Annotated in this window: 48 protein-coding genes and 9 pseudogenes (2 of these 57 only partly in view); 19 read left to right on the forward strand and 38 right to left on the reverse strand. The window is 43.7% G+C overall.

All coding sequences use genetic code 11. The features are described 5' to 3' along the window. Nucleotides 1-353, forward strand: the end of a protein-coding gene (locus MMY81_RS06580; RefSeq protein ID WP_252312140.1) for an ABC transporter substrate-binding protein. The gene continues 631 nt to the left of window position 1, outside the view; only the last 353 of its 984 coding nucleotides appear in the window; its start codon lies beyond the left edge, outside the window; the stop codon is at nt 351-353. A 56-nt stretch (nt 354-409) separates the two neighbouring features. On the opposite strand, the gene MMY81_RS06585 is transcribed toward MMY81_RS06580, so the two are convergent. The 5 genes from MMY81_RS06585 to MMY81_RS06605 all read right to left on the reverse strand — a co-directional run bounded on the left by MMY81_RS06585 (nt 410) and on the right by MMY81_RS06605 (nt 5,045). Further along, the gene (locus tag MMY81_RS06585) at nt 410-1,285 is read right to left on the reverse strand and encodes a hypothetical protein (RefSeq protein WP_252312141.1); all 876 of its coding nucleotides are present in this window, start codon (nt 1,283-1,285) and stop codon (nt 410-412) included. Beyond that, entirely contained in the window at nt 1,236-1,955 is a 720-nt protein-coding gene (locus MMY81_RS06590) for a hypothetical protein (protein WP_252312142.1), read from the reverse strand. Before MMY81_RS06590 ends, MMY81_RS06585 begins: the two co-directional genes overlap by 50 nt. Nucleotides 1,956-2,081: 126 nt before the next feature. Beyond that, on the reverse strand, nt 2,082-3,176 hold the full coding sequence (locus MMY81_RS06595; RefSeq protein ID WP_252312143.1) for an alpha/beta hydrolase: 1,095 nt from the start codon (nt 3,174-3,176) through the stop codon (nt 2,082-2,084). Between the two features lie 186 nt (nt 3,177-3,362). Then, nucleotides 3,363-4,424: an alpha/beta hydrolase gene (locus tag MMY81_RS06600; RefSeq protein WP_252312144.1), complete on the reverse strand. Its 1,062-nt coding sequence runs from the start codon at nt 4,422-4,424 to the stop codon at nt 3,363-3,365. Between the two features lie 159 nt (nt 4,425-4,583). After that, nucleotides 4,584-5,045 carry a hypothetical protein gene (locus MMY81_RS06605; RefSeq protein ID WP_252312145.1) on the reverse strand — a complete coding sequence of 154 codons (462 nt, stop codon included), beginning with the start codon at nt 5,043-5,045 and terminating at the stop codon, nt 4,584-4,586. Nucleotides 5,046-5,444: 399 nt separating this feature from the next. Between MMY81_RS06605 and cyoE the strand changes: the two genes are divergently transcribed. Continuing rightward, nucleotides 5,445-6,383, forward strand: coding sequence for a heme o synthase (gene cyoE / locus MMY81_RS06610; protein WP_252312146.1), 939 nt, complete (start codon nt 5,445-5,447; stop codon nt 6,381-6,383). Nucleotides 6,384-6,427: 44 nt separating this feature from the next. Here the strand turns inward: cyoE and MMY81_RS06615 are convergent, their stop codons facing one another. The 3 genes from MMY81_RS06615 to MMY81_RS35035 form a co-directional block, all read right to left on the reverse strand. Beyond that, nucleotides 6,428-7,633: a Bcr/CflA family efflux MFS transporter gene (locus tag MMY81_RS06615; protein WP_252312147.1), complete on the reverse strand. Its 1,206-nt coding sequence runs from the start codon at nt 7,631-7,633 to the stop codon at nt 6,428-6,430. A gap of 406 nt (nt 7,634-8,039) precedes the next feature. Next, nucleotides 8,040-8,381 carry a YdhK family protein gene (locus MMY81_RS35030; RefSeq protein WP_374561483.1) on the reverse strand — a complete coding sequence of 114 codons (342 nt, stop codon included), beginning with the start codon at nt 8,379-8,381 and terminating at the stop codon, nt 8,040-8,042. Further along, the gene (locus tag MMY81_RS35035; RefSeq protein ID WP_374561485.1) at nt 8,282-8,656 is read right to left on the reverse strand and encodes a hypothetical protein; all 375 of its coding nucleotides are present in this window, start codon (nt 8,654-8,656) and stop codon (nt 8,282-8,284) included. The genes MMY81_RS35030 and MMY81_RS35035 overlap by 100 nt, the downstream gene beginning before the upstream one ends. A 179-nt stretch (nt 8,657-8,835) precedes the next feature. Here MMY81_RS35035 and MMY81_RS06625 point away from each other — a divergent pair, with 179 nt between their 5' ends. The 4 genes and pseudogenes from MMY81_RS06625 (at nt 8,836) to MMY81_RS06640 (ending at nt 13,201) form a co-directional block, all read left to right on the forward strand. Beyond that, nucleotides 8,836-9,108: a hypothetical protein gene (locus MMY81_RS06625; protein WP_252312148.1), complete on the forward strand. Its 273-nt coding sequence runs from the start codon at nt 8,836-8,838 to the stop codon at nt 9,106-9,108. Between the two features lie 107 nt (nt 9,109-9,215). Further along, nucleotides 9,216-10,205, forward strand: a complete 990-nt coding sequence (locus MMY81_RS06630) for a LacI family DNA-binding transcriptional regulator (RefSeq protein ID WP_252312149.1) — start codon at nt 9,216-9,218, stop codon at nt 10,203-10,205. 156 nt (nt 10,206-10,361) lie between these two features. After that, nucleotides 10,362-11,771 (forward strand): sucrose-specific PTS transporter subunit IIBC, encoded by a 1,410-nt coding sequence (locus MMY81_RS06635; protein ID WP_252312150.1) that lies wholly within the window; start codon nt 10,362-10,364, stop codon nt 11,769-11,771. Between the two features lie 27 nt (nt 11,772-11,798). After that, a pseudogene (locus tag MMY81_RS06640) lies at nt 11,799-13,201 on the forward strand (glycoside hydrolase family 32 protein). Nucleotides 13,202-13,233: 32 nt separating this feature from the next. Here the strand turns inward: MMY81_RS06640 and MMY81_RS06645 are convergent. From MMY81_RS06645 to MMY81_RS06665, 5 genes and pseudogenes are all read right to left on the reverse strand, one after another. Then, nucleotides 13,234-13,995, reverse strand: coding sequence for a LamB/YcsF family protein (locus MMY81_RS06645; RefSeq protein ID WP_252312151.1), 762 nt, complete (start codon nt 13,993-13,995; stop codon nt 13,234-13,236). 12 nt (nt 13,996-14,007) lie between these two features. Further along, on the reverse strand, nt 14,008-15,225 hold the full coding sequence (locus MMY81_RS06650) for an NRAMP family divalent metal transporter (RefSeq protein WP_252312152.1): 1,218 nt from the start codon (nt 15,223-15,225) through the stop codon (nt 14,008-14,010). Between the two features lie 89 nt (nt 15,226-15,314). Further along, nucleotides 15,315-16,541, reverse strand: a complete 1,227-nt coding sequence (locus MMY81_RS06655; protein ID WP_252312153.1) for a DUF819 family protein — start codon at nt 16,539-16,541, stop codon at nt 15,315-15,317. Nucleotides 16,542-16,565: 24 nt separating this feature from the next. After that, nucleotides 16,566-18,055 (reverse strand): annotated as a pseudogene (locus tag MMY81_RS06660) (M81 family metallopeptidase). A 14-nt stretch (nt 18,056-18,069) separates the two neighbouring features. Next, complete coding sequence (locus MMY81_RS06665) at nt 18,070-19,329, reverse strand: winged helix-turn-helix domain-containing protein (RefSeq protein WP_252312154.1); 1,260 nt, start codon at nt 19,327-19,329, stop codon at nt 18,070-18,072. Nucleotides 19,330-19,558: 229 nt separating this feature from the next. Here MMY81_RS06665 and htpG point away from each other — a divergent pair. The 7 genes and pseudogenes from htpG (at nt 19,559) to MMY81_RS06700 (ending at nt 25,057) form a co-directional block, all read left to right on the forward strand. After that, nucleotides 19,559-21,443: pseudogene (gene htpG / locus MMY81_RS06670) on the forward strand (molecular chaperone HtpG). Nucleotides 21,444-21,617: 174 nt separating this feature from the next. Continuing rightward, a complete protein-coding gene (locus MMY81_RS06675; RefSeq protein WP_252312155.1) occupies nt 21,618-21,938 on the forward strand; it encodes a hypothetical protein in 321 nt (106 codons plus the stop codon). Beyond that, a complete protein-coding gene (locus MMY81_RS06680; protein ID WP_252312156.1) occupies nt 21,893-22,561 on the forward strand; it encodes a P-loop NTPase family protein in 669 nt (222 codons plus the stop codon). Before MMY81_RS06675 ends, MMY81_RS06680 begins: the two co-directional genes overlap by 46 nt. Then, nucleotides 22,531-22,761 carry a hypothetical protein gene (locus MMY81_RS06685; RefSeq protein WP_252312157.1) on the forward strand — a complete coding sequence of 77 codons (231 nt, stop codon included), beginning with the start codon at nt 22,531-22,533 and terminating at the stop codon, nt 22,759-22,761. Before MMY81_RS06680 ends, MMY81_RS06685 begins: the two co-directional genes overlap by 31 nt. 18 nt (nt 22,762-22,779) lie before the next feature. Further along, nucleotides 22,780-23,643, forward strand: a complete 864-nt coding sequence (locus tag MMY81_RS06690; protein WP_252312158.1) for a GTPase — start codon at nt 22,780-22,782, stop codon at nt 23,641-23,643. After that, nucleotides 23,640-23,909, forward strand: a complete 270-nt coding sequence (locus tag MMY81_RS06695; RefSeq protein ID WP_252312159.1) for a hypothetical protein — start codon at nt 23,640-23,642, stop codon at nt 23,907-23,909. The genes MMY81_RS06690 and MMY81_RS06695 overlap by 4 nt, the downstream gene beginning before the upstream one ends. Nucleotides 23,910-24,073: 164 nt before the next feature. Then, nucleotides 24,074-25,057 (forward strand): LacI family DNA-binding transcriptional regulator, encoded by a 984-nt coding sequence (locus MMY81_RS06700; protein WP_252312160.1) that lies wholly within the window; start codon nt 24,074-24,076, stop codon nt 25,055-25,057. Between the two features lie 39 nt (nt 25,058-25,096). Here MMY81_RS06700 and MMY81_RS06705 read toward each other — a convergent pair whose 3' ends face one another. The 5 genes from MMY81_RS06705 to MMY81_RS06725 form a co-directional block, all read right to left on the reverse strand. Further along, complete coding sequence (locus tag MMY81_RS06705) at nt 25,097-26,566, reverse strand: glycoside hydrolase family 32 protein (RefSeq protein ID WP_252312161.1); 1,470 nt, start codon at nt 26,564-26,566, stop codon at nt 25,097-25,099. Between the two features lie 57 nt (nt 26,567-26,623). After that, complete coding sequence (locus MMY81_RS06710; RefSeq protein ID WP_252312162.1) at nt 26,624-27,463, reverse strand: carbohydrate ABC transporter permease; 840 nt, start codon at nt 27,461-27,463, stop codon at nt 26,624-26,626. Further along, nucleotides 27,464-28,384, reverse strand: coding sequence for a carbohydrate ABC transporter permease (locus MMY81_RS06715; RefSeq protein ID WP_252312163.1), 921 nt, complete (start codon nt 28,382-28,384; stop codon nt 27,464-27,466). It lies immediately after the preceding gene. A 1-nt stretch (nt 28,385) separates the two neighbouring features. Further along, nucleotides 28,386-29,678 (reverse strand): ABC transporter substrate-binding protein, encoded by a 1,293-nt coding sequence (locus MMY81_RS06720; protein ID WP_274622831.1) that lies wholly within the window; start codon nt 29,676-29,678, stop codon nt 28,386-28,388. A 116-nt stretch (nt 29,679-29,794) separates the two neighbouring features. Beyond that, nucleotides 29,795-30,565, reverse strand: coding sequence for a CpsB/CapC family capsule biosynthesis tyrosine phosphatase (locus MMY81_RS06725; protein ID WP_252312165.1), 771 nt, complete (start codon nt 30,563-30,565; stop codon nt 29,795-29,797). Between the two features lie 218 nt (nt 30,566-30,783). On the opposite strand from MMY81_RS06725, the gene MMY81_RS06730 reads away from it, so the two are divergent. After that, nucleotides 30,784-31,710, forward strand: a complete 927-nt coding sequence (locus MMY81_RS06730; RefSeq protein ID WP_252312166.1) for an NAD(P)-dependent oxidoreductase — start codon at nt 30,784-30,786, stop codon at nt 31,708-31,710. Between the two features lie 65 nt (nt 31,711-31,775). Here the strand turns inward: MMY81_RS06730 and MMY81_RS06735 are convergent, their stop codons facing one another. Beyond that, on the reverse strand, nt 31,776-32,291 hold the full coding sequence (locus MMY81_RS06735; protein ID WP_252312167.1) for a nucleotidyltransferase family protein: 516 nt from the start codon (nt 32,289-32,291) through the stop codon (nt 31,776-31,778). Between the two features lie 163 nt (nt 32,292-32,454). On the opposite strand from MMY81_RS06735, the gene MMY81_RS06740 reads away from it, so the two are divergent. The 4 genes from MMY81_RS06740 to MMY81_RS06755 all read left to right on the forward strand — a co-directional run bounded on the left by MMY81_RS06740 (nt 32,455) and on the right by MMY81_RS06755 (nt 36,837). Continuing rightward, nucleotides 32,455-32,781, forward strand: coding sequence for a Na-translocating system protein MpsC family protein (locus MMY81_RS06740; RefSeq protein WP_252312168.1), 327 nt, complete (start codon nt 32,455-32,457; stop codon nt 32,779-32,781). A 195-nt stretch (nt 32,782-32,976) separates the two neighbouring features. Further along, nucleotides 32,977-34,305: a nucleobase:cation symporter-2 family protein gene (locus MMY81_RS06745; protein WP_252312169.1), complete on the forward strand. Its 1,329-nt coding sequence runs from the start codon at nt 32,977-32,979 to the stop codon at nt 34,303-34,305. Nucleotides 34,306-34,330: 25 nt separating this feature from the next. Continuing rightward, nucleotides 34,331-35,320, forward strand: a complete 990-nt coding sequence (pucL, locus tag MMY81_RS06750) for a factor-independent urate hydroxylase (RefSeq protein WP_252312170.1) — start codon at nt 34,331-34,333, stop codon at nt 35,318-35,320. Nucleotides 35,321-35,451: 131 nt separating this feature from the next. Next, entirely contained in the window at nt 35,452-36,837 is a 1,386-nt protein-coding gene (locus tag MMY81_RS06755; protein WP_252312171.1) for an NAD-dependent succinate-semialdehyde dehydrogenase, read from the forward strand. Nucleotides 36,838-36,925: 88 nt separating this feature from the next. On the opposite strand, the gene MMY81_RS06760 is transcribed toward MMY81_RS06755, so the two are convergent. The 14 genes and pseudogenes from MMY81_RS06760 to uxaC form a co-directional block, all read right to left on the reverse strand. After that, nucleotides 36,926-37,555 carry a type 1 glutamine amidotransferase family protein gene (locus MMY81_RS06760; protein ID WP_252312172.1) on the reverse strand — a complete coding sequence of 210 codons (630 nt, stop codon included), beginning with the start codon at nt 37,553-37,555 and terminating at the stop codon, nt 36,926-36,928. A gap of 134 nt (nt 37,556-37,689) precedes the next feature. Beyond that, entirely contained in the window at nt 37,690-38,658 is a 969-nt protein-coding gene (locus MMY81_RS06765) for a M20/M25/M40 family metallo-hydrolase (protein ID WP_252312173.1), read from the reverse strand. Nucleotides 38,659-38,781: 123 nt separating this feature from the next. Further along, complete coding sequence (locus MMY81_RS06770; protein WP_252312174.1) at nt 38,782-39,531, reverse strand: LiaF domain-containing protein; 750 nt, start codon at nt 39,529-39,531, stop codon at nt 38,782-38,784. Between the two features lie 226 nt (nt 39,532-39,757). Then, the gene (allD, locus tag MMY81_RS06775; RefSeq protein ID WP_252312175.1) at nt 39,758-40,768 is read right to left on the reverse strand and encodes an ureidoglycolate dehydrogenase; all 1,011 of its coding nucleotides are present in this window, start codon (nt 40,766-40,768) and stop codon (nt 39,758-39,760) included. Between the two features lie 33 nt (nt 40,769-40,801). Further along, nucleotides 40,802-41,819 (reverse strand): annotated as a pseudogene (locus MMY81_RS06780) (zinc-binding alcohol dehydrogenase family protein). 11 nt (nt 41,820-41,830) lie between these two features. Then, nucleotides 41,831-43,103, reverse strand: a pseudogene (locus MMY81_RS35040) (TRAP transporter large permease). Next, nucleotides 43,100-43,579 carry a TRAP transporter small permease gene (locus MMY81_RS06800; protein WP_252312178.1) on the reverse strand — a complete coding sequence of 160 codons (480 nt, stop codon included), beginning with the start codon at nt 43,577-43,579 and terminating at the stop codon, nt 43,100-43,102. Before MMY81_RS06800 ends, MMY81_RS35040 begins: the two are co-directional and overlap by 4 nt. After that, nucleotides 43,576-44,574, reverse strand: coding sequence for a TRAP transporter substrate-binding protein (locus MMY81_RS06805; RefSeq protein ID WP_252312179.1), 999 nt, complete (start codon nt 44,572-44,574; stop codon nt 43,576-43,578). The genes MMY81_RS06800 and MMY81_RS06805 overlap by 4 nt, the downstream gene beginning before the upstream one ends. Nucleotides 44,575-44,606: 32 nt before the next feature. Continuing rightward, the gene (locus MMY81_RS06810; protein ID WP_252312180.1) at nt 44,607-45,227 is read right to left on the reverse strand and encodes a bifunctional 2-keto-4-hydroxyglutarate aldolase/2-keto-3-deoxy-6-phosphogluconate aldolase; all 621 of its coding nucleotides are present in this window, start codon (nt 45,225-45,227) and stop codon (nt 44,607-44,609) included. An 82-nt stretch (nt 45,228-45,309) separates the two neighbouring features. Then, nucleotides 45,310-45,987, reverse strand: a pseudogene (locus MMY81_RS06815) (SDR family oxidoreductase); the annotation flags it as partial. Between the two features lie 113 nt (nt 45,988-46,100). Continuing rightward, nucleotides 46,101-47,153: pseudogene (uxuA, locus tag MMY81_RS06820) on the reverse strand (mannonate dehydratase); the annotation flags it as partial. 110 nt (nt 47,154-47,263) lie between these two features. Further along, nucleotides 47,264-48,166: a sugar kinase gene (locus tag MMY81_RS06825; protein WP_252312181.1), complete on the reverse strand. Its 903-nt coding sequence runs from the start codon at nt 48,164-48,166 to the stop codon at nt 47,264-47,266. A 144-nt stretch (nt 48,167-48,310) separates the two neighbouring features. Continuing rightward, nucleotides 48,311-49,339, reverse strand: a pseudogene (locus MMY81_RS06830) (LacI family DNA-binding transcriptional regulator). Between the two features lie 61 nt (nt 49,340-49,400). Next, nucleotides 49,401-50,805, reverse strand: a pseudogene (gene uxaC, locus MMY81_RS06835) (glucuronate isomerase). A 93-nt stretch (nt 50,806-50,898) separates the two neighbouring features. On the opposite strand from uxaC, the gene MMY81_RS06840 reads away from it, so the two are divergent. Next, nucleotides 50,899-52,083, forward strand: coding sequence for an ROK family transcriptional regulator (locus tag MMY81_RS06840; RefSeq protein WP_252312182.1), 1,185 nt, complete (start codon nt 50,899-50,901; stop codon nt 52,081-52,083). 12 nt (nt 52,084-52,095) lie between these two features. Here the strand turns inward: MMY81_RS06840 and MMY81_RS06845 are convergent, their stop codons facing one another. From MMY81_RS06845 to MMY81_RS06865, 5 genes are all read right to left on the reverse strand, one after another. Continuing rightward, a complete protein-coding gene (locus MMY81_RS06845; protein WP_120191791.1) occupies nt 52,096-53,394 on the reverse strand; it encodes a TRAP transporter large permease in 1,299 nt (432 codons plus the stop codon). Then, the gene (locus MMY81_RS06850) at nt 53,391-53,882 is read right to left on the reverse strand and encodes a TRAP transporter small permease (RefSeq protein ID WP_252312183.1); all 492 of its coding nucleotides are present in this window, start codon (nt 53,880-53,882) and stop codon (nt 53,391-53,393) included. The genes MMY81_RS06845 and MMY81_RS06850 overlap by 4 nt, the downstream gene beginning before the upstream one ends. 1 nt (nt 53,883) lies before the next feature. Then, entirely contained in the window at nt 53,884-54,873 is a 990-nt protein-coding gene (locus MMY81_RS06855; RefSeq protein WP_252312184.1) for a TRAP transporter substrate-binding protein, read from the reverse strand. 18 nt (nt 54,874-54,891) lie between these two features. Continuing rightward, nucleotides 54,892-57,240: a glycoside hydrolase family 31 protein gene (locus MMY81_RS06860; RefSeq protein ID WP_252312185.1), complete on the reverse strand. Its 2,349-nt coding sequence runs from the start codon at nt 57,238-57,240 to the stop codon at nt 54,892-54,894. A gap of 158 nt (nt 57,241-57,398) precedes the next feature. Beyond that, nucleotides 57,399-57,671, reverse strand: the final stretch of a protein-coding gene (locus tag MMY81_RS06865; protein ID WP_252312186.1) for a processed acidic surface protein. Its footprint extends 723 nt past the window's final position; 273 of the gene's 996 nt are visible here — the last part of the coding sequence; its start codon lies off the right edge, out of view; it ends in the stop codon at nt 57,399-57,401.

Raw genomic sequence — 57,671 nt, forward strand, 5'->3', positions numbered from 1 at the left:
TCTTTGGCAATACGTTTGCCCGCGGCGGCGAAATCATCTATGATGAATTCGGCCTGGCTGCCCCTGATGCTGTACAGGAGGATGCTATTGACAGCGGCGAAGGCTTTGTCAATGTCTCACTGGAAGCGCTGGATGATTATGCCGGCGATATTATTTTCACAAGCCCATGGCAGGAATCGGAAACCGGATCGGCAGATGAAGTATATGACAGCAATGTGTGGCAGAACCTTCCCGCCGTGCAGGAGGATAACGTATATGAACTGGATACGGCTGCCTCTTTCTTTAATGATCCCGTTTCCCTTGAAAGCCAGCTTGATTTTGTCGTAGAAAGTCTCGAAGACAGCGCAGAATAATCCCCTTTCTTTCATCATAAAAAAACACGATCCCCACACAGGAGGATCGTGTTTTTTTACTTCGTAATCGATCCATTATCTCGTTCAAGCGCCCGGATCGAGGCGAGATTTTCTTTATACTGTTCTTTATATTCTTTCCAGCGGCGGCGTTCCTGCTCTTTTTGGTATTCCGCCTCCTGTTTCTCATTCTGGAGGTCATCTACCTTTTTCTTTCTTTCCAGCGCTGCTGCTTTTTTGTGGGGTTCGTACGCATGCTCTGCGTCAATAAACTCATCCACCATCTTCCGCATTGCCTCGTTGGCTTCACGCTTTTCTTTTTCGTCCATATACGTTGTTACGTGAGCTGCCGTCCGGTTCATCATGCTTCGAAATCCGGCGCGCGGGTTATGCTTCCGGCGCTGGCGTTCAATTTCATTCAGACGATTCATCGCTTCTCTGTATTCCCTGCGGTGTGAAGAAAACGTATCGTTAATATCCCATTCTTTTAAACCGCTCGTATACAAAGACAGCCAAATATCGTTTTTTGCTTCATCAAGAGCAGACATACTTTTATCCATTTCCTGTTTTAACGATTGAATTTTCTGCTCCTGGGAGCGGATCACGGATTCCTGCGCGGATATTTTATTTTTTAACTGTTCCGCGCGCTCCAATTCATCGTTATAAAAGGCCGTACGTTTTTCCCAGGCTTTCAGCAGCGGTTCACACGTCTCTTCTTCTACGGTCGAGGAAAGCAGGGAAATGTACACGATAGTACTTGGCACAAGCAGTTTTTTAAAATAAAAATGCTGGGCTCCCTGCGAGAAAAAGCTGTTTCCCAGGATGACAGGCAGGAAAAAGAAAGGTGATGCAAAAGCAGCGGTTAAATAAGAAGTGTCTGTCTGCTCAGCAAACGGCACCCTTACTCCCTTTCGTTTTAAAAGAACTGGAAGCATTGTTTTTACTCCCAGATAAGAAGAAACTCCTTCTATTCATGCCGCAGCAGAAAAACAGCGTGCTGAGCTCAGAGCGGCGGATAATCCGCTTCACTTCGGCCGTGGTTGTAACAGGCTTTCCAATTTGATAGGCCAGTTCCTGTTTGGATTCATCCGAAAGCGTATCCAGGTAACCGTCATGAAGAGCTACAGCCGTTGCTTCAAGCTCCTCTTCCGAATATTCTTTTGTTTCCGTATCGATAATATCTAAAAGCGAGAGCATAATAAAATGAATCATATGATCTAATTTTGTGCCGCCCGTCTGCACGTCAGCAAATTGTTTAAATACTTTATTCTGCTTTTCCAAATACGAATAAGCATGTTCCAGAATACTGTCTGCCTGACTTCTAATTGCCGCCTCGCTCGTCAGCGGCGGCTGTATGACGTTCATCAGGCGGCCGAGTTCTGAAAAAATATCCAGCTGCAGCGTAGCGTCTTCTTCGCCTTCGAGCTGGCTGATTTCTTTTTCCAGATGCGAGCCGAAAGCATCTTCGCTTTCAGCAGACAGCGCTTCTCTTCCCCTCGAAATTAACAAATCAATGGTATTTGTTCTCTGCAGAAGAGCATATACCAGACGAAGCTTGTGTCCTTTTAAAGAGACCAGCCCTTTGCATAAAGAACTTTCATCCATCGTATTCACCATCCCATGTCCTAAGAATTGCATCATTTAAAGCCATAAGGATATTTTATACAATTTCGGGCTTAGATTCTATCCATTTATGAGAATAATTGTTTATCATGCCTGAATTTGATGATATTAAGAACCTTTTTTCCATTCTGCCGCTTGTTTTCCGTTTCTGACTTCCTGAAAGTGGTCCGCTAATTCTGTTAATGCGTCAGCTGCCTGGGGATATAGGCCGAGCTTATCAACAAAAGCATGATCCATTCCTTTATATTCCCAAAGGCTCACAGGAACGCCTGCCGCTGCTACTTGTCTGGCATATTCCTGCCCTTGTATTTTTAAATAATCATACTCTGCCGTTATAATAGCCATAGGCGGCAGTTTGTGTTTATTTTCGCTGAGAATAGGTGATACAAGCGGCGAGTTCGCCTCATTCAAATCCTGAAGATACAAAGATTGAATAAACACGGTGGACTGCTGCATACTCGTTAATTCTTTCCGTATCAATGCTTCATCGTTATAAAATTTATACTGGTCTATTTTCCACTGCTCTCCGGTAAAGTCTGCAAGATCAACAAGTGGATAAAGAAGGGCTATATGCTTAATATCCCATTTTTCCTCCAGGCTCAGTTCACTTACTCCAAGAGCAAGATTAGCCCCTGCGCTTTCGCCTGCCAGGCTGATGTTATCTGTATCTACCTGCAGCTGATCTGCCTGCTCCCATACCCATCTGATTCCTTCGAGGCAGTCATTTAATCCGTCTGCAAATGGATGCTCCGGTGCCAGACGGTACCCAACGGAAACTACCACTGCATCTGCTTTGTGTGCGAGCCACTTGCATGGATTTTCCACCATGCCGATGTTTCCGCTGAAAAATCCGCCTCCGTGAAAATAAAGCATCACCGGCTTTTTTTCCCCGCCTTCATTATAGATACGGATAGGAATGCTTCGGTCTTCCAGATCAATGGAAAGTTCCCGGCTTGATACAAAAGGAGCGATATCTGTATTTGGGAAGCCTTCGTGCTCACGGATCTCTTCCAGATCATCTACTTCCAGAGGCCTTCTCGTTTTATCAGGCTCTGATGTAAGCATCCATTCCTTTACTCTTGGATCCAGCCCTCCGGTTTCTTCCTGGTCCGGGATGTGCTTAATCATCTTTTCCATATTTCCATAAACCTGCCGCGTTTCTTTCTCGCGCATCTGCTTTCTCAGCTGATCGTGTCCTGCCATTTTATGCATCTCCTCAAAGAGAACGCTGCAGCAGTTTATATCTGCCTGCAGACTCTTCTATTTATATGAAAAAAACCTGTATTTTTAGTCCTTCAGTCCCTTTCCCGTAACTACTTATTTTTAATCAGCTGTAGTGAATTTTCTTCATACAAAAAACCATCTCCGTAAAGGCAGATGGTCTAATCGTCAGTATACTGTTTCTTTAAAATGCCGGGAAATTTCAGAAATGGCATCAGCTGCCTGGGGATAATAGCCCAGCTTTTCAACAAAGGCATGATCCATGCCTTTATATTCAATATGGCGGACAGGAACGGCAGCATCTGCTATCTGCCGGGCAAATTCTGTCCCCTGAACCTTTAAATAATCGAATTCAGCCGTAATAATGGTAACGGGCGGAATATTCTGCTTCACTTCACTCAGTACCGGGGATACGAGAGGCGATATAGCCTGTTCCAGATCGTCCAAATAAAGAGACTGGATAAAAAAAAGAGACTGTCTCATATTAATAAGTTCCCTTCGTATCAATGCTTCATCTTCTGAAAAATCATACGCTGCCATGTTCCATTTTTCGCCTGAAAAATCAGATAGATCAACGAGCGGATACAACAGGCCCAAATAAGAAATGGTCCAGGGTTCACCTGTGCTCAAATGATTCACGCCAAGTGCCAAATTGCCTCCTACGCTGTCTCCAACCAGCCCGATGACCTCACGATCTATAGAGAGCTCATCGGCAAAATCATATACGTACCGTACTGCTTCCAAACAATCCGTCAGACCAGCGGCATAAGGAAATTCCGGAGCAAGCCTGTACTCCACGGAAATAACAACAGCTCCCGTTTCCTGAGCCAAAAGCTTGCATGGATTTTCCACCACGTCCATATCTCCTTCAAAAAATCCCCCGCCGTGATAATAGACGATAGCCGGTTTTTTCTCTTCTCCGCGGTTATAGACACGCACACGCAAGGTACTGTCTTCCTGAAAGATATTTCTGTTTTCCGTGCGGATCCCCTGGCTTAAATCAGCATTTTTGAAACCACCGCTGCTGCGGATTTCTTCCAGGTCCGCCAGCTCAATCGGTTTTTTTAATTTCGTGCTTTCTTCGTCCAGCATAAGCTGCTTTACTCTCGGGTCCATTCCTTTTTTATTTTCATAAAAAGGAATTCCTTTGTCTATTTTTTCAATGCCATTCTGACGGACAACGGCATTTGTTTTTAAACGTTGTACTAATTCTTCCTGTGTGTACTGCATAACCGGTCCTCCTTATAATGACATGGTGATTGTTCTCTATATATCAAACAACGACTTCCTGTTCACTATACCTATTGATTCCCGAATTACTGCTTCTAGTAACATATGCTTTTGAAGAAACAAAAAAAGAGCCGGTATCGGCTCTTCCATCCATTTGATTTATACAGCGAAGTAGGAAACAAAGGGAAACAGACCTTTGGCTTCTGCCTCTATTTCGTGATGATCCATTATTTCTCCGACAATATCATCCTGCGTTTTTCCTTTTACTTCTATGTTAAGAACGTCTGCTGCCTGCTTGAGCTGAATGGATTGAATATCTTTTATAACATCAAGCGGCTCTTTTTGCGCCGTGGTAACGTTATATTGGCTGGCTGCCTGCTTTAAAACAGCGGTTTCGATCTCCTCGACAACATCCAGACGCGCTTTGTTTTCTACATCGATATTATACTGGGAGGCAATCTGCTTTAATGCGGTCTGCCACTGAAAAGCGAGGGTGTCATCTACTTCCCTGCCTTCGAGGGCCGCAGACTGGTCTGCCGCTCCAGCTGCCTGGGCGGGAAGAACACCGGATGTGCCTATAGCAAAGCCCATTGCTGCTGCAATCATCCATTGATTGTTCATATAGCCACCTCCCGAAAGTTTGTTCTCTTTCTTTTTATAGTAAGTGTCTTTGCCGGTGCTGTCCAGTGCCTCGGGGCTTATTTATTCACTAAATACTTTTTTATTTAAGCATACTATAAAATAGAAACACGTCGGCTGCGTGTTCAAACCTGTATTTTATTACTTCATTCTATTTTGAGTGTTTAGTCCTATTTAAGTTCTCGTAAAATGTAAGCGTATAAGGTATAATAAGTGGTAGCGTTTTTTGAACGAAAGCTGTGTGAACTATCTGATATTAGTCAAAAAGCGTTCACATATTATTGACAACATCCCGAACTCTTTCTTGATTTCGGGATTTGATAGTATTAATATGATACATTGGTTACATAACATTTCAACTCAAGGGGGAAGGAGAAGCAGATGAGAAGTGAAAATATCGAGCATAATGCTCAACAGGACTCTCTCCTCGTTCCGCAGCAGGCACTCCGTAAAGTACTTGCTGAGACGATAAAAACCGGAATCATTAAATCCAATTTAATTGTCATGTTCGCGGGGATCAGCCTTGCACTATTTATAAATGGAATATCTTTTTTCGACCAGATAGGAACAATTATTCTCGCAGTCATCGGATCAGCACTCGTCATTGGTGCCGCCGGTACATTCAATAATGTATATGACCGGGATATTGATAAAGTTATGGACCGTACAAAAAACAGACCGACCGTCACCGGACGTATGAATTCCCGGAACGCTCTTATTCTCGGTACTATAATGTCTCTTTCCGGTATCGGATTTCTGGCCTTTGCTTCACCACTTGCTGCTCTTATGGGCTTTTTGGGGCTCTTTCTTTATGTTGTCCCCTATACGATGTGGACGAAGCGCCGCACTATTTACAATACAGAGGTTGGCAGCATCAGCGGAGCCGTGCCGCCATTAATCGGCTGGGCCGCTATTACAAATGACTTTATGCACCTGGAAGTACTGGGCCTGTTCATTGTTATGGTCATCTGGCAGATGCCGCACTTCTATGCAATTGCGATCCGCCGTCACGATGAATACAAAGCAGCCGGCATTCCGATGCTTCCTGTCGTAAAGGGTAACCGCCGGACGTATATTCAAACGAACGTTTACCTTATTGCGCTCGTGCTTTCCAGCTTTCTTTTCATCCAGCTCAGCTCTTTTATAGTAGCTGTCGCTTTTATTTTAAGCGCCGCCTGGTTGATTACAAGCATTGCCACCTATAAAAAAATGGTTCCGGAAAAATGGGCAAAAACAATGTTTATCTTTTCGCTGAACCATATGACGCTGTTATTTGCTGTTATTATCGGTTACGCGCTTATTATGCCGTTTTTCCAGTAGACTATATGAAAGACCGGAGGGCACCCCCCTCCGGTCTTTTTTTGTTACATAATATCTGTTTTTTTCTCAGTTAAAGTGAAAAAGGCAATCAGGCCGAGCATCGTTGTGCTGAACATAATGGCTCCCATTGGCACCGCGGTTGTTTCATCAATTCCTGCAAGCGGAGAGACGATAGACCCGATCAGCAGCGGCAGCATGCCGAGCAGCGCGCTTGCGCTTCCTGCCCGGTGACCCTGTTTTGCGATCGCGAGCGTAAAGGAACTTGTTAATATCATCCCCATCGCTGTCATATAAATAAAAATAGGTATGACAATGAGTGCCAGCGGTCCTTCTATTATTGTTATCGTAAGAAGAAAAGCCGTAGCACCTGAGGCAACCAGAACCGCGGTCCGCAAAAGCGTCCGCTCTGTGACGATACCAGAGAGCCGTCCAATCAGAAAGCTTCCTATAATAATAGCAATACCATTAATCCCAAATAAAATACTGAACACCTGCGGCGATACGTTGTATATGCCCTGGTACACAAATGGCGTGCCGGACACATATGAAAAGCTGCCGCCGTGCACAAACCCGAGAGTAAGGGCGTAGCCGATAAATGCTTTGTCCTTCGTTAAGTCAAACAGTGTGCCGACGGACTGCCTGAGCGTGCTCGGCAGTCTTTTTTCCATAGGAAGGGTTTCTTCGAGCCGCAGGCTGATAATGATGACGATGATCAGGCCAAGCAGGGCGAGAAAAAGAAAAATAGTCGACCAGTTGGCAAAAGGCAGCAGCAGGATAGCGCCGCCCGCAATCGGGGCTGCCATCGGGGCTGTTGCGTTAATGACCATCAGAAGGGAGAAAAATTTAGTCAGCTCCCGTCCGCTGAATATATCCCGTACGACTGCACGGGAAAGGACAACCCCGGCGGCTGCGGTGAATCCCTGCAGAAACCGGCCGATGATCAGTGTCGTAATATTCGGCGCGACTGCGCAGAGAAAGGAAGCAACCGCAAATAAAATCAGCGAAATAATCAATGGTCTTCTTCTTCCTTTGGCATCACTGATCGGCCCAACAACGATCTGGCCGACGGCAAGTCCAATCAGGCAGGTGGTTAAACTGAGCTGGACCATGGAAGCACTGGCATTCAACTCTTCGGCAATGTTTGGAAAGCTGGGCAGGTACATATCAATATTAAGCGGACCAAGAATAGCAAGCAGGCTGAGAAGCACTGCTAAGCCAAGCCGCTGTTTACCCTGCGGATTTTGTATCATATACGTTGAACACCTTTCTATTCATAGCATCTTATTTTCCTTCTACAAGCATACCTGTTCCCTTCTGCCAGGTGTAGCCCTTACGCCGGAAAAAAAGAAGTAAAAATAGTCGGAAAACAAAAAGATAGAAACAGGACCAGGCGGAAGCTTCCGGCAGGCCATGCCTCAGCTGAAGAGGAGGAGAAGAGCACCCTCTTTCTCTTCACCGATGGCTGTTCTGCCCGGAGTCACCGCCTGGCCTTTTTAAATTTGCGACAGCCCTTCTTTTCAACAGAAATGATCATTATGATAAAGAAAAAAACCTCGTATTCCTTTTAAAAGGAATACGAGGTTTTTTAATGGACCTTTTTTCATTAAAGGGGAACAATATAATCTACAAAATAGATTTTGGGACCACCCCTGCTGATTATTCTTCTGTTTCAGATAATTCTTCACCCGTCACCCACTTGTGATTGGATACTTCGTCTCCCCCGTTGGTCGGGGTAAAGGTGATCATATAAACTGTCGTATTTTCCGCTGAATCAACTTCTGCTTCTGCTCCCATCATACCTTCCATATGATCGGTATTCATAACAGCTGTATCACCAGGCTGAAGAGGAGCTTCTCCGGGATCCTCCAGCTCTTCATGTATCACCCATTTATGATTTTCTACAGGATCTCCGCCATTTTCCGGTGTATAAGAGACGGCATAGGCGGTCGTATCATATGCGCCTTCAATAACGGCTTCCGCTCCTTCCATGCCCTCCATGTGGCCTGCTTCAATTGTGGCCCTGCTGCCTTCTCTTCTTCAAATTCAGGATTTTCAGCTTCCTGTAAATCTTCCGGTACTTCTCCGGAGCTGGAATGATTCATATGCCCTTCTGAATCTCCGCCCATCATTTCCTGTTCGGACATATTATCTTCCATCGTCTCCTCATCCATCATGTCTTCATCCATCATATTTTCGTTTTCCTGTCCGTTTCCGCAGGCTCCTAAAGCCAGTACAACGGTTAATAAGATGCTTCCTGCTGTTATTTTCTGCATATGTAAGACGCCTCTCTCTTTTGTTTATTTTTATTTGAATACATTCAGCTTACCTTACAAGTATGAAGAATTCGTGAAGAACAAATATATTCTCCCGAAAACCTGTTGACAGATAATTAAATTCGTATATAATTCTTTATAAAGAACTTTACATACTATAAAAAGAAGGTGGTTATCGATTGAACCTTTCCAACGACACCGTGATTCAATTCATTTATGTTCCCGCTGACCCAAAGACAAAGCAGCAGGTATTGTTTTTCGATACGGTAGAAGCGCTGCGAACTTCTCCCATTCTGGACGAGAGCCTTAACGATTGGGATGGTTTCGAACTTGGGGAAGAATTTAACATTGGTGCCTATGAAACGAAAGTGACCGCCATCGATACCACACCGCATTCTAATAGATCCTCCATTATTTCCTACTATATGATGCCTTCAAAACTTTTGATCTGATGAAAATTCTTTTCAACAAACAATTCTCCTTCTTTAATAGAGGACGAGAATTGTTTATTTTTGTATAATAGAATGGTGGTTAGTATTTTTGAAAAGGAGTTACTACATTGATTACTATAAAAGAGATAGCATCTTTAGCTAATGTCTCAGGAGCAACAGTATCAAGAGTTCTGAATAGTTCCGGTTATGTCAGCGAAGATGTACGTTCCAGGGTTTTAAAAATAATCGAAGAACATCATTACATACCAAGTGAACACGCTAAGTCTCTTAGAACAAAACAAACGAAAGTAATCGGTGTTATAATACCAAAGCTCAGTACAGAATCAGCAAGCCGTGTAGTGGATGGCATTAATGAGGAACTGGCAGCTCATGGCTATCAAATTATTTTAGCTGCCTCTAATCTGGACCCCCAGAAGGAAATTGAATTTTTAAAACTTCTACGCAGCAGGCAGGTTGAGGGCATCATATTAAATGCTACTAATGTGGATCCTTCATTAGTTAAAGAAATTAAAAGAATAAATATTCCTTTCGTAGCTGTCGGCCAGAAGTTTGCCGATGAATCGTATATTGTTTATGACAATTATAACGCCGCTAAAGAATTAACTTTATATCTAATAAAACAAGGTCACGAGAATGTAGCTTTTATTGGTGTAAATGAAAAAGATGAAGCCGTGGGCTCCCTAAGAAAACAAGGGTACAAAGACGCTATGAAAGAAAATAAACTTCATGTAGAGACCGGTTTAATGAAAGAAGCATTGTTTGGCATTCAACCAGGTTTTAACGCCATGCAATCCATCATGGAAAATGCTGTCACCAAACCGACAGCGCTTCTGGCAGTAACAGATCGTTTAGCAGTTGGTGCAATGCGCTATTTAAAAAAAGCGGGATATTCCATTCCAACAGATGTAGCAGTTGCGGGTATCGGGGCTTCCGAAATTTCTGAAAACGTTGACCCTGCTTTAACTACAATAGATTTTAAAAACGAAGAAGCCGGACGGCAGGCAGCAAAATTAATCCTAAATAAAATTCGGACAAAAGATAACACGACTAAAAAAATTGTTTTAGGTTATAGACTTTTAATTAGAGATAGCGTATGATCACAATATGTAACCGATTACACATTGATGTCAATGTGTAATCGATAACATGTTTTGCTTCACTAATTAATTAATTATATTTTTTATTTTTTAAATGTGTAATCGATTACACATACTGGTGTGACAACATTATTTTACACACAAGGAGGATTTCAAATGAACAAGGCGATTGCTGCCCAAATTATCGAGGCCGTTGGCGGACAGGAAAATATTTCTTCAGTATCACACTGTGCAACCAGGTTACGGGTCATGGTAAAGGATAAAGAAAAAATTGATCAGGAAAAAGTCGAAAACACAGAAAAAGTTAAAGGAGCGTTTTATAATTCCGGCCAGTATCAAATTATATTAGGCACAGGAACCGTTAATAAAATCTACGAAGAAGTCGTAAAGCTTGGAACCCCTGAATCTACGAAATCACAGCAAAAACAGGAAAACACAGAGCAGGGAAATATGTTTCAAAGAGCGATCCGTTCCTTTGGCGATGTGTTTGTTCCGATTATCCCTGCCCTTGTAGCTACCGGTCTTTTTATGGGACTACGTGGGCTGGTTTTACAAGAACAGATTCTGGCCTGGTTTGGCATGACTCCTGATAATATTTCCGCAAATTTTCTATTATTTACAGAAGTCCTTACCGATACCGCTTTTGTATTCCTGCCGGCATTAGTTGCCTGGTCTGCCTTTCGTGTGTTTGGGGGCAGTCCGATTATTGGACTGGTGCTGGGTTTAATGCTTGTAAGCCCTGCCTTACCTAATGCCTGGGAAGTGGCTGCTAATGAAACAGAACCAATTATGTTTTTTAATTTCCTCCCTGTTACCGGGTATCAAGGTTCTGTGCTTCCCGCTTTTATTACCGGATTAGTAGGTGCTAAGCTCGAAAAACAAATTCGAAAGAAAGTCCCTGAATCACTGGATCTTATAGTCACCCCTTTTATTACACTACTGATAATGATATCTCTGGCTTTGTTTATTTTGGGGCCCAGTCTGCATGCTTTAGAAAATGTTATTTTAACCGGTACGCTGGCTGTTCTGGACTGGCCGTTTGGCATTGCTGGACTGCTGATTGGTTTTTTCAATCAAATCATCGTTATAACGGGCGTCCATCACGTATTTAATTTATTGGAAATTCAAATGCTGGAATCTACAGGGAGTAATCCTTATAACGCCATTGTTACTGCCTCTGTAGCAGCTCAGGGCGGAGCAGCTCTTGCAGTTGCAGTAAAAACCAGTTCGAAGAAATTAAAAGCACTAGCCTATCCTTCCTCTTTTTCCGCTCTTTTAGGAATAACTGAACCAGCTATTTTCGGAGTGAATCTTCGTTACGGTACACCTTTTATTATGGGACTTATTGGAGGAGGCGCCGGTGGTTTCCTAGCTTCTTTATTAAATCTCCAAGGGACGGGAATGGCTATCACTGTTCTCCCCGGAGCTCTTCTTTATTTAAATGAACAAATTTTTTCTTATATTTTAGTTAATATCGTGGCTATTGCTGTGGCATTTGTTTTGACTTGGCTCTTTGGATTTTCCGATAAAAAAAATCTCGTTAAAAATGAATCCAATGCTCTTTAATTTTTATAAAGAAAGGAGAATATTCCTTTGATTTCAAACAACCAGGATCCCCTTACTGATGTCTACCGTCTTCAATTTCACCTCACCCCTTCTCAAGGGCTTTTAAACGATCCAAACGGTTTTATTGAATACGATGGTATATATCATCTTTTTTATCAATGGAACCCATTCACCCCTACACATGAAATGAAACACTGGGGCATTATACATCTAAAGATTTGGCTCACTGGGAGCGGCAGCAGCCGGCACTCTGCCCGGACAGCTGGTATGATAAAAATGGTTGTTATTCAGGAAGTGCCATAACATTTAATAAATCTCTCCTTCTTTTTTATACTGGGAATGTTAAAGATCACGAAGGCAAACGTTCCACCTATCAGTGCCGTGCAATTTCTTCAGACGGAAAAGCTTTTCAGAAAGAAGGCCCTATTATTACTTTGCCTTCTGACTATACTTCCCATTTTAGGGACCCGAAAGTGTGGGAACGAAACGGCGTCTGGTATATGGTTATCGGTGCCCAGGGAAAAGACTTAACCGGTAAAGTAGCTTTTTTCAGCAGTACGGATCTCGACCATTGGGTACACCATGGCTCTATCGCAGGCTCTTACGTTAATAATTTGAATTATTTTGGTTATATGTGGGAATGTCCGGATTTGTTTCATTTAGAGGGAAAGGACGTTCTCCTTGTTTCTCCGCAGGGGTTGGAAGCGCAGGGAGATGAGTTCAATAATTTGTTTCAGTCCGGTTATTTTACAGGAATGATGGATTATCAAAATAAAACTTACACACACGGAGCTTTTACTGAATTAGATAACGGATTTGATTTTTACGCGCCCCAGACTATGATCGACAGTAAAGGAAGGAGACTTATGGTAGCGTGGATGGGCATGCCGGAAGAAACAGAAAAGTACCATCCTACACTTACAAACAATTGGATTCATGCTATGACGCTCCCCCGGGAACTCAAGCTGGTAAATGGTAAAATTCATCAACATCCTGTGAATGAGTTAATGTTGTTACGAAATAACAAATGTTTGTATCATTATCCTTCTCTTTCTACTACCGGAACGGCCTTCTCTATTTCTGAGAAGAATACATTAGAGATGCTTCTCGAATGTCCTAGCGCTTCATTTACGATCAACATCCGGAATACAGCTGAAATTCATTATGATACTGTTCAACAAACGTTTACTTTTGAACGTACCAACCCTAAAAACAATAATAAAGAAGTAAGAAGAACTGCTATTGAAAAACTGAAGAATCTTCACATCTTTTTAGACACTTCTTCTATAGAAATTTTCATTAATGATGGAGAGAATGTTTTCACTTCGCGCATCTTCCCTTCTGAAAATTCCCGGGAAGTATTCCTCCGCCCATTTGAAAAGTCCCCATTCACTATTACTACGTGGGAACTGGAAAATATTTGGGCATAAAAAAACCGTGCGGCCGCTAAGCCGGACGGTTTTTAGGTAAAAGAACGAATCTGAATGCCCTCTTCAAGCAGCATGTGACGAAGCGATCTTGTAAAAGCCAGTGTCTGGGGATTGTCTCCGTGAACACATAATGTGTTTACTTCTAATGGAATGATTGTCCCATCTACGGCAGTGCAGGTGCCATCCAAAATCATCTGCTTTACGTGGCGGACCGCCGTATCAGCGTCATGAATAACAGCATTATCCCGGCCTCGCGGAGTGAGGGAGCCGTCCGGCTGGTAGGTGCGGTCTGCAAATCCTTCCTTTGCCACGCGGAGTCCTTGTCTCTCCCCCGCTTTCACAAGCTCACTTCCGGAAAGCCCAAACAAAATAAGCCTTTTATCCACATCGTAAACGGCTGAGGCTATCGCTTCAGCGAGCCCCGGATCCCTGCCCGCCATGTTATATAAAGCGCCGTGCGGCTTTACGTGCTGCATGGCTGTGCCTTCTATGCGGCAGAAACCCTGAAGCGCGCTGACCTGATAGACGGTCAACTGGTAGACTTCTTCCGGGCTTATCTGTATTTCCCTGCGCCCGAAACCCTGCAGATCCTGAAACCCCGGGTGTGCACCTGCCGCCACGCCAGCGACGGCAACCTGTTTAACGGTCTGCGCCATTACCCGGTAGTCTCCTGCATGATAACCGCAGGCTATATTGGCTGATGTGATTTCTTTTAATACCTCTTCATCGTTACCCAGTACATAAGGACCGAAGCTTTCTCCCAGGTCGCAGTTTAAATCAATATAGTGCGCCATGCTTTTCCTCCTTTAAAACAGCTGTGGAAGCATATTTATCATCGTATAAATGCCCAGATACGTCGTCAGCCCGACTACAAGGGCACCAAACATAGTCATCCAGATTGGATGCTTGTAGTCTTTTACAATACTGACACGGTGGGCAGCCAGCAGAACCGATCCTAAAGTGAGCGGCAGAATCAGGCCGTTTACAGCTCCTGCCAGAACAAGCAGCGTTACCGGTTCCCCTACAATAGCCAGTATCGTTGTCGAAAGTACGATAAAAGCTACTGTCCAATAATTTTTGTACCGCTCCACGCTTTTATGAAAAGTAGTCAGAAACGATACCGACGTAAATGCTGCTCCGATGACAGAAGTAATACCCGCACACCAGAGCACAAGACCGAATATCCGGTAGCCGATGTCCCCGGCCGCTATTTGGAAAGCAGAAGCTGTGGGGTTGCCGGCGTCCAGTGAATGCCCGGCAGCGACTACTCCAAGGATAGCGAGGAAAAGAAGGGTACGCATCACCGAGGCTACAATGATGCCGGAGACAGCCGTTCTCGTTACATATGTTAAGTTTTCCCGGCCGGTAATTCCGGCCTCCAGGAGACGGTGACCGCCGGCAAAGGTAATATACCCGCCAACCGTTCCTCCTACAATCGTAATAATCACGAGAAAGTCGACTTCGAGCGGAGCAACCGTGCGAAGAGCAGCTTCCCCGTAAGGCGGATTACTGATGATCATAATATAGGCCGTAAACCCAATCATCACAATGCCCAGATACCGGACGATCTGATCCATGGCAGCGTTGGCTTCTTTTAATAAAAAGATCACAATGCAGATAATACCAGTTAACACAGCGCCTACCGTAGGATCTACGCCGAGCAGGGCATTGGCGCCAAGCCCGCCGCCTCCTACATTTCCAATATTAAAGGCAAGCCCTCCCAGAATAATGAAAAATGCCACCAGGTAGCCCAGCCCTGGGAAAACCGCGTTTGCTATATCCTGTCCTCTCATTTTAGCCACCGCAATAATCCGCCAGATATTGATCTGTGCACCGATGTCTAAAATAATCGACACGAGAATAACAAAGGCAAAGCTCGCCAGAAGCTGCTCGGTAAAAACGGCAGTCTGCGTAAGAAACCCCGGTCCTATCGCGGAGGTCGCCATCAAAAAGACCGCACCGATCATTGCGTTCATCCGGCGCTTCGGAGACATATACGCCTCAGCCAGCTTGTCATTTTTCATGGGTACCGACTCCTCTCTTTTAGCCTAGTATAAACAAAAAAAGCCGGTTTTGCCGACTTGATTTGTAAAAAATGACATTTGATCTTTCTTTAAAAAAAAGTAGAGAACCACAATCCCATGGCTGTCGCTATATAGTTACCAATAATATAACCTAGAGTACCTATAAGCAGTATCGGAACAATTAAATCTTTCCATCCTCTTGCTATAGCCATGGCTGCTGCCGTAGTAGGTCCCCCTACATTAGCATTCGTTGCGAGAATTATTTCTTCCAGACTGAAGTTGAAGAACTTTCCCAGAGTAAAGGAAATAAGCATATTAATAATCACTACAATAGCCACAAACACTAATAAAAGTGGAGCATTTTGAAAAATAATTGGTAAAGATGCCGGGATGCCGATAACAACGAAAAATATATAGATAAAATAGGTTCCAAATTCCTGACTGCCATTCATCGCTTCAAATTTCCGCGGAAACCACGAAACCGCTGCAATAGTAATCGTAGTTAACATTAAATAACTGTCTCCGAGCACTCCTCCAAGTACTGCATAAAACCAGAAGACGTTTTCCCCGGAAGGAATAATCGAAGCGAACCACTCTGCCAGTTTAAAAGATACAACGACCAGCAGAAATGCTGTGCCTATAGATAACGCAATGTCTTTAAGGGAAATGTCCTTTCTTGACCAAAAACTTTCCGAAATTGTTTTACCTTCTGTATTTTGCGCTTCTCTTTCTACTTCTTCTATATAAGGAGTCCGGTAATTCTTTCTAAAAAATCCGATTGCCGGTATAGCAATAAGAACGAAGAAGTAGCTTGCCATCATTAAGTTATCGGCGACTACTGTCGCGGAAACCAATTCGCCGGGTGTTTCGAATTTAGCTGCCATTGCAGCAAAGTTTACTCCACCTCCAATGTAGGAACCTGTAATAATAGCCCCAATTTTATCAAGTTCAGGTATCACATCTTTTAATGCTAAAAAAGCCAGTGTGGTGCCCGCTACTGTTCCAATAGAACTAATAAGAAAAATGAAAAGAATCCGGCTGCTTTCTTTCCATATTTTTTTCAAGTTAACTTGAAATAATAAAAGAGGAATCGCCAGCGGCACAATGTAGGACCATACGGCATCATAAACAGGAGATTCTACGGGAAGCACATTAATGTTCGTAAGTATCATCGCTCCCAGCAGGGCGATAATAGCTCCGGAAATCTTAGATGCCCATTGATATGTTTGTTCTAAATAAATACTCACTGCAGCCCATATAGCTAAAAATCCCCACAACACCCAGTAATCATCTGGACTAATCAATGCTTCACCCATTTTATTCTTCCTCCATTTCTTTGCTTACAAATTAGTTGGAAAGGCGCTGTACGCTGCTGTTTCTTCAAAAGGATACATAGAGGGACGAATATGCTGATAAGAAAACGAAAATAAATTGTTTGTACTAAGTCCCGGGGAATCTACGGTAATCATAGAGGCAGCCAAAGTACTGTAATAATCCCTAAAATGATGGCTCGATTTCAGGCCTGCTGTTCTGCAGGCAGTAACATCAATTCCATGCAGTAAGAAGACCTGATCATCAAACACCTGAGCCCGCCGGGAACATACAATAACGTCTACATTTCCTATCTGCAGTCTAGCGGTTTTTCCAATGTTTCTTTTCATTCCTTTCCACATTGCAGAAGATTGAATGAATTTGCCATCGGTTAACGATTTTACATAGCCTTTAATTTGAAGAGGACGACCGTGTTTTTATCTATTTTTGCTCCGATAGAGCACTCGATATATTCACCTGCCCCCGCTTCATGAGCCAGCTGCACTACTTCAGGATCATTTATAACGCCAAAGCAGCTGTTCTTTATGTTTTTCTCAAGCATTTCTTTTAATAAAAAAGTGCCGTCACCCGGTGTGCCTGCACCGGGGTTATCTGACGTTTCGTTGATAATAACAGGCGATACCCTGCTGGAGAAGGCGGCTTCCACCCCCTCTTTTGGAGAGTAAAAAGATAGAAAGAATTGTTCTCTAGCCTCCCAAATGGCTGAAGCAGCCGTTATGGCTGTTTCCTCTGCTAAAATATTATCCGCATCAGTAATACAAATAACAGAAACACCGGCACTTTTCACGTCGGCATAAGGAAAGCCATGAATGAAGGAACAGTCCAGTACCCCTGCCAGCTTTTCCAGTCTTCTGCATGTTAGAACAAGTGTTTTGGCAGGCTCGTGCATGGTAGTAAATGTGGGAATAAGCAAAGGTAGTTTTTCAATATGCATGACCGGCTTAATCTTTTTTTCTACCATTTGTGAGGTAAGCTGCAGTGCTTTTTTTCCAGTCGCAAATGTATCAATATGCGGATATTCTTTTATCGATAATAAAATATCTGCGTGTGCAGCCATTTCTTCTGTAACGTTGGCATGTAAATCCAACGTCACAACAATAGGTTTAGACCCGCCTATTTCTTTTCTGAGCGTTTGTAATAGATCTCCTTCCAGATCATCAATACCTTCTACTACTCCGGCCCCGTGAAGAGCCAGACAATACGCGTCTACATCGGAATACTGGAGGCACTCCTGCAAAAACACTTTTTTGATATTCGCGTATGTATCTTTTTCAATCAGACCGGATGGAGAAGCCAGAGCAGATAAGGCAGGCAGAATTTCTATGTTTTCTTCTGATGCGCTCTCTATCATCCCTCCAAGATAGTCCTGAACTCCTGTGTGATTGACCAGCAGAGTTTCTTTTATTTCCCACTCCCCTGCTTCGAAAAAAGACAGGTCTGTCGTTTCTTCCAGAAAAGTGTTTGTTTCATGTGATAACTGTCCAATAACTATCCTCATTTTCTCTGCCTCCTTTATGAATAGGTATCAAATTGTTTACTTAAACTATATACACGCCGGTGTTTTCCTTTCGTGTTATGTGATTCTTTTCCAGTAACATCTACCAGGTCTGCTTTTTCGAGCTGTCTTAAAATCCGTTGGGCACTTTTCACAGTAATACCTATCCCTTCTGCCAATTGATTAGCGGTAAACTTCCCTTCATATGTCTTAGACAACTCATACACTTTATTAAGTGTGAGTATGCTGATGCCCACTTTATCAGCCAGTTCCCGGAAATCTGCCTGTATTGGTTTCCTTTTTATCTGCTTCACATAAGAGAACTCTTTTATAAATGGTGTCCCTGCCGTTTCTCTGGCTTCGAGTACAGCTTCTTGAAGCGTAAGTGAAAATCCAACACCAATATGAATAGGAATAGGAATAAGAGCTTCTATTTTTGTTTTTAGTGCATCTATTTCACGAATAAATTCCTTTTTTTTCGTATGTGAAAGGGTAGTAATTAATATAATTTCCTCCGGAGATCGCTGGACGTGGCAGCCCTTTACTTTATCTGCAGAGGCAGACATTAACTTTTCCAGTTCAAGTTCATATTCCTTTACTGCTATGGCATGTTGATTAACGGCCCATTCGCTGTAGCCTTTTAAAGAAATACTGCAGGCTGCTGCTTGAAAAGTAGCCATCGGTTCCCTTTCACAGGACGATTCTATTTTTTCAAGAGTTTCCCGTATAACTGATTTGGGAGGCTTGATTCTTTTTACCGGCACATTCATCTGAGTTAACGCTTCGTAGCATTCTGCAAGACTCGTCAGTACGTACTCCGTTTCTCCCTGTTCAAACAACTCTTTATGAAACGATATGATACTGCTGACGCTCATGGAGCTTTCAAACTCGAGAAGATGAGCCGGGGCTTCTTCCATACCAATCTCCATAAGGGTTTCTAATATTGGTTTCTTATTCATCGTGTCCATACTGATGTTGTTGATATTTACATTTTTTAAGGAATAAAGTGCTTTAAATAAACCAGCTCCTGTAAAAGGCAGAAAGAAAGCCGGCTTGTCTGTTAAACTCATTCGTTCTTTTATTTTATGAAAAGGAACCAGTCCTCCAAAAAGGACGGCAGCTGCACTCTTATCCACTGATTGAACCACCTCAGGAATTTCCGCTTCCTTTTTATATGTATACGGAAGCAGTTCCAACAGTGGAAACGTCTCCGTCACTTCCATACAGTCAGCAATAATATCATTTGGAGCTATCACTGCTACTTTATATCGCTTCATGCCATCACTTCTTTCATAAAAAGATCTTTATAGTTCCTTTATGTTCCCTATTGTAACCTTTATAAAATTAATTTCAATAAAAATATCAGAAAAATCAATAAATTTTTGGCTGGCTAATTTTTAAAAAGGCATGTTGACACGTTATCCATGACATGTACAATGTAAGAGGAGACTTTTTAGCACTCGAACACAATGAGTGCCAAATACACATACGAGGTGACGATAAACTATGACTACAAAGCCATTTCAGGCCGAATCGAAACGTTTATTGGAAATGATGATTAATTCGATTTATTCGCAGAAAGAGATCTTCATCCGCGAATTGATTTCCAACGCTAGTGACGCCATTGATAAAATGTACTACCGTGCGCTTACGGATGATACGCTCACGTTTAATAAAGATGATTATTACATTAAGCTCCGTACCGATCAGGAAAAGCGCGAGCTCGTTATTACGGACACAGGTATCGGCATGACAGAAGAAGAGCTGGAAGCCAATCTCGGCATTATTGCAAAGAGTGGTTCTCTTGCCTTTAAAAAAGAGAATGAAATCAAAGACGGCCATGACATTATCGGCCAGTTCGGCGTTGGCTTTTACTCTGCTTTTATGGCCGCTGACTATGTCACGGTCTATACAAAGTCCGCTGACAGCAGCCAGGCTTACAAATGGGAGTCAAACGGCGCGGACGGCTATACGATTGAACCTGCTGAAAAAGAAACCGTCGGCACTGAAGTAATCATTAAACTGCGCGAAAACACAGAAGATGAGAATTACGACGAGTATCTCGATGAGCATAAGCTCAAATCCATCGTTAAGAAGTATTCCGACTATATCCGCTATCCTATTAAAATGGACGTATCTGTCCACCAGCCAAAAGCAGATAACGAAGAAAAACAGAAGAAGTACAGGAAGAACAGATTGTAAACAGCATGATTCCGATCTGGAGAAAAAACAAAAATGAATTAACCGACGCAGACTATGAAGCATTTTATCAGGAAAAGCACTACGGCTTCGACAAACCGTTAACGCATATTCACTTAAGTGTAGATGGCGCCGTTCGTTACCAGGCGATTCTTTTCCTACCGGAAAACACACCGTTTGATTACTATACGAAAGACTACGAAAAAGGGCTTGAGCTTTACTCCAACGGCGTACTGATTATGGAAAAATGCGGAGACCTGCTCCCGGATTACTTTGGGTTCGTAAAAGGAATTGTCGATTCAGAGGATCTTTCCTTAAACATTTCCAGAGAAATGCTCCAGCACGACAGACAGCTGAAGCTGATTGCCAAAAACATTAAAAAACAAAATCAAAAACCCAGCTGAAAACGCTGCTGAAAGAAGACCGCGAGAAATACGAAACGTTCTTCCAGTCATTCGGACGCCAGCTTAAATTTGGTATTCAAATGGACTTTGGCGCCAACAAAGATGATTTAAAAGATCTCCTTCTTTTCCACTCTTCCAAAGAGAAAAAGCTCGTTACGCTTGCGGAATATGTAGAAAGAATGCCGGAAGACCAGAAGTATATCTACTATGCGACAGGCGAGTCCTACAACCGTATTGAAAAACTGCCGCAGACGGAAATGGTTCTCGACAAAGGCTACGAAATTCTTTACTTTACGGAGGACATTGATGAATTTGCCATTAAGACGCTCATGAGCTATGAAGATAAAGAATTCAAATCTGTAGCTGCCGGTGATCTTGGCATTGAATCCGAGGAAGAAAAAGAAAAGGAAGAATCCGAAGAAAAAGAGAACGAAGAACTGTTCACAGAAATTAAAAACCTCCTTTCCGGTAAGGTAAAAGATGTGCGGGCTTCCAAGCGTTTGAAAACCCACCCGGTCTGCCTGTCAGCCGATGGGGAAGTATCTATTGAGATGGAGAAAATCCTTCAGCAGATGCCGGATCAAAATCAGCACGTCCAGGCCGATAAAGTGCTCGAAATTAACATTAACCATGATGTATACCAGTCTCTGAAAGATGCCTACACGCAGGATAAAGAGAAACTGGCGCTTTATACGAACCTTTTATACAACCAGGCGCTTCTTATTGAAGGACTTTCTGTAGAAGACCCGGTGGCCTTCACCAACGACATGTGCAAAGTAATGATATAATATCAGGCAGAGAGCTGTTCCCGGCGTTATAGCCGCTAAAGGAACAGCTCTTTTTTATAGAAAGGTTTAAGCCGCCCCGCTTTAGGGAAAATTTGATGCAATATGTCTCTTTATGATCCGGCCTGACTGCAGGCGCGAAAATAAAACGACAACACTAGACTTCGGGAGGTTCTTATGGCTAAAGATAAAGTCGAAAGACGCTGGAACAAGGAATTGGATCACTACTTAAAATCGGTGGAAACCAACAGCTCTGTAGCTGTTGATGTAATTGCACAGAAGCTGGAAGCTGATTTAAACAGCCCGCTGAAAATCGGCTTTTTCGGCTCACCCGGCTGCGGCAAGTCCGCGCTGATGGACACGCTCATCGGTGAACAAAAAACCGATACCGGCGTGACGCCCGGTACAAACGTCACTACCCACACCTGGGGCGAAAATGACTCTATTATGTTTTGGATCTTCCCGGCTACGGCGGTCTGGATGAAGAACATACAGTAAGCGAATACTGGGAGAACTTCGAAATTGACTCCTTTGATGCCCTTCTCTGCTGCTTTGAAACAAAGCTCAACCAGGATGACGAGAACTTTTTTAAAGAAGCCATCGCGGAAGGCATTCAGGTTATCTTTGTCCGCACCAAAACAGATACCCTGCATGATGAGGAAAAAAGCAAGCGCGAATTAAAGCGCGATATCCGCCAGCATCTTATTTATGACGTATTCGGTGATGATAATGTTCTGGTCTTCACAAGTGCCCGCACAAAGCTTGGCATCGATAAACTGAACTTTGCCATCATAGACCATCTGGATACCGATAAAAAAGCAAAATACTACCGCAATGCCAAAGCATATTCGGACTTGTTCCTTGAGGAAAAAGCAAAAGCGGCGCACCGGGTCGTTATGTATTATTCCTTTATATCTGCCGGAAGCGGCGCAGTACCCGTTCCCTTTCTTGGGGCAGCCATTGATATTCCTGCGGTTATGCGGATGACAAATCAGATCGGCCGCCAGTTCGGGATTACCGAACGCCGCCTGCGCCAGCTCACTTCCGAACAGGAAGACAAACTGAGAATATATGAACAGCTGATCCGTTTATGGCTAAAGGCTCCAACCAGAAAATCATGACAAACTGGCTTTCCAACAATGCTGCAAAAGAAGCAACCAAAAACTTCTCCAAGCTCGTGCCTATTGTCGGCGGTGCCGGACTTGGATTTGGCTTAACGTACTATACAGGCCGGGAAGCTATTGAAGGCTGCCGGGAGATCGCTTCTGAAATACTCGAAGCAGAAATTCACAAAAAAGATCGTAAACCATCGCTGCAATAGAGAACAAGGGGGTTTTGGATGGTGGGTGTGAAACGAAAGAATCAATGGGATAAGGAATTGGAGCAGCTGTTTCAGGAGCTGCAGGTAGAAGAGGATACACCGGTCGAGGTTATTGCTGAACGTGTCGAATCCGAGCTCAGCACATCGTTGAAAATCGGCTTTTTCGGTTCGCCCGGCTGCGGCAAGTCCGCACTCATGAACGCAATGATCGGCGAACGTAAAACGGATACGAAAATCACGCCGGGCACGAACGTTACGACTCATATCTGGGGCGAAGACGACACGATGCTGTTTGTTGACCTTCCCGGATACGGCGGCCTTATAGAAGAACATACGGTGGATGACTACTGGGTCAACTACGACATTGAATCATTTGATGTACTGCTCTGCTGCTTTGAAACAAAGCTGAACCGCGATGATGAAGCTTTTTTTAAAGAAGCGAAAGAGCACGGCATCCAGATTATTTTTGTGCGCACAAAAAGCGACAACTTATATGATCCGAACAAAAGCCGGCGCGAGCTGAAACGTGAAATCCGCCGTCACTTGATTTATGACGTATTCGGCCGCGACAGCAAATTGGTTTTTACGAGCTCCAAAACCAAGCTTGGTATTGGTAAGCTCCATGACGCTGTTACAGAACGACTCGACGCCAAAAAGCAGGATATTTTTTACCGGAATGCGAAAGCATACTCCGAATCGTTCTTAAAACGAAAATCCAAAGCCGCCCACCGGGTTGTTTTTAAATATTCATTTCTTGCCGCCGGCAAAGGGGCCGAGTACGAAGATGTGCTCGATACCGCAGTAGATGTGGATGTCACAGTCAACAGAAATGAAACGTGTCGGATCAGTTCGGGCTCACAGAAGAAAGGCTGCAGAAAATGATGCAGGAAGACCAGGAAGAAGTGGAAGACTTCGACCAGATTGCCGCTCTTTCTTCTGAAGATGACATCAGCGAGCAGATGGTGCTGGAGTACATGGCTAAATTTAAAGGCCAGCAGCGTGTCGCCAATATTACAAAGGTTGTTCCCGTAGTCGGCGGTATGACAGCCGGCTTTGGCCTCTCTTATTACACGGGCCGGGAATTTATCCGCAGCTGCGAAGAAATTGCTGAACTGATTCTTGAAGCGGAGATCCAGGAGAAAAAATAAATGCATGCATAATTTATACAGGCGGACGTTTCCGCAGGCCGGGCCTCACAAAAAGACAAAGAGCGTCTCTTTATCTTTACCGATGGTTGGTCTGCTGGATTCGCAGCCTGATATTTTTGATTGATGAAAAAACTACGTGACCAAAGCGTTCAGGGGGGCTTTCGATGAAACCTAAAATAGAGGATGTAGCCAAGGCTGCCGGTGTTTCTCCAACAACTGTTTCCCGTGTATTAAATAACAGGGGCTATATCAGCGAAAATACGAAAAATAAAGTCTATCAGGCGATGACAGATATTAATTACATACCCAATGATCTGGCGCGTTCTCTCTATAATAAAAAAACTAACATTATCGGCCTAATTGTCCCTACAACGAAAAATCCTTTTTTTGGGGAAATAGCTGCAGAAATTGAAAATGCCTGTTCCAATAGAGGATATAAAATGCTTGTATGCAACAGTTTAAATAATATAGAAAAAGAAAGAAAATACTGGGAAATGCTGCGCCGCAATCAGGTGGATGGTGTGATTGTAGGAACTTATAACCGGGGCATCCTTGATTATGACCAGCATCAGCTTCCAACTGTAGCGATCGACCACTATTTATCTAAAAATATTCCAGTAGTTGGTTCAGATAATTACCAGGGCGGGAGAATGGCCACGGAGAAACTTCTGGAGAGCGGCTGCCGATATATTATACATATTAACGGACCAGGTGAATTGGAAACTCCTGCAAACTATAGAAGAAAAGCATATGAAGATACGATGAACGAACGTGGCCAGGAGCCTATTACTTATGAAATCTCCGGCGTGTTTGACCAGGTAGAGCAGGATCGTATCATCCGTCAGATATTTGATGAGCATCCTCATGCAGACGGGATATTCGCAAGCGACGATATGCTGGCACTTAACGTACTCCGTGAGGCCCACAAAAGACATATACCTATCCCTGAAAAACTGAAAATCATCGGATATGACGGGACAGAAACAATACGTACTACTGCCCCTCACCTTTCCACCATCTGCCAGCCTATTTCTACCATTGCAGAATCTGCTGTTGCTATACTTCAAAAACAGATTACAGATATGCTGCCTTTGGAAAAAAGTGAAACACGTCATCTCGTCTCTTTCCATAAGGGATCCACAGTATAATAAAACCCATCAATATTTTTTACTATTGATGGGTTTTCATTATTTTATAACTTTTTTTAAATTCCATGTATCTACGGTTGTCGATATAATATCTGTCTTTGTTGTGAAAAGGGCTGCCTCTATATGCGAAGGATTGGGATAAATCCTATTCGTTATTACGGCATCCCCTTTTTCAGTAAATACTTCAATGGAAGAAGTGTCGATAAAAATTTGAAGCGCCAGGCTGTCTTCTCTTTTCAGGCTTACTTCACATGGCAGGGCCGGAGAGCTTTCTCCCGAGTTCGTTGTATCCACAACCAATTTTTGCTTTTCTATATCATAGTAAACTAAAGTCTGCTCTTTTCTATCGTTTGAAGCCCTTAATATAAATCCAACCCTTCCTTTCCCTTCTTCTTTCTTCCATTTTATTTCCGTTTGTATCTCGAAGCTGTTTGTAAGGTTTTTATTGCTATTAATATTTCGTACGCTGTCTGCTTTAAGCATTTCAATTTGATACCTTTCATGCTCTATCCGCAGTTCTTTCATCTCCGGCACAGGGAGAAAAACAGGATGATTCCCGCTGTCCAGCGTAATTTCCCTCGGAATGGTCATGGCCCCTGCCCATCCTTCTTTTTTGGTAGGGAAATCAGTATCCCATGTGTCCATCCAGGCGATCAGAATCCGTCTGCCTTTCTCGTCCGCAAACGTCTGGGCGGCATAGAAATCAATGCCTTCATCTATCTCTTTACTAGTTTCCGGTATGAATGTACCCGAGGCATAATCCATCTCCCCAACGATAATAATATTTTTCCCATTTTCCATATTCATAGGGGAAACGATCAACGCATGTTTTTCTCCGATCGGAAATAAATCCGGGCATTCCCACATATCTCCCTGCGTTCCATCCCCCTCCAGAACCGTCCCTGTATAGTTCCAATCCTCCAGGTTTTTTGATGAATACAAAGCCGCCGCCCCATTTTCACCTTTGCTCGTGCCAACGACCATATACCACGTATTTTCATACTTCCATACTTTAGGATCCCGAAAATCATCGGATAATTCTGATGAAGGACCAGCTATAATAGGATTATTCTTATTTTTTGTAAAATGAATGCCGTCTGACGACGTGGCGGCTGCCTGCACTTCTTTAGGTTCCCTGCCTTCTACATGACCGGTATAAATCAATACCAGTTCTTCCCCGTTTATTACGGCACTTCCCGAGAAACAGCCAATTTCGGTTTTTCCGGCTTCGTATTCGTAGGTTTCTGAAGGAGCAAGGGCAATCGATTCATGCTGCCACGTTATTAGATCTTTACTGGTCGCATGCCCCCAGTGCATCGGCCCCCAATCTGCGCTGTAGGGGTGATGCTGGTAAAATAAATGATATATGCCTTTATGCTGAATTAAGCCGTTCGGATCATTCAGCCAGCCTGACGGCGCCATGAAATGATAACCGAGCCGGTATACAGTATTTTCTAACTGGTCTGTGTTTTTGTAGTGCCGCCTGCCCTTTTTTAAGCATCTGCTCATGATTGTATGATGTTTTCTGCATAGTAAATATCCCCTGACTAATTGATTTAGTTTTGATTATTTCTGACCTGATCCGGAACTGCTTAATCCCTGGAGCAGATATTTCTGCGCAACAATATACACAATAATTAATGGAATCGTTGAAATGGTGAGGATGGCCATCACTTGATTAATGAAAACCGGCTCTGTCGCATTAATACTCGTTATAGCGACCTGTAGCGGATATTTATCCGAATCGGTTAAAATCATCAAAGGCCAGATATAGTCGTTCCAGCTTCCAATAAATGCAAGCGTACCGACTGTAGCTACTGCCGGCTTGGACATCGGCAGCATAATCCTCCAAAAGATGGTCCAGTGGCCGGCTCCTTCCATTTTTGCCGACTCAATAACAGAATCCGGAACAGCGATAAAGAAATTCCGGAAAAGATAGATGAAGAATGCATTCGCTATCAGGGGAATAATGACGGCCAGCCGGTTATCTACGAGCCCTAAATTATGAATGATAGTAAACTGGGTAATAATAATGGTTTCCACCGGAATAATCAGCATAGCAAGCAGCAGGCTGAACATGATATTTTTTCCTTTAAAGCGGAATTTAGCAAATGCATATCCTGCCATGGCATTTACGACAATGGCTCCGGCCGTAACTAAAAGGGCATAAAAAACGCTGTTAAATAAATAAGTACCAATATCAAATCGGCTGAACAGTTCTGTGTAGGTGGACAGCCATTCCGTAATCTGAAAAGACGGCAGGAGAGCCTGGACGGAGTTCAAATCCTGATAAATACTTTCTTCTGACTTCATGGAAGAAGAAACCATCCACAAAAGTGGAAAAATAAAGAAGAATGCCAGCAGTGTAAGCAGGACGTATTCGACTAATTTTTTCACATTCTTCATTTATAAGTCCTCCTTTGCAAATCTGCGCTGTACGAACGTTACGATGACAATCAATAGTCCAAATACTACTGTCATGGCGCTTGAGTATCCCACTAACCGATCAGTGAAGCCCGTCTGATAGATATAATAGATCGGTGTCATGGTTGAATTTAACGGTCCACCCTGAGTCATGATCATCGGCTGAATAATCAGCTTGAATGCTGCAATCAATGTGGTAAAAACGATCAAGGTCGTTGTCGGCCTAAGTAAAGGAATTGTTACGTGCAGAAAACTTTTCCATTTGCCGGCTCCATCTATCCTGGCTGCTTCATACACATCACCAGGAATATTCTGAAGGCCCGCTAGAAAAATAAGCATCTGGTACCCGGCCCCCTGCCATACAGAAACGAGGATAATAGCGTAAATAGCCTGGTTGGGACTGGTTAAAAATGGCTGAGCGTCAATTCCAACGGCCAGCAGCATTGAGTTTACCAATCCATCTGTCGGGTTCAACAAATAAAGCCAAAGAACGGAAATGACAACGAGTGACATCACAACGGGCGAGAAAAAGGCTACTTTTAAAAAGATGTTTCCTCTTCGCTGCTTGTTAATTAGTAAAGCAAGTCCCAGTGACATCCCTACTTGAAAAATGATAATACCTACTACAAAAATAGTAATGTTCTGCAGACTTCTTAAAAATACCGGATCCCCGAATATCTGCGTGAAGTTTCTTAATCCAACAAACTGACGCTGGTCAGGCGTTAATAAATAATAATCGGTAAACGCATAATAAATTGTTAAAAGCGCCGGCAGAAAGAGAAATAATCCAAGAAGTATAATAGCTGGAAGCAGAAAATAAAAAGGCTGGGCCTGAAACGCAAGAGAACTGGATTTCCAGCCTTCCCAGCGCTTTAAGCGTGTCTGTTTTTTAGTAAGATCCATGTTATTCCCTTCTTTCTAATGAAGTCTGCATCTCTTTTGCTTTTTCATCAAGCAGCTCCTGCAGCCCTGCTTGATCTTCATAATAAGGAAGACCGCTTATTGTCTGCTGAAAAGAACGGGTAATCTGCGGATACTCCGGCAGTACGGGTCTTGCTTTTCCGGAAGCCTCATTTTGTTCAATCAGGGTATTCATCTGCGGCGATACTTCATCTTCTATTTCTTCAATAGCTGAATATCTTGATGGCAGTACACTGTTTGCAAGACTTATATCCACCACTGCTTCCGTAGAAGTTAAGAAGTCAATTAATTCGCCGGCCCCTTCCTCATTTTCTGTTGCTGTAGACATGGCATACTGCCAGCTGCCGGTTGGAGTCACTAATTCACCGGTGTCCGGCGAAACAGGATAGGGCATGATATCGTAATCTATGTCCTGATAGTTAGTGTCCAACTGCTCCATCGTCCAGGAGCCGCTCATCTTCATAGGATACTGACCGGTTTCAAAGCCGTTTTCAGCAGGAGAAATCGTTGTATAATCGTTATTGAGCATATGCTGTAGAAAAGACATCGCCTTCATATTGGCGTCACTATTAAATACAGTTTCTGCCTGCCTTCCATCCTCAGAAGTAATTTCTCCTCCCTGCGACCATAAAAATGGAGAAAAGGCGTACATCAACCACTCACTATTGTCATTAAGTCCCATATCTATAGCAGGAACTTCATAATAGTCGGTCAGCTTTTCGGAGAGCTGGGTAAATTCATCCCATGTCCATGGGTCATCAACTGTGGGCAGAGTCTCAAGATCAACACCTGCCTGCTCGAGCATTTCCTTGTTGTAATAGATGCCCACGCTGGATTCAGAATACCCCACCGCATACATCTCATCTTCATATGTTCCCTGCTCTACGATACTTGGCAGTAAATCATCTGTATTAGAAATGACTCCGTCCAGTGGAGCTATTATTTCTGACTCTGCATAGGCGGCTGTATTTGGACCATCGAGGGTTAATACATCCGGCAGCGTTCCGGTAGAAACCGCAGCATTCACTTTATCTTCGTATCCTCCACCGCCCCCACCGCGTGGAATAAATTCAATATTGGCGGTATACGTCCCCTTAAATTGCTCATTAAATTTTTCCACCGATCCCTGCATAGCCTGTCCTTCAGGACTTTCACTCGATGTTTGTACCCATAGACTAATTTCATTATCGCTGCCATCACTTTCTGCTTCATTTCCGCAGGCAGACAGCAGTAAAGCAGTGGAAATCATTCCTGCTACCAAAACTCTCAATTTCATCACTCCCTATTTGTAAGCGTTTTCTGACCTTAGTATAGTACCCGCTTTATTTTATGTCAACCGGATGACATAAAATAAAAAATAAAATCCTCTCTTTTAACAGAGAGAACTTTATCTTACCCCTTCCCCCATGGGAAAAGCCTTCTGCTTTTCTGCATGGGTACGGGATCATACATGACGGCCGGCTTATCTTCAATAATATGATCGGCATTTTTCTGCAGAAACCCGGTCCAGTCCGTACCGAACTCCAGATCAATGTAATCATATGCCTGTTTTAGGCGGAATGGTTCAAGAGCTGACCGCGGGGACGAAGACAGCACGTGGGAAAGATTAGCCTGCAGAAACTTTATGGCCAGCTGCTGTGTTTCTTTCCCATGAATGCGCAGGATGGATTCAGCTGAAAGAATACTGACGGCTCCGCGATTAACGAAGTAATGCAGAAATCCCGGGTTGTTAATAAACATCGGAGTAAATTCAGGAAAAATCAGAACCGGCCGATAGTTTCCTCTTTGCAGCCGATCTAAAAGGGTCTGTGCAAAAACAGCAGAAGAAAAACCGCTTAAATCGACATACACATACGATGTTTCGTTTACCGTTAAAAGCTCCTGCTCCTTCGCTCCATCTGTAACCCGTTTGCGGGAACGGATACAGTAGGCATGAAGCACTGTAAGATCCAGGTTGTTTTCTTTAAGCTGCGTCTGGAATTCTTTCTGCTCTTCATTCAGCGTCTCGGAAAAATTTTCATTTCCTCGCTTAACGAAGGGAGGAGCGTTCACAAAAGTAGTAATCCCATTTCGAACCGCTCGCTCCGCGATTCCAATGCTTTCCGCCCAGGGCTCCTCCAGCTCTTGTTTTTCCAGAACGATCTTGGAGTATAAATTAATCACTCGCCAGCATCCTCTCATATCGAACCATTTATACTTTATTAAGAACATCATACCATATTTGGAAAAAAAGGAATATCCCCACCTGTTTTTGCCGGCCGGCTGTGGTTAAGGATAGTGTAAAAAGGGAATCTTAGACTAGAGATAATATTTTGGATAGAAAAGAATTCATTCATGCAGAATGGTTCGGCTTCAGGCCCATCAAATAAGGAGGTGTTTGTTTGAATATTCTTGTACTCGGTGATTATGAAAACATTTATTCCTCCTCTCCCGCTGCCCGGATGCTTCACCAGAAAGGCTGGAACCTGGAGGCTGTTACGATTCCGGTCAAACCGGAGCAGATCCCTTCTCTTGCAGAAGGAAAAAAAGCCATTATCCTCGTCAGGGAGCGCACCCACTTGCCGGCATCGGTTATTGATGAGCTTCATGACGTGCAGCTGATCTCCCAAACGGGAAAAGGCGTTGCCCATATTGATATGAAAGCACTGGAAACTAAAGGGATTGATATTAAAACAACCCCCGGAGGTTCCCGAACTTCTGTTGTTGAATTAACTATTGGCATGATGATCGGGGCGGTGAGACAATTTTCTGCCCATCAGGAAGCCTTCAGCCGGAATCAGTGGATTCAGCATACAGGTACAGAACTGCATGGCAAACAGCTCGGCATATTGGGATTTGGGTCCATCGGCCGGGAAACCGCCCGTATAGCCCAGGCTCTCGGTATGAACGTGAAAGTCTGGCGCCCCACCGGCGGGGACGGGTCTGAAAAAGAACTTGGCATTGAGCAGATGACGCTCGAAGACATACTGCGCACGTCCAATGTGATCAGTCTTCATATGCGTCTCACGCCGGAGTGGTCAGGATTTCTAAACGAAGAAAAACTGTCTTTAATGAAACAGGGAGCTGTATTTATTAATACATCGCGTGGAGCTTTTGTAGACGAGCATGCTCTTGCCCGGCTTCTGCGCAGCCGCCATCTCGCGGGCGCGGGCCTGGATGTTTTTCAGGAAGAGCCCGTTCGCGAGCACCCCTTTCACGACTGCGATAACGTTATCCTCACACCGCACATCGGCTATGTAACGTATGAAGTGCTGGAACGATTTGCCGACCAGGCACTGCATAACGCAGCGAATTATTTTGAAAAATAAGGCTGGAAAAACAGGAGTCCGGTATAAGGCTTCTGTTTTTTTATGATTTTAATATGCTTCTTTCGTTATAAGTGATATACCTTAATTTCATACCAGATAGATCTCCAATTCTTCTTTTTTATTCTTTCTTCATAAAAGGCAGCTCGTTCTTTCGTCTGTTCAAAAAACGGAGTTGGTCTCACTTCCATGTTTATCAAGTCCTCTACACCCCACGGAGCTGTTAAAATCAGGTTGCCTTTCCTGTCTATTTTTACACCAACAGCTGTTGCTGTTTCAGGAAACTTTGAAATAGCATCCTCGGAAGAAGTATAGGGTGCAATATTATTTCGAACATGCATTTTTGCTTCATTTTTTACAGACCACGGTACTTCAGGAAGCATCTTTCTAAGTGAACCTTCTAATTCTTTATCAGTCTGCTGTTTGTTATTGTTTTCATCAAAATAAATGACATCTACATCCGGAGTCTTTGTTCTTATTTGATAGCCATGCAGTGTATCCCAGACCTTAGAACGAACAAACCCTGCACAAATCCACCAGTCCGGCAGATTCAACGTTGCTGCTGTTTGAATTATTTCCATCATCTGATCATCCTGTTGAATTAACTTTATGATATCTTCCCGGCTTTTAACCATTTCCTCTCTCCTTTTTCCAAAAAGAATGTCACGTTATCTGACAATTGTACTGTAGTCTTTTTCCGCTCATGATACGATGCTTTCATGAATTGCAGTAAAGCAGGTGATACTCATGCTCAAGATTTCCAAGAAAGAGCTGGCTCTGCGCTATAACGAAATTAATAAAGAGTTTTATCAGCACGGCGTGCAGAGCCAGAAGATCGAGCTTTCCGAAAGTCAGATTACGATTTTTGCTTCCGTCAGCCGGACACCGATGCTCGATACGCTTGCCGACCGGCCCGACCTTGTCCTGTTTATTGATGCTTCTTTGAATCATAAGTATAAACAACGTATCAAGGATATTCTGGCCTCGGAATTTGACCTCGCGGTTAAAGCCATTTACAAAGATTTCGACCAGGACACTAATACCTCCTGCACTGTTATTCTGCTTCATACATAATCTGCCGCTGTCAGGCACTGCGTTATTACGCAGACCCGGCAGCAGGCAGGTAACTTACAGCGCCGTTTCCCTGCCGTATACGGCAGGCAGGAAGCCGCAGCGAAGACTCTGTAAATTCCATTACAGGCTTTCTGCGGCTTTTTTGGTCCCTTTTCCCCGGAATTATCTATCTTATTTATCAGGAGGAATTATGTAATGAGAACGTTCACCCTTGGTATGCAGCATGTGCTCGCGATGTTTGCCGGAGCTATTCTGGTCCCTATTCTATTATCTCAGGCTCTTAATCTTACAAGTGAACAGACCGCCTATTTAATTGCCATTGATCTATTTACCTGCGGTGTAGCAACTATTCTGCAGAGCTGGAAAACCAAGTATACCGGCATAGGACTTCCCGCTGTACTGGGAGCATCGGTTGTTGCAGCAGGACCGATGATTGCGATTGGCGGCGAGTACGGTATGACCGCTATCTATGGGTCGATTCTAGTGTCCGGTCTGATTGTTGTGTTGTTTGCTAAATATTTAAGCCACGTGATTCACTTTTTTCCGCCGGTCGTTACCGGTACCGTCATTACGCTGATTGGCCTTACCCTTCTTCCAGTCGGTATTAACAACATGGCGGGCGGTACCGGCAGTGAAAATTTCGGCAGCCTTAACAATGTCCTGCTCGGTCTTGGCGTTCTTGCTTTAATTCTTGTGCTGCAATCCTTTTTTAAAGGCCCTCTTCGTTCTTTATCTATTTTAATCGGACTGGTGGCAGGTACAATATTTGTCGCGGTGCGCGGGAATATTAATTTCAGCGAAGTGGCCGGCGCCTCCTGGGTGAGCATGCCCCAGCCTTTCTACTTTGGGATGCCGATGTTTGAACTGGGAGCGATTATTCCCATGCTGATTGTTACGCTGATTATTTTGTTTGAATCTACCGGCGTGTTTCTTGCTCTCGGAAAAGTATGCGATGAAAAAGTAGAAGCGGCGGATTTGGAACGCGGCTACCGCGCCGAAGGGTTTGCGTTTCTTGTCGGCGGTCTGTTTAACGGATTTGCCTATAATACATTTGCTCAGAATGTTGGACTTGTACAACTCTCCCGGGTAAAAACCGTTGCCGTTACTTTCACCGCGGGCTTTATTCTAATAGCCCTGGGCCTCACTCCAAAGATCGCCGCTTTGATTAAACTGATTCCGCCTCCTGCTCTTGGTGCAGCTATGGTTGTGCTGTTTGGCATGGTAGCGGTATCCGGTATCCGGATGCTTACCCAGGTGGACCTGGAAAACAATCAGAATGTCCTCGTTATTTCGGTTGCTTTAGGACTCGGTCTTGGCACCACTATTGTACCGGAGCTGTTTGCCCAGATGCCGGAACAGATTTCTTTTCTATTCCACGACGGCATCATTACCGGCAGCCTTGCCGCTATCGGCCTGCATCTGCTGAATGTAACAAAAGAGGTATTTGCCTGCCGATTCAGAGAACAGACCACTTTTAAAAGATCGTTAAAAATGACTCTTAAAGAAAACAATGAACATGCTTAATACATTAAAAAAGGATGGGATACAAATGGAAACGAAAATTAAAAAAACAGAAGCCGTGAAGCACCAGAATGATCAAAATCGTACGATGTATTACGGAAAAGGCGATGTATTTGTCTATCGCACCTATGCTTCTCCGCTTGAAAACATTCAGCCGATTCCTGAATCTTCCTTTACAGGACGCAGCAATATTATCTTTGCGATGGACATTCAAATTGCCTTAAAAGGGGAAGCCTTTTTCAGCTCCTTTTCAGAGGGAGACAACTCGAAAGTCATTGCAACGGATTCGATGAAAAATTTTATTCTCCGCCATGCCGGCAGCTTTGAAGGGGCAACGATGGAAGAATTTCTGGAATATATCAACGGACGTTTTTATGAAACGTACAGCCATATCGACGGCATTGTGGTATCTGCGGTCCAGAAGCTGTTTACAGAAACAGACATTGGAGATGAAACCGGCATCCGCAGCAGTCCGCTCGTGTTTGATGAAAAGGAACGGGAGCTTCCGGTGGCGTCGCTTGAAACAGAGCGTACTGAAGAAAACGAGCATGCGATTGTGTCCCGGCAGAGCGGCGTAAAGGATCTTCATTTAATCAAAGTAAAGGGCAGCTCGTTTCAGGGGTATATTAAAGACGAATATACAACCCTTCCGGAAACAACAGACCGCCCCCTTTTTATTTATCTTGATATTAACTGGATTTATGAAGACAGCCGCGATTACCTGAAGAACTACGTCAGCTCCGAACAGGTGGCTGGCATTGCCCGCACGCTTTTTCACGAGCTGAATTCTCCGAGCATTCAGAGCCTGATTTACTACATCGGCCTGCGCGTGCTTGAGCGTTTTCCACAGCTCGCTGAAGTGTCCTTTGAATCAAACAATCGGACTTGGGAGTTAATTGTAGAGGAAACCAGCTCCGACGAAGGCCGGGTGTTTACCGATCCTCGTCCTCCCTTCGGATTCCAGGGTTTTTCGCTTCGTCGTTCCGATCTAAAGTCCTATAATCAATCCGAAAAGTAAATCATTACCCCACCCGCCTGTTTATAGACCGGCGGGTTTTTTCTGGTACCATAAATATTTTTAATTTGGTTCTTTTTATCCGACCAAATAACGGGATAATGAAAAGTACTAAGATGAAGGAGGAGTTATGTATGTCATCCACTGTTACGATTAAAAACCCGGCCACCGGAGAAGCTGTCCGGGAGGTTCCGCTTCATTCCAAACAAGAGGTCGAGGCTGCTGTAGCACGTCTTCACGAAGCGTTTCCCGCCTGGTCCCGCCAGGCTGCTTCCCACCGTGCCGGTCTTTTGAAAAAATGGCATCAACTTATTCTGGAAAACCAGGACATGCTTGCTTCTCTTATTACACAGGAAAATGGCAAACCGTTAAAAGAAGCGCGCGGCGAAGTCGTATATGCGGCAAACTATATTGAATACTACGCGGAGGAAGCGCGCCGCGTATTCGGCAAAACCCTTCCCGGTGCTGCCAACAAACGTTTATATGTGACAAAGGAAGCAGTCGGCCCAGTCGCTGCGATCACTCCCTGGAATTTCCCGGCGGCTATGATTACGAGAAAAGCGGCTCCGGCGCTTGCAGCAGGCTGCACCTTTGTTATTAAACCGGCTCCAAATACGCCGCTTACGGCAATGGAGCTCGTGCGTCTCGGACATGAAGCCGGTATTCCGGAAGATGTGCTTCAATTTGTAAACGGGGACGGTGCAGAAATCGGCGAAGTGTTTACGAGCAGCCCGCTCATACGCAAAATCACTTTCACCGGCTCCACTCCTGTCGGTAAGCTGTTAATTAAAAACAGCGCAGACACGGTTAAGCATGTATCGATGGAGCTTGGCGGACACGCCCCCCTTATCGTAGCAGAAGACGCGGATATTGACCTTGCTGTCGAGCATACGATGGCTTCTAAATTCCGCAATGCCGGCCAGACGTGCGTCTGCGCCAACCGTATTTTTGTTCAGGAAAACGTGCTGGAGGAATACGCGGCAAAGCTTGCAGCAAAAGCGGAGGCGCTTCAGGTTGGCAACGGCTTAGAAGAAGGAACCGATATCGGGCCGCTTATTAATGCCCAGGGCTTTGAAAAAGTGAAGGGCCAGATTGAAGATGCAAAAGCAAAAGGCGCATCTGTTCTCACCGGTGCCCGCTACGAGGAAGATGCAGAAGCCGGCACCTACTTCGTGCACCCAACGGTACTGACTAACGTAGACCGCTCCATGGATATTATGCATGTGGAAACCTTTGGTCCGGTTGCGCCTATCGTGTCCTTCTCTACGCTTGATGAAGCGATCGATATGGCCAATGATACACCGTTCGGGCTGGCTGCTTACTTTTTCACGGAAAACTATCGTACCGGACATTACCTGCACGAGCGTCTTCATTACGGCATTGTCGGCTGGAACGACGGCGCTCCGTCAGCTGCGGAAGCACCATTTGGCGGCATGAAAGAAAGCGGCCTCGGCCGTGAGGGCGGAAGCGAAGGAATCGCCCCTTATTTAGAGACGAAGTACCTTTCCATGGGATTATAATAGAAAAAGAAGCGTGAATCGGCTCAGTCACCGATTCACGCTTCTTTTTATTTTTAACATAATGCACTACTATCTATACTCAAAACATTCAGCTCGTCGCTTTCATTAACTGATAATAGTATTCCGGCCGATGCGTTTTGTTGAGGTGGTACCACGCATCCAGCGTGTCTGGTGTAAACACGTCCAGTTTCTTCAACACTTCTCTCGCAAATTCCAGCGGGGCTATTCCCGAGGCAGTAATAATGTTCCCATCCGTCACAGCCGGTTCCGTTTCGTACAGTACTTCTCCCTTATAATCCGGGCAGACCATTTGGAGATACTCCAGATCGTTGCTTGTATGCCTTTTTGTATCCAGATATCCCATTCGGGCAAGGCCAACTGTAGCTCCGCAGATAGCTGCGATGACAGCGCCGGACTCCATCGCTTCCCCAATTTTCCTCAGAACAGGCTCGTGAATTTCTTCTCCCCACGTATCTCCGCCGGGCAGAATGAAAAGACTGTCCCTTTCAAACGAACACTCATCAAAAGACAAATCCGGCTGTATGCTCACTCCACCCATCGTAGTGACTTTTTCTTTATCCGCTCCGGCAGTGATTACTTTTAACGGCATTATGTCTTTTTTAAAACATCTTCCCGTGTTCAGCTCAGCCGTTAGATATCCATATTCCCAGTCAGCCATTGTGTCGAGTACATAAAGGTAAACATTTTTTATGCGCATCCCCAGCACTCCCATCTTATTTTTTCCAGTGGTATATCTTTGCTTTAAACATACTCCCTTCTTTTCATTCAGACAATCACTTTTTTCTTACTTTATTAAAAAAAAAGCACCAGCATTTCTGCCGGCGCTTCGGGTTATTTCCACTGCTGATAGTGGGCTTTTGTTTCGGGTTTCATCTCGGTTAATGATTTAGTCAGTACTTCGGAAAAGCCGGAAATATTTGTTTCCATCCGGCCGGGGAATTCGGACTCTATAAAATCAAAATTGTCTTTTTCCGGATCGTGCCAGATGGCTCCATGTTTTTCTGTCTGGGTATAGCCATCCTGTGCCCCAAGCTCCCAGTTCGTGGCTTCGAAATAGCCGATATCGATACCTGCTTCCTGAAAAGGAGCATGGTCGCTCCAAAGACCTGTGGTGCCTTCCGGGTACTCAGGATTGAGACCGGGATTAGTCTGTATATCAATACCGGCATCCTCTGCCAGCTGCTGGGCAAAATTCCGGTACCATCCGCTTTTGCCTCCGCCTCCGTATACATACATCTGATCACCGGCAGCCAGGCTGTCGAGGTTAATCATCGCAAGCGTATTGTTTTTTTCTTTATTGGACATGTTTTCCACAAACTCTTCCGAGCCATTTAATCCGCCTTCCTCGGCTCCAAAGGCAATAAACCGGATCGTATAGGGAACGTCCATGTCTTCAAGATGCTCTGCAGTTTCAAGCATTACGCCGACACCGGAGGCATTATCATCAATGCCTTCTACATCCGCTACCGTATCGTAGTGGGCACCGACAATAATTTCTTTTTTGAACTTCCCCGGTTTCACAGCAGAAAGATTTTCGGATTCAAGCTCTTCTCCGTCTCTCGTAAATGGGAACGCTTCGGTTTTTGTTTCATATCCCATGTCTTCCAGCGCTGTCTCTATGTATGTTTTCGCTTCACGTTCGCTTTCTGTACCTGCCGGACGCTCACCAATATCCTCGGATAGATAACGCATATGTTCCATTGCCTTATCTCCATAGTCTTCCTGAGCGCCTGCCGCCTGCGGCCATATTAGTGCCGTAGATGTGAGAGCTACGGCCAAACCAACCTTTGCTTTTTTCATGAAAAAACCTCCCTCTATCCGTCTCTTTATTGAAGCATATATCCAGAATGTTTAGTATCCGTCCAAGTTCTCTTTTTATCCGGGCAAAAAAATACCCTTCGTCCCGGCAGGACAGAAAGGTATTTACCATCTGGATTTTTTAATAACAATTTCTCCTACGCCGATGTCGGCCTGAAGATAAAGCTTATGCTTCGGATCAACAGGCGTCTTGTGCTCAAAATGGGCGTTGGAGAACATACCGCCTTCCTTCTGCTTGAGCATGTTGACTTCGCCGATTCCTATTTTTGTCTGGACGTCCGCATCCCATGTATCGGGAAGGAAAATTTTAATGCCGCCGACTCCTCCTTTTATGTGCAGGTGAACATCTCGTTCGTCGATTTCCGCTTTGGCGAGATCAATGGTTACCTCCCCAATAAAAAACTGAATCGCTGTCGGCGGCAGCTTATAGGGGATTTTTGTCCACTTTATCTCCCCGATCAGCATATTTTTTTCTCTCATCGGCCTGGAATAGTGGGAATCTGCCGGCTTCTCTTCCTCTTCTGTACGCCCTCCGGGAAGGTCCCGGTCAATATCAACGACCGGATTGCGCCGCGAGTAGATAAGCATTCCTCCTGCAATCGCTGCTGCCGCCACAATGATTGAAAAGACGAGCACGAAAAACATCCCTTCCAGATGCCGGGCTAGATGAATAATTGCGAGCCCGACAAACAGCAGGCTGAGCCAAACTGACCCGCCTTTGTAAAAATAGTATGCCAGTCCAAAAGCAATAACCGGCCAGATAAGAAATCCAAGACTAATGCCGGCCTGAGAAGATAATAAATTGGCACCGACAATAATAACGACCGGAACGATCCAACACATATTATGTCTCATTTTTTAACCGCCTTTACGTTCTGTCTGGATAAACACATTCTTTGTTCTATTATACGCCTCTGCGAAAAAGAAAAGAAGCTTCAATCAGAAGTGTATTTCTTTTTCCTCCGCATGTAAGAGGATTGGGATAAACCAAGTGCGGCTAATGCATGAATGGACAACCGGGCACTGTTATTAAACATATAAAAAGCAAAAATCCTGGCAGCCAGGATTTTTGCTTTTTGCTTTAAGAATCGCTATTTAAATAATTGAATGTTTCTTCAGATAAAGTGATTCCCTCTATTCTATTTCTTTCTTCATTCATCTGTTCCAGCTCTCCTGGTACAAATACTCTCTCTACACCATCTTTGGCAGGGGCATTTCGAAGCTCAAGAATCATCTGATCCATATTTTTCAAAAATTCTTGTTTATCGGTAAAGTAGGAAGGGTCTAATGCGCAAAAGAAATGTCCTAGTTCTCTTTTCTTATCTAAATCTCCATACATTTTGTTAATATGTGGCCCAAATGCGGCTCCAGCTAGAAGTCCCGAAAAGATATCAACCACAACTCCAAGACCATATCCTTTCGGTCCTCCAAAGGGTAACAAAGACACCACGTCCCGGGGATTTGTAACGGCTGAACCATTCTTATCAACACCCCAGTCTCCTGGAATATTTTCATTTTTGTCCACTGCCTTTAAAATTTTACCCAAAGCTGCATTGGAAGTAGCCATATCGAAAATAAATGAATTTTCTTTTAAAGCTGGAGCTCCAACAGCTATTGGATTAGTACCTAAAAAAGATTCCTTACCTCCAAAAGGTACTACTGCTTTATCCGTATGAGTAAGAGCTACTCCAATTAAACCTTTGTTTGCTGCTCTGTTCACAAAATAACTTAAAGCGCCGCAATGACTGCTGTTAAAAGCGGTAACCACTCCTACCCCATTTTCTTCCGCTAAACGAATAGCTTCATCCATGGCCTGTTCAGCTACTACATGACCAAAACCACCATCACCGTCCATTACTCCCGTTACATAGCCTGTTTGTTTAAATGTAATATCAGGGCTGGTATTAAGTCCGCCGCTTTGAAGCCGTTTAATGTAGTGTTCTAATCGAAGAACACCATGAGAAGAAACGTTCCTTAAATCAGCATGTATTAATACATCAGCAATAGTAGCCGCGTGATTCTTTCCAATCCCCTGACTCCTTAGTTTTCTTTGAGTTTTTTCTTTTACTTCCAGCCATGCCACATCAGGCATACGGATACCTCCTGCTATACGTCACTTTGTTTTTTAAGAAAATAATAAAACGGCTTTTCTGACTGATTCCGGATCTTCTTGAAGCAGACGAAAAGCTTCATGTACTTCTGTGAAAGGAAATGTGTGCGACACTAGTGAATCTGCGTCTAACTCATGATTATTCAGCTGTCTTGTAATTTCCGGAAACTTGTTTGCCTGAAGTCGTGAACCTACTAATTCTATTTCTTTTTTCGTGATGGATAATGAGGTGAAGCTGGAAATAGCATCTGTAAAACCTAAATTTACTACCCGCCCGGCTTCCGAAGCCAGACTCACAGCCTGCTCTATTGTTTTCGCTGTTCCTACCGCGTCGATAACTACGTTTGCGAGTTCTTCATTAGTTATTTCTTTCAGACGTTCTTCCAATGATTCCTTTCCTGGATTAATGATATAATCCGCTCCAATTTGTTTAGCATAGTTTAATCGTTCTTGATTAAAATCAGAGATCAACACTATGGCTCCCTTTGCTTTTGCAATTTGGAGACAACTTAATCCGGTCGGGCCTGCCCCAATAATTAATACGGTATCATCTTTTTCTACTTTCCCCCTGCTTGTAGCCTGAGCTCCAATAGTAAGAGGCTCTGCCAGCACTGCCTGAATCGGGTTTATTCCGGCATCTACTTTATGCCAGTTTTTTTGAGGAGCTGTAACAAACTCCCGCATGCCTCCATCTCTATGCACTCCATAAACTTCCAGCTTTTTGCAGATATTAGGTCTTCCTTTTCTGCATGCATAGCAGACCCCGCAGCTTTCAATAGGTTCCAGTACTACCTGATCACCTTTTCGTAAAGCTGTAACGTTCGCTCCAGTCCTTCTACTATTCCTGTCACTTCATGCCCTATCACTCTTGGGTAAACTGTGAATGGATTGCTGCCATGATAAATATGCATATCAGAACCGCAAATACCTGCTGCGTTGACTTTAACTAGAACATCTTCCGCAGACTCAATCACCGGTTTTTCCATATCAACTATTTCCAGTATTCCAGGCTCTTTACACGTATAGCTTTCATTTGTATTCCTCCTATTCAAATAAACCAGGTAAAAATAACGACAAAGAGGGGATAAAGCTTACACACAGGAGTACTAACAGCGCGACTCCAAGAAAAGGGATCATTTCTTTAAAAGCTTCCCCGATCGAAACATCTGCCAGGTCAGATGCTACGAATAAGCAAACACCTACAGGAGGTGTAGATAGTCCAATCATTAATGTTAATACCATAACAACGCCAAAGTGCACTGGATCCATGCCAATAGATGTAGCAATAGGAAGCAGCACTGGAAACAAAATAGTAAGAGCGGCAATCGTTCTAAGAACATTCCTACTACAATTAATAGTAAAAGTAGAAGCAGAGTAATAAGAATTGGGTTTTCCGATACCGACAATATACTTTCAGCTACGGCGGTTGGAATACCTTCACTAACTAAAATCCATCCAAAAAGATTAGCAAAACCAACCAATAGAAGAATAGCCGCTGTTGCAATAATAGTGTCTGCCAAAATTTTGGGAACTTCTCTCCATTTCAATTCACGGTAGATAAGTCCTCCAATAACAAGCGCATAAATAACCGCAACAACTGCAGCTTCTGTAGGTGTAAAATACCCACCTAAAATACCCCATAAAATAATGATGACCATCAAAAGGGCCCAAAAGATCCTAAAAAAGATTTCAGTACTGCCTTTAATGGCTGCGCTTCTTCTTTTGGATATTGACGTTTAACCGATATAATATACGTTACAATCAGAAAACCAATGGCAAGTAGAATTCCCGGCACAGCACCAGCAAGAAACAAATCACCAATAGAAACGCCGGCTAATGTTCCAATAATGATCATGGGAAGCGATGGCGGGATCATCGGACCTACGGTAGAAGACATGGATGTAACAGCTGCAGAGAAACCAGCACCATATCCCTGCTTTTTCATAGCCGGGATCATAACAGATCCGATACTCGCTGTGTCAGAAAGGGCCGTGCCGCTGATACCGCCAAATCCAAGAGATGAGGCAACGTTGGTTAGACCCAATCCTCCTCTAATTCTCCCCACAGAAGCATTGGAAAATTGAATAATACGATCTGTAATCCCTCCGTGGTTCATTAGATTTCCTGCAAGAATGAAAGCAGGTATAGCAAGAAGCACGAAAGAATTTATTCCAGCAAACATTGTCTGCGGTACAATAGTCAGCGGAACACCGCTGATCAGCAGATAAATCAAAGAAGAAACAGCTAAGCTAAAAGCAATCGGTACACCTATGCCCATAAGAACCAAAAACAATACTACGAGTAACACTGCTGTCATGATGATTCCTCCTCCGGCTTTCTGCCATTACGCTGATCCAATATGAAGATAATACAGTAGACAATCAGCAGAACTGCCAGTAGAGGAACAGAAGCATAAATATAGCTCATCAAAACTCCTACCGTTGGAGAACTGAATAAGGTTCCTAAAGCAAAAAAGCGGATACCTTCTACAAGTAAAAAAACACTGAAGATTAATATCAATATATGGATAACGCTTTCATAAATCTTTCTGTTTTTAGCTGATAGTATTCTTAAAAATAGATCCACTTTAACAAATTCATCTCTTCTTAATGCCAAGGGTGCTGCTACAGCTATTGTATAGACAAATAGATACCTCGTTAATTCTTCGGTCCAAATAAATGAAAAAGGAAGATAGCGGAGAACAATTTGTAAAACGACAACTCCAAGAAGTATTACAAACAAACCGCCTGCTATACATTTCAGTGTTTTATCAAGAGTGTCTGCCCATTTCAACTCCCATCCTCTCCTTCCTCAAGAATCTGCCGATAAAGCTCTTGCTGTTCCGGCTCCAAATTTTCCTCAATAGCCGGAATCATCGCTTCACGAAATGCTTCCTGGTCTACGTCTTCATTAATTTCTACACCTTCTTCACGAAGTGTGTTTTCCACTGTTTCCACATCTTCTTCATAAAGGTCTCTTGCAAACTCCTGAGCATCCTCAGCCGCTTCCAGAACCTCCTGCTGCTGATCTTCCGGGAGAGATTCCATCTGCTCATTGCCTACTGTTATATATATCCATGAACGAACGTGTTCGGTTTCATTAATATAATCCTGTACTTCATAGAAGCCATTACTTTGAATTAAGTCATTCGGATTTTCCTGACCCTGAATAACCCCCTGCTGGAGCGCTGTAAAAACTTCACTTAAACTAATTAATTGAGGGTTGGCTCCTGCTTCAGACCATACATCTACAAAAAGCGGTACGTTCGGCACTCTCATATCGAACCCCTGGATATCTTCCGGGGAATGCACTGGAAAATTTGATGTGAGATTTCTAGGCGACCTTTCTATATAGAGAAGAGGTGTCAGTCCGGCATCGTCTTGAATGTCTTTTTCAATCGTTCTGCCTATATCCCCTTCAATAATACTTCTCATATGCTCCTGACTTTCAAACGCATATGGCGTAGCCATTAAGATAGCATTTGGTGTCCAATTTTGCAGCGTCTCACCAGTAATAGTTAGATCAATAGCTCCGTACTGAATACTATTAATCGTGTTTGTTTCATCACCTAACTGCCCGCTCGGATATATATCAATAATGACCTGTCCATCTGTGTTTTCTTCTACTCTTTCCGCAAAAAATTCAGCTGTTCTATGCCAATTATGACCTGTGTCGGAAAAATGATTTAACTTCCAGGTTGTTACTTCTTCTCCCTGCGTATTCTGGCTGCATCCGCTTACAATAATAAGCAGAGCTGTCAATCCTGACAGCCATCCCGCCTTCTTCATGGCAAATCCCTCCCCCGCTAAAATGTGTAAAATTACATTTGAATATTTTTTACGACACGTCTGGCTTCTTCAGCTACTTTATCCCGCGTCGATTGATATAGACTGCTTCCAATACTTATAGCAGCAGCTCCTTTATCAAGCCATTCTTTAGCATTCTCAGCGTTAACTCCTCCAGAGGGCATTAATTGAGCCTGGGGAAGAGGACCCTTCATTCCGCTGATAAATGAGGGAGAGACCGTGTTGCCGGGAAATACTTTAATAACATCTGAGCCATATTCCAATGCTTCAATCATTTCTGCGGCTGTATAACAGCCCGGCAGATACGGAATGCGATACCGATTGCATAGTATAGCTACTTCCCGGTTAAAGCTTGGAGAGACAATGAAGGCAGCTCCGGCAAGAATAGCTAGACGGGCGGTTACTTCATCAAGAACGGTACCTGCCCCGATTACTGCCTGATTTTCAAATGTGGCACTGAGCTTTTGGATGAGTGCTGAAGCATCCGGGACTGTATACGTAATCTCTAGTATCGTAATACCTCCATCTACAGAACCTTGAGCTATCATTTCTGCTTCTTCTGTTGTCTTTCCGCGTACAACTGCTACTACTTTTTGCTCCAACAGTGCCTGCAGCGTTTCTAATTTTGTTGTCATTACTCCATCCCTCTATACTCTCAGAGTACGCCATAAATCCGCCATCTACGGGAACGGTAATACCTGTAACAAACGCCGAATACTCAGGATCAACCAGCCACAGCAGCGTTCCCAGCAGATCGTCCGGCGTTCCGAATCGTTCCATTGGCGTATGATCCATTATTTTTTTAGATCTTGCCGTATAATCGCCGTTTTCATCCAAAAGGAGTTTTCTATTCTGATTGGTTAAGAAAAAACCGGGTTCTATGGCGTTGCAGCGAATATTCTCTTTAGCCATATGAACAGCAAGCCACTGGGTGAAGTTTTCAATTCCTGCTTTAGCTGCGCTGTAGGACATTACTTTTGTCATTGGACTTGGCGCGCTCATGGAAGATATATTAATAACTGTGCTTCCCTGTTCTGTAAACATGTGCTTCATGAATACTTGAGTGCTTAGTACAGCGCCTGTAAAATTCAAATCAAACACATGACGGATAGCTTCTTCTTTTAAATCAAAAAAGGAATTTTTGTCAGGATCTTCTACTTCATCCCATCCAAATATCTCTTCCGACGTAGAAGCATCAGGATGATTACCGCCGGCTCCGTTTATCAAAATATCGTAAACCGGATAATCTTTTTGAATTTCTTCGTTTACCCGTTCAATATCTTTTTTATCGAGGACATCGCAGGCATAAGCTTTGGCTTCTCCATTTGCCTGTACAATATCGTCTGCTACAGACTGGGCATTTTCCAGCTTTCTGCTGACCACGGCTACCTTCACGCCTTGTTTCCCAATGCTCTGGCCATTTCACCGCACAGTACACCGCCGCCTCCTGTAACAATGGCTGCTTTTCCCTTTAACTGCTTATGTTCTGCTGCCATATTAATTCCTCCTCTTTCTCTTTCATCCCAAATACCAAGCATGTACATAATCCCTAAAGCACGGTCATACAGTCCGTAACCCGGCCTGCAGCTTTCATTCCATAAATGGCGTCCGTGATCGGGCCGGATACAGCCTTCGAACCCGATATCGTGATAGGCTTTAATAATATCGGTAATCGGTACAGATCCGTCCTGCTCCCTGTGTGATGTTTCAATAAAGTCACCATTTGGATAACGGTAAACGTTTCGAACGTGGGCAAATGAAATACGATCTTTGAATTCATGAATCATTTCAGGCAGATCATTTTCTTCCAAAGCACCAAGCGCACCGCTGCAGAGCGTCAAACCATTATATCTGCTGTCCACCAGGCTTAAAATACGTCTCAGCTGATCGTGGGTAGATACGATCCGCGGCAGCTTAAATACAGACCAGGGCGGATCATCCGGGTGTACTCCCAGCTTGATGTCATGCTCCTTGCAGACAGGAATAACGCGTTCCAGAAAATATTGAAGGTTATCAAAAAGATCATCTTCCGTCATGCCTTCATACTGTTTAATAACTTGTTGAATATGGGCAAGCCGCTCAGGCTCCCAACCAGGCATCGTGAACTCGGGATTTTGCAGCACTCTTTCTACCAGCTTCTCTGGAGAAACGTCATCGACCAGCTCTTTTTCATAGAACAAAGCAGTGGAGCCATCTTTCATTTCTTTCGCTAAATCCGTACGAATCCAGTCAAATACCGGCATAAAATTATAGCAGATAACTTTAATTCCGGCCCCGCCAAGGTTCTTTATCGTTTCGATGTACGCATCAATATGTGCATCTCTTGAAGGAAGACCCAGCTTAATATCTTCGTGTATGTTTACACTTTCTACAACCTCTGCTTTAAAGCCGTGTGATTGAATATAATTTACTTCTTCGCGTATTTCCTCTTTTCCCCATTGTTCGCCTGCTTGCTTGTGATGCAGCGCCCATACAATTTGAGACGTACCGGGAATCTGCCGAATGTCGGCAAGGCTTACGCTGTCATTACCTCTTCCATACCATCTAAATCCAATATCCATTAGGTCACCCTCCTTAAGTTATCGAACAACTCCGCTGCCATCCTGACTTTGAATAAAAGCTTCTACGTCTTCTTTTTCTAGAACAAATGCGTCACCGTCTATAGAATGAGCTAACACGCCTGCCGCAGCTGCAAACTGAATTTGATGCTCAGACTTTCTGAGGAATAATGCAGAAATTGATATAAAAGGCCTGCCGCATAAGCATCTCCACCTCCGATTCGATCCTGAATAGTAACAGAAAACAGAGGTGAATCAGCTTCGCCTTTTTGTTTATCAATAATAGAGGCCTGCAGCGTATGTTTTGTATTGGACTCCGTCGTTCTCTTCATAGAAGCAAAACAGCTAATATTATAATCTTTCATAAAAGCAGCGATCATATTCGATTGCTCCTCTTTTTTATATCCCAGAATATGAGTTAAATCTTTGGAACTTCCAAAGCAAATATCTACATGAGGAAGAATCTCCTGAAAAGCTTCCTTTGCTTCACTGATCGTCCATAATTTACTTCTATAGTTAAAATCAAAGCTGATCCGTATACTTCTTCGGGAGGCTTCCTTGATCACTTCAACGGCTGCCTGTCTTGCTTTATTCCCAAGAGCCAGCGTTATCCCTGTTGTATGAAGTATTCCGACCTCGTCAAAAAGTGCATCCCAATCTATTGTATTCGGCGTCCATTCAGAAAAAGAGGAATGTTCTCTATCATAGGTCACCTTTGACGGCCTTTCTGATGTTCCTTTTTCCACAAAATACAATCCTACCCGTGATCCCTGGCTGGAAATAAAGGATGTATCAACACCCTCTTTCTGGAGAGCGGCCCGCGCCATTCTTCCCACTGCATTATCAGGAAGAGCTGTTAAAGTCCGCGCCTGTCCTCCAAGATTGCTGAAGGCAACGGCTACATTCATCTCCGCTCCTCCTACATAAACATTCCAGTTATCCGTTTGTTTCAGCGTCCGCTCCCCAGGGGGCGATAAACGGACAAGCAACTCTCCCAATGTAACTATTCGTTTCATATATTTCCTCCTGCATTGATGAATTTGATTTTTACTAAATCGGTTTAGTAACTGGTGAAAAAGCAGGCCCTTTCACAGGCCTAATAAATGCTGAACTATTTTGCCATACTGTATATACGCTTTTATAAATCTTCATCCAGCTTTTTACTTTTGTGAAACAGACAATCGCTCAATCAAAGAAGGGGCAAACCTATGAATTTTAGAGAGAGGTTCTTTTCCCTGAATTTGATCCAGTAAAAGAGAAGCTGCTTTTGCACCAATATCGTGAGCCGGCTGACTTATTGTAGTAAGCGCAGGTTCGTAAATGTCTGCAAAGGAAACATCATCTACACTTATAATGCTTATATCTTCCGGTATGCGCAGATTATTTTTTTTACAATAGGTCAGTACCTCTAATAAAGTTAAATCGTTGCCTGCGAAAATTGCGCTGGGCGCCGTCTTTTTATCGAACAGTTCCTTTAATCTGTTTTGCATATTATGAAGATAATCTGAAAGAATGTACTCTTCTTTTACCTCCAGATTTCTTTTCTCAAGCGCATGGCAGAACCCTGCGATTCTTTCAATACGAGGCGTAACATGGTTCAGCCTCCATTGTAATCATAGCAATGTTCTTATGGCCTTTTTGGTAAAAAGCCCCCACTGCAAGTTCTGATGCTTTGTAATTGTCTAATAATAAAGTATTGATTTTAAAATCCGGAATGATACGATCCAAAAATATAGTTGGTATTTGGTTTGCAATCATTTTTGAGTAAACAGAGGGGTTGCTGCCTGTTGGAAATATAATAAATCCATCTACCTGTTTAGCCATAAGCATTCGAATGTAATCTTCTTCTTTTTGCGGATCATCATCTGCATTACATATAATGACGTGTACTTTTTCAGCAAAGCAAATATCTTCTATAGCACGAATAATCTGGGTGGAAAAACTGTGCAGAATATTAGCTACAATAACTCCTATTGTAGAGGTCGTTTTCTTTTTTAAACTCCGGGCTAATGAATTAGGAGAATACTCCATTTCTTTGATCGCCTGTTCTATTCTTTTTCTTGTATCTTCGGCCATATATTCATATCGCCCATTTAATATTGGGAAACGGTGCTTTTTGAAATATTAAGATGCTTTGCTACATCGGATATTGTGACAGCTTTTTTTGGCTCATTATTTCCCTTTTTCATAAACCGGTTTAGTGAATTTCCCCTATCATATCTTACTCATTATGAAAGCGTCAACATTTATTTATTTTTTACCAATGGAAAAATAGCGTTTCGCATTGTAATAGCAGATGTTTTCTACATATTTCTTTAATAATGCTTCATCGTTCGGCGCTTTTCCTTCTTCAACCCAGCTGCGCGATCATATTGCACAGTATTCTTCTGAAATATTCATGCCTGGAAAAAGAAAGGAAGCTTCTGGAATCTGTGAGCATGCCGATAAAGTGATAAATCAGTCCGATGTTGGCAAGAGAGTTCATCTGTTTTTCCATTCCGTCGATATGATCGTTAAACCACCAGGCGGTACCGACTTGAATTTTTCCCGGCAGGCTGCCGCTTTGAAAATTCCCTGCCATGGACGCCAGAATATCGTGGTTGTTTGCGTTTACGCTGTAAAGAATGGTTTTAGGCAGTTTTTGTCTGTATTCCAACTGATCGAGAAGCATTGCCAGCTTTTCTGAAACGGCACCATCGCCGATGGAGTCAAATCCGGTATCTTTTCCTGCGATCTCAAGCATTTTCTTATTATTGTTGCGCTGCGGATGAAGATGAAGCTGCATTGCCCAATCCTTGTCTGCGTATTTCTCGCCTAGAAAAAGCATAATATGAGTCTGATACTGCTCTACCTCTCTTTGGGACAAAGTCTTTCCCTGTTTTCTTTTTTGAAACACAGCTGCCGCTTCTTCTTTCGTTGTCTTCTCAAAAAACACGTGCGAAATACCGTGGTCGGCGCTCCGGCATCCCATTTCATCGAACCAGTCAATACGATTTTCCAGTGCATCCAAAAGCTGATCGTAGCTTTGAATGGAAATGGCGGTGGTATGTTCCATTCTTTCTATCCAGTTCAGGTAATCCGGCTGCTCAATAAAAATAGCAGGATCGGCCCGGAATGATGGGGATACTTGAAAATCGCTGTGCCCCTGCAGTTTCTTATGGGAAAGCAGCGGATCAGCGGGATCGTCTGTCGTGCCGATAAATTCTACTTTATCTTTTTTCAGCAGCGACTGAACCGAGTATTCCGGGGACTGCAGCTTTTCTTTTGTACTGCTCCATATTTTTTCGGCTGTCTCTTCGTTCAACAGGTCCTTAATACCGAAGTAGCGCCTCAATTCCAAATGAGTCCAATGGTAAAGCGGATTGCCAAGCGTTTTTGGTACTGTGCCAGCCCAGGCCATAAATTTCTCATAATCCCCGGCATTCCCTGTGACATAAGCCTCCTCTATTCCGTTGGCGCGAAGGGCTCTCCATTTGTAATGATCTCCATTCAGCCAGATTTCCCCTAAATTTTGAAACGATTTATCTGCTGCAATCTCCTCTGGAGGCAGGTGGTTATGGTAATCAATGATAGGCAGATGGGCAGCCGTCTCGTGATACAGTTTTTTAGCTGTATTCGTATTTAATAAAAAATCTTCCTGCATAAATGTATTCATTGTATCTTCTCCTTTTCATTTGTTTACTAGACAAACTAAAAATTATATAATGACAGCAATCGCTGCCATACTCTGGCGCCTGGAGGAATGTATATGAATACCGGAGATACCCACTACATTAAACGTATGAACCGACGAATTATTATTGAAAATGTAATTAAACATGTCTCCCTCTCCCGAAGTGAATTATCACGCATCACGGGATTAAATAAAGCAACGATATCTTCCCAGGTTGGTGAACTGATGGAAGAAGGACATATTGTAGAACGAGAAACCGGCGCTTCTGTCACTAGAGGCCGAAAGCCTATTATGATCGAGATCAATGAACGTGCCGGCTTTACTATTGGCATTGATATTGATGAACAGGTTACCAATATATTGTGCTGTGATTTGAAGGGGCAGCTTATTCATCGGCAGTCCGTTGCGCTGGATACTCATTACTTTGATGAGATGACAGAGTCCCTTTTACACATATTAAAAGAAGATATTCTCCCAGCCGGCTCCCTGTTGCAGGAGATCCCATTAGTCGGCATTGGCGTCGGTATTCATGGTATCGTAAATAATGATCATCAGATCGTATTTACTCCCAAGCAGGAATGGATAGATGAAGATATCAAAAGCAGGCTGGAGCAGGAAATGAACGTTCCTGTTTTTATCGATAACAGTGCAAATTTATCCGTCTTCGCTGAGCAGGTGTACTATGAGCAAGTGTCTGATTTGTTCTGCCTGACTCTTCATTCCGGCATTGGTCTTGGCATCATCAAGGACTTCAACATCTACCGGGGATTTCAAGGCTTTGCCGGCGAAATCGGCCATATGATTGTCGAACCAAACGGCCTTCCCTGTCCCTGCGGCAACCATGGCTGCTGGGAGATGTATGCTTCCAATAAAGCCCTTTTAAAAAATCTGCATCAGGATGCGGCACAATTATCAACAGAAAGCATGGCCGCCTTATTTCATAAGGAAGTTCAGGGAAGCGTCCTGGATGACTATTTAGATTATTTGGCTCTGGGATTAAATAATGTTATTAATATCTTTAATCCGGAACGTATCGTTATTAACAGCGCCCTCTTTTCTGCCCGCCCGGAACTGCTGGCGGACTTAATCAGCCGTTTCCATTCTAAATTCAACAACTACGATGAACTGAAAATCTCCCGGCTTAATGAAGATGCCTGTGCGTATGGAGCTGCCGCATTAGCTTTTAAAGGATTTTTTGATATTACTATTGTTGATCATTCCAAGCGGCACTCCGAGCAGATGAACGTTGACCTGGTTTAATTCCCACTGGCGTTATAACAGATCAAATAATCCTGGAAGGAAGAGGCTGATCTGCGGCACAAACGTAATAACCACAACCATAATGATCAGTACGATAAAGTAAGGCACCAGCATTTTTATCACATCTTCCAGTCTGGCTTTCGCTACACTCGTTCCGACAAACAATACGCTTCCTACAGGAGGCGTAATATTACCAATACACAAGTTAAACGCGATGATAATACCAAAGTGTACCGGATCGACTCCAAGCTCTGTAATCACCGGGAAGAATATCGGCGTAAAGATTAATACGGCCGGCGTAATATCCATAAATGTTCCCATGATTAACAAAATCAAGTTAATAATTAACAGCAGCACAATCGTACTTTCTGTAAGAGACAGCAGACTTTCGCTGATGCTCGATGGAATGCCCGTATAGGACATAACCAGAGAAAACAACGATGATGCCGTAATAAGAAATAAAATCATTCCGGTAATTTCAATTGTTTCTTTAAAAATCGTTTTAAATTCCTGCACTTTCAACTGTTTATAGATAAGAGACAGAACCAGCGCATATAGTACCGCTACCGCTGCACCCTCTGTAGCTGTAAAGATACCGGCTACAATACCTCCGATAACAATGACGATTAAAAGCAGGCTGGGAATCGCATCGATCGCAATAAACGCGCGGTCCTTCCAGCTGATTTTTTCCGATACCGGATATTTCCTTTTTTTCGCATACACGTAGGCTACAGCCATAACAGCCAGCCCCCATAAAATACCCGGCAGATACCCGGCCATAAATAAAGCCGCTACAGATGTTCCACCGCTGACGAGCGAGTAGACAATCAGCATCGAGCTTGGGGGAATAAGGAGTCCCGCAGGCGCTGATGCGATGTTTACCGCCGCTGTGTATGTCCGGGAATAGTTCTGGCGGAGCGCCATCGGCGTCATAATCCGTCCCATGGCGGCCGCTGCGGCCACACTGGAGCCGGAAATAGATCCAAACAGCATATTGCCGACCACATTAGTATGAGCGAGTGAACCCGGCATGCGTCCTACCAGCACTTTCGCTAAATTAATTAATTTGAAGGCGATGCCGCCGTTATTCATGATCGTACCGGCTAAAACAAACAGCGGAATAGCCAGTATCGTAAAATTATCAACTCCTGTTGCGAGTCTTTGTGCAGCTGTAATGATAGAAACATCAAAGGGAAGCACAAGACTGATCGTTAAAACGGAACTCAAAGCAATGGATAGGGCAATGGGTACGCCCAGCAGCAGTAAGATTCCTAAGATACCAAATAGCATGAGGCTGGCTAATAAAGTCATTGACCCGTCTCCTCTCTATTTTCAGAGTATGTTTCCGGTGTCACCATATGAGTAACAGCATAAATTGTCATAAACAGTCCGGAAACAGGCAGTGCGCTGTATACGAAAAGCATGGACAACCCTGTGGCCGGTGCTACTTCTGTATACGTATAGGAGAGCAGCCAGCTGCCTCCTGCGATCATGACCCCGACTCCAAAAACAATCCATAATATGTTTACGAATGTATTCAGCCCTTTCTGCCAGCCGGCACTCAGCTTTTCTTTAATAAAAGTAATCGCTATGTGCTGCTGCTGTCCGAGAACATACGTCGCGGTGAGAAGGGTAAACCATATCAGCATAAAACGGATAATCTCTTCACTCGTGGTGCTTGGTGCATCCAGAAAGTACCGCGCAATAACCTGCCATATGGATAGCACTGTCATCGCTGTAATCAAGAAAGCATTCACAATTAAAAGTAGTTTATCCAGCGTTTTTTTGACCTGTTTCACCTTATGATTCCTCCTTTATCCTGGAATAAATATCTGCCGTATCAGGATTTTCCTGGAATTGTTCGTGAAGTGGCTGCACAGCGTCAATAAACGTCTGCTTTTCGATGTCGTAGAATGTAACACCCATTTCCTCTTCAGCAATCGTCACTGATTCTTCTACCATTTCTGCCCAGAGTTCTTCGTGGTATTCCGTCGATTCTTCTGCAGCTTCTTCAATGACCTGCTGCTCTCCTTCTGTTAAATCGCTGTACATTTCGTCGTTCATAATCAGCATATCCGGTACAATCGCATGCTCCGTGAAAAAGTAATTTTTCGCTACTTCTCCGTGGCTGCTGTTGACTAAAGCAGTCTCATTATTCTCAGCTGCGTCAATAACACCGGACTGCAGCGCTGTATAAACTTCTCCATAGCTCATCGGTGTCGGCGTACCGCCAATCGCTTCAATCATTTGCACGCTGGTCCGGCTGGGCTGTACTCTTGTTTTTAAACCAGCCATATCTTCTGCACTTTCAATCATGCGGTCCTTTGTATACATGTTGCGAACGCCTGCATCATAATACGTGAGACCTCTAAATCCAATATCCGTCGTGTTTAGATAGATCTCATCGGTTATCTCTTCGTTCGCCATAATCTGCTTAAAACTCTCCTGGCTTTCAAACATATATGGAAGACTGAAAATGGAATAGATCGGATCAAATCCCTCCAGTGCACTTGCGCTTACTTTTGCTATGTCCACGGTTCCGAACTGGGTATTTTCTATAACCTCTCTTTCACTGCCGAGCTCTCCGTTAGGATAAACATCAATGACAAGTTCCCCTTCTGACTTTTCGTCCACCAGCTCAGCAAACCGCGTCAACGATAAATGAACAGGATGATCCGTAGGCTGATTATGAGCTAGTGTTAACTCTTTTGTCTCTTCTTCTCCCGCTGCCTGTTGACACCCTGCTGTTACGAGAAGCAGCAGAAGCAGCCAAATATAATTTTTTTTCATCGTATGTTACCCCTCTCATTATGTGTGAAATAACGCTGTTTCTTCTCCATTGATCCAAAGCGCTCTCGTTTCAGAGGAAGGCATATGAAAAGCAAACTGCTGCGGCATACCTTCTGCCGTTCTTGTTTTATGAACAGAAACAGAAATGGCAGAATCACTTGTTTCCATAGTCATATCAAACTGAGCGGTTTCTTCTTTTCCGTCTGCTTCCGTACTGGTGCAGTAGGAAAAAGAAACGCTGTTCCCGGACGCTGCCGGATAAAGCTGTACCCGTACTTGTGTTTCTTCTTCTATAGGAAGAATGCTCCCGCCTTTTACCATAACCGGGGTGTACTCCAGTGGGGCAGGCACTGAAACGTTCTGCCCTCCTTCATACCATTTTTCCGTATAAAGGTCGTACCATCCTCCAGCATGTGTTGGAAGATATACCGCCCTCTCCCTCTGCTCCGGTTCGACAATCGTGCAGACAAGCAGATCCCCGCCGAGCATGAATTCATCATTCTCTTTATATGTGACCGGATCTTGTGGAAAGTTGTAAAAAACCGGCCGGATAATCGGTTCATATTCGGTTGAAGAATGATTGCCTATCGAATATAAATAACCGGCCAGCCGGCGGTGCCAATTCATGGTGCCCGACACTTTTTCCGTAATTTCCGGATACATCCACGGTTCATTCACCGTGTTGTCATCGTTCCAGGAATGAATGGTAAAGCGCGGATAATAAATATTGCTCTGAATCCAGCGCAGAAGAAGTTCCGGCTCCGGTGCCCCTCCGGCAAAACCGCCGGTGTCGTGGCCAAAGTTGTAAACACCGGAAAGACTGAGTCCAATCGCCATTTTTATGTTGTACTTTAAGGTGTGCCAGCTCGTGTCGTTATCGCCTGTCCATGTCTGCGCGTATCTGCCGATTCCTGCACTCCCCGATCTCGTAACGAGAAAAGGACGGCGCCCCGGGTCATGCTCGAGCTGGGCTGCTAAAGAAACTTTGGTCATAAGCATTGGAAAAATCGCACGATGATCCTGAAACCTTCCCTTTTTGCCGAATAAATCAATAACCGCATCCGGATCCCAGACTTCAAATTCATTGTTATCATTCCAGGTCGAGTCGATTCCGTTATGAAGCAGCTGTTCTTTTACATTTTCTTTCCACCATGCAATCGTTTTTTCATTCGTAAAGTCCAAATAAACGCCAAGGTCGTCCCAGAACTGCTGCTGCAATGGTTCATTGGCTTCATTTTTAATCGTCATTCCCTGCTCGGAGGCTTCTTTGAATTTAGGATGATTAACGAGCAGGCTCGGCTTGATGTTAGCAATAATGTTTATGCCTTCTTTATGAAAATCTTCGGCAAATCGTTTAGGCTCCGGGAATTTCTCCCGGTTCCAGTGAAAGACATACCGTTTATCCTGAATGGATGTGTAGCCGGAGGATAAATGAAAGGAAGAGCACGGAATATCGTGCGTTCTGCAGTTTTCAATAAATTCTCCAAGACGTTCCTGTGACCGTGGTTCATCTGTATATGTCATCGTTGAGCCTGAATAGCCGTAGCTCCATTTAGGCATTCTCGCGGGCCGCCCGGTTAACCAGGAGAATGTTTTCGTTACTTCCGGCACGTCCGGTCCCAGGATAAAATAATAATCCAGGAAGTCAGAGCGTGTTTCAAAATAACGATAGCTGCCATGATAGTTATCTTTTTCCTTGCCCAGATCGAAAGCGCATTCATTATAATCATCGTAGTAGAGTCCGTAGGCCATACCGCTTGATTCTGAGTACGTGACGTAATAGGGAATATGTTTATACAGCGGGTCTGTTTTTTCCGCATCATATCCCATCGCATCGATGTTAAGCATGCGGTAACGTTCCCCATATTTATTAACGTTTCCTGTTTTTTCTCCAAGGCCGAAATACAGTTCTCCCGGCTTTCTCGTCAGATAATGAGAAACTGGTGCTTTTTTGGCAATTTGAAAAAAATAAGCCTGTGTACTTCTATCTTCTGCTGCCCATACATCTTCTTTTGTTTCTTTATCTATCGCATACCATGTGAAATGCAAGTGGGCTTTATTAATCACCAGCTTAATCTTCTCTGTAGTAAGAATCAGCTGCGTATCATTTTCCTCCAGTTGATAAGAAGACCGTTCAAAAAGCTCTGAAATCTCCTGCCGGTCCATTCCTTCCAGCGGCATCTGTGTGTCCCCGGGTGCAATTGCCCAGGAATGAATGGGAATCTCCGGGGAATGTTTCGTTACCGCTGTTCTAATGACATTTTCCTTAAGCACATAAATAGAGACATATACTTCATAAAACGGAGAGTGCAGCGTAAGCGCGTTCATTTCATTTTTTATCATGTGAAAGGTAGTATCTGTAATCATTCATAAATCACCCTTTTTTAATTTGTTTACTAAACAAATTAATTATTTCCTTCATGATAATGCTTTTTGAATCGTTTGGCAACTAGATTTTTTAGACGCTTTCGTTTGAATTTGCTTAAAAAAATGCCCTGCGAAGGTTTTTCTTCACAGGAGATTTTTTATGCAGTCTTTTTTCTCGATAGTAAAAGCAAAAACCCAAGAACAGCTGCTGCCAGTCCGGCGAGCACATAAAATAGGCTGCTTCCAGCGGTATCCGGGAGTATACCGCCCTCTTTTTCAGCAGATACTGATGGTTTTTCTGCAGAATCGGAAGGAGCGGCTGAAATAATTTTTTCGGAAGCTGCCTCTTCCACAGCAGGCAGTCCTTCCATACCGCCGAACTCTTCAATAAACGCTGTATTAATAAACAAGTCAGCAAGCAGCGTTCCTTC

It is taken from the genome of Sinobaca sp. H24, from assembly GCF_023845525.1.

Bases quoted from the DNA above. Each gene is read 5' to 3' on its own strand.
- MMY81_RS06765 (WP_252312173.1), bottom strand. From the start codon at position 38,658: ATGAAAAAAGCAAAGGTTGGTTTGGCCGTAGCTCTCACATCTACGGCA.
- MMY81_RS06635 (WP_252312150.1), top strand. From the start codon at position 10,362: ATGAACAAGGCGATTGCTGCCCAAATTATCGAGGCCGTTGGCGGACAG.
- MMY81_RS06845 (WP_120191791.1), bottom strand. From the start codon at position 53,394: ATGACTTTATTAGCCAGCCTCATGCTATTTGGTATCTTAGGAATCTTA.
- MMY81_RS06715 (WP_252312163.1), bottom strand. From the start codon at position 28,384: ATGGATCTTACTAAAAAACAGACACGCTTAAAGCGCTGGGAAGGCTGG.
- MMY81_RS06590 (WP_252312142.1), bottom strand. From the start codon at position 1,955: ATGGATGAAAGTTCTTTATGCAAAGGGCTGGTCTCTTTAAAAGGACAC.
- MMY81_RS06700 (WP_252312160.1), top strand. From the start codon at position 24,074: ATGAAACCTAAAATAGAGGATGTAGCCAAGGCTGCCGGTGTTTCTCCA.
- MMY81_RS06810 (WP_252312180.1), bottom strand. From the start codon at position 45,227: ATGACAACAAAATTAGAAACGCTGCAGGCACTGTTGGAGCAAAAAGTA.
- pucL (WP_252312170.1), top strand. From the start codon at position 34,331: ATGGAAACGAAAATTAAAAAAACAGAAGCCGTGAAGCACCAGAATGAT.
- MMY81_RS06745 (WP_252312169.1), top strand. From the start codon at position 32,977: ATGAGAACGTTCACCCTTGGTATGCAGCATGTGCTCGCGATGTTTGCC.
- MMY81_RS06615 (WP_252312147.1), bottom strand. From the start codon at position 7,633: ATGATACAAAATCCGCAGGGTAAACAGCGGCTTGGCTTAGCAGTGCTT.
- MMY81_RS06600 (WP_252312144.1), bottom strand. From the start codon at position 4,424: ATGCAGTACACACAGGAAGAATTAGTACAACGTTTAAAAACAAATGCC.
- MMY81_RS06605 (WP_252312145.1), bottom strand. From the start codon at position 5,045: ATGAACAATCAATGGATGATTGCAGCAGCAATGGGCTTTGCTATAGGC.
- MMY81_RS06735 (WP_252312167.1), bottom strand. From the start codon at position 32,291: ATGATGGAAATAATTCAAACAGCAGCAACGTTGAATCTGCCGGACTGG.
- cyoE (WP_252312146.1), top strand. From the start codon at position 5,445: ATGAGAAGTGAAAATATCGAGCATAATGCTCAACAGGACTCTCTCCTC.
- MMY81_RS06755 (WP_252312171.1), top strand. From the start codon at position 35,452: ATGTCATCCACTGTTACGATTAAAAACCCGGCCACCGGAGAAGCTGTC.
- MMY81_RS35030 (WP_374561483.1), bottom strand. From the start codon at position 8,381: ATGGAGGGCATGGAAGGAGCGGAAGCCGTTATTGAAGGCGCATATGAT.
- MMY81_RS06655 (WP_252312153.1), bottom strand. From the start codon at position 16,541: ATGGGTGAAGCATTGATTAGTCCAGATGATTACTGGGTGTTGTGGGGA.
- MMY81_RS06685 (WP_252312157.1), top strand. From the start codon at position 22,531: ATGGCTAAAGGCTCCAACCAGAAAATCATGACAAACTGGCTTTCCAAC.
- MMY81_RS06860 (WP_252312185.1), bottom strand. From the start codon at position 57,240: ATGATTACAGATACTACCTTTCACATGATAAAAAATGAAATGAACGCG.
- MMY81_RS06710 (WP_252312162.1), bottom strand. From the start codon at position 27,463: ATGAAGAATGTGAAAAAATTAGTCGAATACGTCCTGCTTACACTGCTG.
- MMY81_RS06805 (WP_252312179.1), bottom strand. From the start codon at position 44,574: ATGAAGAAGGCGGGATGGCTGTCAGGATTGACAGCTCTGCTTATTATT.
- MMY81_RS06705 (WP_252312161.1), bottom strand. From the start codon at position 26,566: ATGAGCAGATGCTTAAAAAAGGGCAGGCGGCACTACAAAAACACAGAC.
- MMY81_RS06740 (WP_252312168.1), top strand. From the start codon at position 32,455: ATGCTCAAGATTTCCAAGAAAGAGCTGGCTCTGCGCTATAACGAAATT.
- MMY81_RS06760 (WP_252312172.1), bottom strand. From the start codon at position 37,555: ATGCGCATAAAAAATGTTTACCTTTATGTACTCGACACAATGGCTGAC.
- MMY81_RS06840 (WP_252312182.1), top strand. From the start codon at position 50,899: ATGAATACCGGAGATACCCACTACATTAAACGTATGAACCGACGAATT.
- MMY81_RS06855 (WP_252312184.1), bottom strand. From the start codon at position 54,873: ATGAAAAAAAATTATATTTGGCTGCTTCTGCTGCTTCTCGTAACAGCA.
- MMY81_RS35035 (WP_374561485.1), bottom strand. From the start codon at position 8,656: ATGCAGAAAATAACAGCAGGAAGCATCTTATTAACCGTTGTACTGGCT.
- MMY81_RS06595 (WP_252312143.1), bottom strand. From the start codon at position 3,176: ATGGCAGGACACGATCAGCTGAGAAAGCAGATGCGCGAGAAAGAAACG.
- MMY81_RS06695 (WP_252312159.1), top strand. From the start codon at position 23,640: ATGATGCAGGAAGACCAGGAAGAAGTGGAAGACTTCGACCAGATTGCC.
- MMY81_RS06675 (WP_252312155.1), top strand. From the start codon at position 21,618: ATGGCTAAAGATAAAGTCGAAAGACGCTGGAACAAGGAATTGGATCAC.
- MMY81_RS06645 (WP_252312151.1), bottom strand. From the start codon at position 13,995: ATGGCGCACTATATTGATTTAAACTGCGACCTGGGAGAAAGCTTCGGT.
- MMY81_RS06585 (WP_252312141.1), bottom strand. From the start codon at position 1,285: ATGCTTCCAGTTCTTTTAAAACGAAAGGGAGTAAGGGTGCCGTTTGCT.
- MMY81_RS06825 (WP_252312181.1), bottom strand. From the start codon at position 48,166: ATGAAACGAATAGTTACATTGGGAGAGTTGCTTGTCCGTTTATCGCCC.
- MMY81_RS06650 (WP_252312152.1), bottom strand. From the start codon at position 15,225: ATGAAAAATGACAAGCTGGCTGAGGCGTATATGTCTCCGAAGCGCCGG.
- MMY81_RS06770 (WP_252312174.1), bottom strand. From the start codon at position 39,531: ATGAGACATAATATGTGTTGGATCGTTCCGGTCGTTATTATTGTCGGT.
- MMY81_RS06665 (WP_252312154.1), bottom strand. From the start codon at position 19,329: ATGAAGCGATATAAAGTAGCAGTGATAGCTCCAAATGATATTATTGCT.
- MMY81_RS06720 (WP_274622831.1), bottom strand. From the start codon at position 29,678: ATGAAATTGAGAGTTTTGGTAGCAGGAATGATTTCCACTGCTTTACTG.
- MMY81_RS06690 (WP_252312158.1), top strand. From the start codon at position 22,780: ATGGTGGGTGTGAAACGAAAGAATCAATGGGATAAGGAATTGGAGCAG.
- allD (WP_252312175.1), bottom strand. From the start codon at position 40,768: ATGCCTGATGTGGCATGGCTGGAAGTAAAAGAAAAAACTCAAAGAAAA.